Source organism: Falsiroseomonas stagni DSM 19981 (genome assembly GCF_900114315.1).
Taxonomy (GTDB): Bacteria; Pseudomonadota; Alphaproteobacteria; order Acetobacterales; family Acetobacteraceae; genus Falsiroseomonas; species Falsiroseomonas stagni.
In genome coordinates, this window is record NZ_FOSQ01000012.1 from 110547 (window position 1) to 165063 (window position 54517).

Here is a 54517-nt window from a genome sequence, read left to right on the forward strand (position 1 = left end):
CCGTAGAGCCTGATCGCGTTGTCGCGGAGCACCTTGCGCTTCGCGACCTCGCGCAGGCCCAGCGCCTCGAACTCCACGCGCGCGCGCTCCAGGTCGATCACCGGATAGTCGGTGCCGAAGATCACCTTGTCCTGGCCGAAGCTGTTCATGTAGCGCACGAACTTCTCGTCCCAGTGCTTCGGCGCATAGGCGTCCGTGCCGATATAGACGTTGGGATGCTTGTAGGCGACAGCGATCATCTCCTCCGTCCACGGCCAGCCGATGTGGATGCCGACGAGCTTCAACTCCGGGAAGTCGCAGGCGATGGTGTCGAGCGTGATGGGGCGGCCGACGCTCTTCAGCGGACGCTCCTCGGAGTAGCGGAGGCAGTGGCCGATCTGCATCTGGATCGGGATGCCGAGTTCGCAGCACTTCGCATAGATCGGGTAGTAGCGCGCATGGTCGGGCGCCATCTCGAACCAATGGGGATAGAGATGCGCCCCGATGAAGCCGAGTTCCTTCACCGCATATTTCAGCTCGCGCAGTCCACGCATGCCTTCGGTCGGATCGACGCCGGCGAGGGCACTGAAACGCGTGGGATAACGGCGCACCATCTCCGCGACCTTCTCATACGGCACGCGACGATTGATGGTGTTGAGCGCGCTGCCGGCCTTGATGGCGAGGAGGAAGCAATGCTCCACGCCGGCGCGGTCCATCTTCTCGATGAAGGCTTCCGGCGTCAGGCCCTTGATGCGGGATTCCTCGGCGCCGATCTTGCCGCGGATGAAGCTCTCCTGCCATCCCTTCCGCTCCAGCTCCGGATCGGCGAATTCGTAGTTGGTGACGGCATCGATGGCGGCGATGGAATAGGCCATGCGGGCATCCCTTCCTGGCGTGGGTTCTGGGATGGTATTGGGATACAAGTGCGCCCGACAAGGCCAGGCCGTGATTTGCAGGCGATCCTTATCTGGCATACATGTTGGTCGGCTATCTCGGGCACGGATGACGGACGCAGCATGACACGGGGCAAGGGCGCTGGCGGAGAGGCACCGCGCAGCCTGCGCGAACAGGCCTATGACGCCATCAAGCAGGGCATCCTGGACAGCCGCTACGCCCCCGGCGCGCTGCTGAGCGAGAACCAGCTGGCCGATGAACTGGCCATCAGCCGCACCCCGATCCGGGAGGCGCTGCGGGAACTGGCCGGCGGCGGCCTGGTGCGCATCCTGCCCCAGCGCGGCATCATCGTCTCCGAACTCTCGGTGCAGGACATCGTGGAAGTCTATCAGTTGCGGGAGCAGCTGGAGGGCTTCGCCGTGCGCGTGGCGGCGGAACGCATGGGCCCCGCGGATGCGGAAGCGCTGCGGGCGGATCATCGGGAAGCGGTGTCCCACATGCAGGCGGGACGGCTGCGGGCGGCCTATGATTTCTCCGTGCTGATGCACAGCCGGATCATCGGGCTGGCGGGCAATTCGCGGCTGTCCCAATTCATGGGACAGCTCGGCGACCAGGTGCATCGCTTCGGCCTGCTGACCTTGCGGCATGGGCGCGTGGAGCGCGCGCTGCTGGAACACGGGCACATCATCGATGCCCTCGTCGCCGGCAGGGCGGAGGAGGCGGAGCAGCTGATGCGCCTGCACCTGCGGGCGGATCGCGACGTGGCGCTGCGTGTCGTGCTGCCCGCCGGCGTGATGCAGCCCGAAGCCGCTTCCTGATCAGCCGCGCTCGTAGAAGGCCTGGAAGGCGGCAATCGTCTCCGCGAAAGCCGTGGGGTTCCCGGTACCCTTCGTGACCAGCGGCTCCGCCTGCGGCATCAGTGAGCGCACGCGGTCGAAATACTCGAACAGCATGTCGCTGCGCGCGCAGGCCAGCAGCGTCGGCACCCCCACCAGCCTGAGGCGCGGTTCCTTGTCGTAGCCGATCGCGGCGTTGTAGCTGAGGTGATAGGTGCGGGCGGATTTCAGCACCTCCACCACCTTGTCGTGCAACTCCTCCGCCGATGGCAGGCCGAGCGGCCGGCGATGCGCGGCATCGCGCTTGTACCAGGGCCAGAACAGATAGGCGTCGCGCACGAAGTTCCAGATCCAGGACAGCTGCGATCCGTTCTGGTCCAGCGTCACGCCCGGCGCGTAATGCACCAGCATGTCGGCGCGCTCCTCCGGCGCGTAGAGCGAGACGCCATCCAGCACCAGGCGCCGCACGCGATGCGGCGCGGCGATGGCGATCTCCAACGCGATATTGGCGCCGGTATGGCTGCCATAGAGGTCGAAGCGGTCCAGTCCGAGCGCATCCAGCGCGCGCAGATGCGCATCGGCGAAATAGGCGATGGTGGTGTCCTTCGTGCCGGGCACGCAGGAATCGCCATTGCCGAGCGTGTCGCAGGCGATCACGCGCCGGTGCTGGCCGAAGGCGCCGATCAGCGGTTCCAGCAGCTTCGCCGATCCCGGCGAGGCATGCATCATCACCAGTGGAACGCCACCCGTTCCCGCGGTGCGGAAATGCACCTGACCCTCGGCGATCTCGGTGAAGCCGCGGCGGATCATTCGGCGCGCAGCCCCGTGGCGCGCTGCAGCTCCTGCATGCGCTGGAGGTCGCCCGCGATCTTCTGGGCGAATTGCGCGGGGCTCGTGCCCTCGATCTCCAGCCCGGCCTCGATGAGGCGCGCGCTGACATCGGGGGCGCGCACAGCGGCCACGAATTCCGTGTGCAGGCGGTCGATGATGGGCTGAGGCGTGCCGGCCGGCATGTGGACGCCGTACCAGGAATTCATCTCCAGGCCCGGATAGGTTTCCGCCAGGGCCGGCACGTTGGGCAGGCGGCTGCTGCGGCCGAGCGTGGTGACGGCGAGCGGGCGGAGCATCCCCGACTGGATATGGCCCATCACCGCGCCGATGTTCCAGAAGCCCATATCGATGCGGCCCGCGAGCATGTCAGTGATGGGCTGCGTTGAACCCGTGTAGGGCACGTGCAGAAGGTTGATGCCGGCGGCGCGCATGAACATCTCGCCAGCGAGATGCGTGGTGCTGGCCGGGCCGATGGAGCCGAAGTTCAGGCCAGGGTTGGACGCCCGCGCGACATTCACGAGTTCGGCGACCGTGTTCGCCGCGATGCCGGGCCGCACGACGAAGACAAGGCCGGAGGAGACGAGTTGCGTGACCGGGATGAAGTCCCTGATGGGGTCATAGGGCACGGACCGGAAGGCGGGCGTGATGGCGTTGGGACCGGCCTGGGAGAAGAGCACGGTGTAGCCATCCGGCGCCGCGCGCGCGACGGAGGCGACGGCCAGCGTGCCGCCCGCGCCCGGGCGCGTTTCCAGCACCACGGGCTGGCCGAGGGCCGCGGCCACCTTCTCGATGATCGGGCGCCCGATCAGGTCCGCAGGACCGCCGGGCGGCCAGGGGCTGATGAAGCGGATGGGGCGGTTCGGCCAGGCGCCCTGCGCCAAAGCGGGCGCCGCGGTGGTGGCGATGCTGGCGCCGAGCAGCAGGCGGCGCGTGATGGCCTGGGTCATGATCGGGCTCCTGGATTCAGCAGTTTCAACAGTTCCGCCTTCACCACCTTGCCGCCGGCATTGCGCGGCAACTCGGGCAGGCGATGGATGATCGTGGGCACCTTGTAGGGGGCGAGGTTCGCACGGCAGTGGGCGCGCAGCGCATCGTCGGTGACGATGGCTTCGGCGACGATGAAGGCGGCAACCTCCTCCCCCAGCTCGCGCGACGGCGCGCCGGTGACGGCGGCGTCGGCGATGCCTGGCAGCTCGCGCAGCACACGCTCGATATCCTGCGGGTAGATGTTCACGCCGCCGCGGATGATCATGTCCTTGGCGCGGCCGTGCAGATAGAGAAAGCCTTCCTCGTCGAGCCGCGCCAGGTCGCCCGGATAGAACCAGCCATCGCGGAAGGCGTCGCCATCCTCCGCGCGCCAGTAGCCGCGGGCTGAGGCGGGGCTGCGGTAGCGCAGGCGGCCGATCGTGCCGGGAGGTTGCGGCGCGTGGTGCTCATCCACGATCTCGACCTCCACCCGGAAGCCGGGGCGGCCGACGCTGTCGGGATGGCGGTCGCAGTCGTCGGGCGTGAGGATGGAAACGCCGCCGCCCTCGGTCGAGGAATAGAACTCGAAGAGATTGGGCGTGAGTTGCGTGCGGATGGCGATGCGTTCTTCCGGATGCAGCGCGGAGCCGGAGGAGATGAGGATGCGCAGCGTCGGGAAGGCCAGCGTCGCCGGCTTCTCCTCCAGCAGGCGGCGGATCATGGTCGGCACGAGGAACAGCACCGTGCCGCCGATCTCCGCCAGATGCGCGGACAGCGCGCCGACCTTGGTGCGTGGTGACAGCACCGAAATCGTAGCCCCGGCGAAGAGCATCGCCAGGTTGAAGGCGCGGCCGCCGCCGAAATAGAGCGGCGTGACGGAGACATAAACGTCCTGCGCGTTCAGCCCCATGTTCAGCCAATAGACCATGAAGCGCGCCTCGAACTGCCGATGCGTCGCGCGCGGGCCCTTGGGCAGGCCGGTGGTGCCGGAGGACAGCGACAGCACCAGCGGGCTGTCATCGGTGATGACGGCGTCGTGCCAGGGCATGTCGGAGGGCGTGATCCAGCCGGGCGAAAGGCCGTACCAGCCCGTGGCGGGCAGCGCCGGATCATCCGGCTCCAGCAAGACGATGTCGGGCTCGAAGGATGCGGCGAAGCGGCGCTTCTCCTCCGTCTGCCAGCGGCAATCCATGGGCAGGATCACGGCGCCGAGCCGCGCCAGCGCGATCATCGCGATGACGTGTTCCGCATGGTCGGCCAGGCCGAGGCCCACCAGCATCTCCCGCCGCACGCCCAGCGCGTGCAGTGCGTGGCAGGCACCGTCGATCAGCCGGTCCAGCGTCGCGTAGTCGATGCGGCGGTCGCCATCGATGATGGCGGTCTTGTCCGGCCGCGTGCGCCGATGCAGCCGGAAGACGGCGTCGAAGGGCATCAGTCGCGCATTGCCGCGCGGATGGCGGCGACGCGGTCGGCCAGCGTATCGCCGTGCCGGTGGATGGCGGCATCGGGGCGCATCGCGGCGGCGGCCGGCAGGCATTGCGCGAAGAGGTCGGATTCAGCCGAGAGCAGCGCGACGCGATGCGGCAGCGCGGCCAGGCGTTCCAGCAGCGGCCAGGCGATGGCAGCGCGCCAGGCGGGGGCGAAGCTGCGCGGGTTCTTGGCCTGCTCGCGGATCTCCACCTGCAGCCGCTCCGGCTCCAGCCGCGGTTCCGCCTTCCGCGCATTCACCAGGCGCCGGTCCCACCACGGGAACCACAGCCCCATGTCGCGGCGCATGTGCCACATCTTCAGCAGGTGCGATCCATCCCAGCTTGGCGTCACATCCGGCGCCCAGCGATCCGCCCATTCCGCGCGCAGCCGCGCGGGCAGCGCGATGGGCGCGTCGAGCAGCACGGACAGCGCACGATCGGGCCGCGCGGCCGCGGCGGCGACCACGGTGGCGGCGCCGCTGTTGTGGCCGAGCAGATGCGCCTGCTTGACGCCCAGCGCATCGCAGACCTGCCAGAGCGTCGTCGCCCAGGCTTCCGGCGACTGCACCGCGCCCGCATCACTCTCCCCATGGCCCAGCGGATCGAAGCTGATCGCGGGGATGTCGAGGGCGCGGAGCAAATCCTCATACAGGGCCGAGGATCCCGGTACATGCGGCGCGATCACCAGCGGGGGCGCCGCATGGATGTCGCCCATCACGCGCACCAGCACCTGGTCATCGCCGATGGTCAGGTAGTTCGTCGTGCTGCGGCCCGCGATCGGCGTCGCCATGGGCGGCGCGGGCGGTTCGGCGCGGGACGGATGACGCAGCAGGATCTGGCGTTCCACCGCGGCGGCGGCGAGGGGATCGCGCGGCATCTCCTCCTGCCACGCCTCGGCGGGATATTGCGCCATGGTGCGGTGCTGGCTGTCGCCGGGGCGGTTGCCGAAGCAGACGGGCACGCGGAGTTCCGGCAGCACCTCAAGCCCCCGATGCCGGAAGGCGGCGCTGTAGCCGATGCGGTAGCCATCCCCGGCTTCCAGCAATTCCAGCACGCCGCGATGGTTGAATTCCGTGTCGGGCGCGTCGGTGTCGGCGCGGAAGGCGAGGGTCTGGTTGTGCCAGGGCCAGAACACATGCTGGTCGCGGTAGCGGTACCAGAGCCAGACCAGGTGGCTGCCGTCCCAGGACGGCACGATGGGCAGCAGGTATTTCGTCAGCCTTTCCTGCGCCGCCTTCACGGAGAAGACGGGAAATCCGTCCGTCAGCGCCATGGAACAGCGATCGGGATGGCGCCGCGCGTATTCGACAGCGATGGAGGCGCCGGTGTGGCGGCCATAGGTGGCGGCCTGCTCCACGCCCATCACGCTCAAGGCCTCGGCGAGGCCATCGGCGAAATCCTCGATCTCCGGCTGGTCGAGCGGCAGCAGGTCGGAAAGGCCGAAGCCGGGCGTATCGAAGGCGAAGGCGGTGAAGGCGCCGGCGAAGACCTCCTGCGGTTCGCGCAGCACCTTGGCGGAACAGGGGGAGGCGTGCAGCAGGCAGACCGCGGGGCCGGCGCCGGCACGGGTGTAGTGCACGCGCCTGTTGCCGACGCTGACGAAATGCTTCGTGACCTTCATGGCCTGTCGCCCCCCTGCAGCGCACCTGGATTCATGCGGCCCTCCGGATCGAGCATCGCCTTCACCTGGCGCAGCAGTGCCGCGCCTTCCGGCAGCATCCGGTCCGCCAGCGCGTAGTAGCGGCCGATCTGCGCATGCACCGCGCCATGCGCATCCATCACGGCGCCCAACGCCTTGCGCGCATCGCGGATCACGTCGCGCGCGGCTGCATTGGCCGGGAAGGCGCCGAAGCGGGCGCGGTTCTTCTCCGTCAGGTGCTTCATGTGCAGCGGGTCCAGCGCATCGCGCCAGTAGAACATCGGCTCGATCGTCACATAGGCGCCGAGCGAGGAGATGATGTGGCTGACGCTGATGCCGTGCTCGGCCAGCGGCAGCGTCGCCAGGCGGGTTTCCAGGGCGTGCAGGCAGGCCCGGGCGGTGCCGAGGGGCAGCATGCCGTGCACGGGCACCCAGCGCTCCCCCTCCGGCCCCACGAAGCCGCGGATGGAATAGGGGCGGGCGCGCAGCGCGCGGGGGATGGCGGCCTCCGTCTCCCGCCCGCCGGCGGCCTGGGCGATGGCGCGCGCGGCGGTGATGCCGGCCTCGGCGGCGGGGGAAGACACGCCCTCGGCGGTCAGGTGCAGCGTCCAGGCGGGGTCGGCAAGCTTCGCGCGCGCCAGGCCCGCGACATCGCGCATGGCCTGCATGACGGAACCCGCCCGGGCGGCGACGGCGGCGGCGGTGCGCAGCGCCTCCCCGGCCTCGACCTTCGTGGCGGATTTCCCGCGCACGGGGTCCATGGCCAGCGCGCGGGCGACCAAGCCCTTCTGCGCGATCGCCACCAGCGCGCCCATCATCGCGCCGCCATCCTCGAAGGCGAAGGAGGCGAAGGCGGCTTCGCGTTCCGGCGCCAGGCGCAGCGCGATTTCCGTCTTCACGCCGAAGGCGCCGCAATCGCCCAGGAACAGGCCCGTGAGGTCGGGCCCCATGTTGCGCCAGAAGCGCGGCTCGCCCCGCATCGCCAGCGCGCCGGTGCGCGCCACGCTGCCATCGGCCAGCACGACGGACAGGCCGATGATGCCGTCCATGCTGCCCGGTAAATTCTGCGCGGCGACGCCGCCGACCGTGCTGGCCGCGCCGGAGATGGGTGAGGCCTGGGCGGAGCGCAGGCCATGCGGCGCCAGCGCCTCCGCCAGCGCCTGCCAAGTGGTGCCCGCGCCCACGATGGCGGTGAGGTTGGCGGCATCGATGCGGATGGCATCGAGGCGCGTCGTATCCACCACCACGGCGGGCAGCGTGGGCACGACGCCGGCGGTGTAGGAAAGCCCCGCGCCGCGCGGCACCACCGGCGCGCCGTGCTGCGCGACGAGGCGCAGCGCGGCGGCACATTCCGCCGTGCTGCCCGGCCGGATCACCAGCAGCGCGGGCGCGGCGCCGGGCCATTCGAACAGGTCGGCCGCGGCCAGCGCGCGGGCGGCCTCATCGGTCGCGACATGCGCCTCGCCCAGCAGGCCGCGCAGCGATGCCGCGAGGTCGCTCATGCCGGCTTGTCGGTCAGCTTGAAGATGTTGATCGCGTTGTTGCGCAGGATCTTCTTCAGCGGGTCGGGACGGAAGTTGAGGTCGTGCATCTCGTTCATCGCACGCTCCGGGTCGATCACCGCCCAATCCGTGCCGAACAGGAATTTGTCCTGGCCATAGGTGTTGGCGTAGTGCACGGCCTGCTGCGGCCAGTGCTTCGGCGCATAGGCATCGCCGGCCATGTAGACGTTCGGATGCTTGGTGCAGCAGGAGATCATCTCATCCGTCCAGGGATAGCCGAGATGGATGCCGATGATGGTGAGTTCGGGGAAATGGATCGCGACCTTGTCGAGCGTCATCGGCCGGCCGACGGTCGGCAGGCGGCGGTCCTGTTGGTAGACCAGGCAATGGCCGACCTGCATCATGATCGGCACTTCGAGTTCCGCACAGCGGGCGTAGTAGGGGTAGTAGATCGCGCTGTCCGGCGCCTCCCCGAACCAATGCGGATAAAGGTGCCCGCCGACGAAGCCGTATTCCTTGATGGCGACGTCGAGTTCCTTCAGCCCCTTGATGCCGCGCGTGGGATCGATGCCCGCCAGGCCGCTGAACCGGTCCGGATACTTCGCGCAGATGTCGCGCACCCATTCATAGGGAATCTCGATGGAGCCCTTCACGCGCAGATCACCGCAGCGCACGGCGATCAGGAAGGAACGCTCGATCCCCGCGGCATCCATCTTGCGCAGGTAGTCCTCGATCGAGACGCCGCGGCGATCCTCCGCCTTGGTGCGGACCTGTTCGCGGAAGCGGCCATCGGTGGGGATGCGGCCTTCGGCGAAGGCTTCGGGGGTGAAGACATTCACCACGATGTCGATGGCGCCATAGCCCGTGCGGGTGGCGGCGGGGTTGAAGACGGTCATGCGCGTTCCTCGACAGGATCAAGAATATTGGTGCCATCGGCGATGCGGAGGCAGGAAGCCGAGTGCCCCCCATCCAGGATCACCGGGGATGGCGGGGCGCTGGTGCAGGCGGGCAGCACCAGCGGGCAGCGGCCGGCGAAGAAGCAGCCGGGTGGCAGGTTGATGGGCGAGGGTATCTCCCCCACCACCTCATGCCGCCGCAGTTTCACGGCGGGGTCGGGCGGCAGGTGGGCCGACAGCAGCGTCTGCGTGTAGGGATGCGCAGGCGTGTCGAACAACCGCCCCGCCGGCCCCTGTTCCGCGATGCGGCCGAGATAGAGCACGATGACGCGGTGGGAGACGAGGCGCACCGTTTCCAGATCGTGGCTGATGAACAGCATCGCGATCCCCGTCTCCCGCTGCAACTCATCCAGCAATTGCAGGATGCCGGCGCGGACGGAGAGGTCGAGCGAGGAGGTCGGTTCATCCAGCACCACCAGCTTCGGCCGGTTGGCGATGGCGCGGGCGATGGAGACGCGCTGCAACTGCCCGCCCGACAATTCATGCGGGTAGCGCTGCAGGGACGCCACGGGCAGGCGCACGCGGTCGGCCAGGCGGCGTGCCTCCGCGATGCGCGCGGCGCCATCCAGCGTGGTGTGCAGCGCCAGCGGTTCCTCCAACAGGCGGCCGATGGTCATGCGGGGATTCAGCGATCCCCAGGGGTCCTGGAAGACGATCTGCAACCGCGCCCGCAGCGGCCGCAGCGCGGCGGGCGACAGGCGGGTGATGTCCTCGCCCTCGAACATGATCGTGCCGCCGGTGGGCGCGAGCAACCGCGTCACCAGCAATCCGATCGTCGATTTGCCGGAGCCGGATTCGCCCACCAGGCCCAGCGTCTCCCCCGCCGCGATGGAGAAGGACACGCCATTGACCGCATTCACCCCCCCGGGGAAGCGATGCACGAGGTTCTGGACATCGAGGATCATGCGGCCCGCTCCGCGTAGTGGCAGGCGGCGCCATGCGAATCATCCAGCGCCACGCGCGGCGGGGGCGCCAGGCAGGCGGTGGTCGCGCGCGGGCAGCGGTCCCGATAGAGGCAGCCATCGGGCAAGGCGTAGAGGTCGGGCGGCGTGCCGCCGGTGACGGTGTAGCCGATCCGCGCGATGCGGCCCGGCGTGCTGGCGATCAGCGCCTGGGTGTAGGGATGGGCGGGACGCGCGAAGACCTCCGCGACAGGTCCATCCTCCACGATGCGGCCGGCGAACATCACCGCCACGCGCTGGCAGTAATGCGCCACCACGCCGAGGTCATGCGTGATGACGAGGGCGCCGAGATTCCGCGCCAGCACCAGGTCCCGCAGCGTGTCCAGCACCTGCGCCTGCACCGTGACATCGAGGCCCGTGGTCGGTTCATCCGCGATCACCAGCGCGGGTTCGTTGATCAGCGCCATCGCGATCAGCACGCGCTGCGCCATGCCGCCGGACAGCTCATGCGGCCAGGCCTGCATCCGGCGCTTGGGATCGGGGATGCGCACGGCGGCAAGCATCGCCTCCGCCCTCTCCCGCGCCGCCGCACCGCTCGCCGTGCCATGCACGCGCTGCATCCGCACCAGTTGGTCGCCGACACGCTTCAGGGGATCGAGCGAGGTGAGCGGCGACTGCACCACCATCGCCATCCGCCTCCCCCGGATTTTCTCCAATTGGCGGTCGGACATGGCGAGGATATCGCCGCCTTCGAAGCGGATGCCGCCCTGCGGGATGCGGGCGGGGGCGCGCAGCAGACCCATGGCGGCCAGCGCAGTCAGCGACTTGCCGGCGCCGGTCTCACCGACCAGGCCGACAATCTCCCCGGCATCGACGGTGAAGGAGACGCCGTTCAGCGCCCGCGCGACACGCACGCGGTTGTCGAGGCCGCGCGCAGCGAACTCCACATGCAGGTCCTGGACGTCGAGCAGCCTCATTTGCCCGTGGCCCGGCGCTTGGGGTCGAGAAGGTCGGACAATCCATCGCCCGTCAGGTTCAGGCCGAGCACCAGGGCGATCAGCGCCAGCCCCGGGAAGAGCGCGACCCACCATTCGCCGGAGATCACATATTCCGCGCCCTGCCGGATCATCGCGCCCCATTCGGGCGCCGGCGCCTGCACGCCGATGCCGATGAAGGCGAGCGTCGCCGAAATCCGCACCGCCCAGGCCATGCGCAGCGGCAATTGCGCGGTGGCGCCGAGGATGGCGTTGGGCAGGATATGCACCAGCAGCACGCGCCATTCCGGATTGCCCGCGGCGACGGCGGCGCGCACGAAGGTGGCGTTGCGCAGCGCCAGCACCTCCGCCCGCACGATGCGGGCGAAGATCGGACTGTCCAGGAAGCCCACCACCAGGATGACATTGAGGAACCCCTGGCCGGTGGCGGCGACGATGGCCAGCGCCAGGATGATGGTGGGGAAGGCGCGCAGCACGTCCAGCACGCGCAGCAGCACCTCATCCACCCATCCCCCGCGCCAGCCCGCGATGAGGCCGAGCGGGATGCCGACCACCGCCATGATGGCGCCGGCGGGCAGCGCGATGCCGAAGGCGTAGCGCGCGCCGTGGATGACGCGGGACAGCACATCCATGCCGTTGCCATCGGTGCCGAGGATGAAGGCGCCGGTGCCGGGCGGGCGCAGCGTGTCATAGGGATGCGACAGCGTGGGCGGCAGCGGCGCGATCACATCGGCGAAGGCCGCGAGGAAGGCGAAGACCATGATCACGCCGAAGCCGACCGCGAAGGTCGGGCTGCGGCGCGCGGTGCCGATGACGCGGTCGAGCGTGGTGGTGCTCATGACCGCGCCCGCGGCTCCAGCAGCATCACCGTCAGATCCACCAGCGCGAAGATGATGACGGAGGCGATGGCGAGCGTCAGCACATAGCCCTGCACCGCCGCGAAATCGCCAAGCAGGATGGCGTTCAGCCCCCAATGGCCGAGCCCGCCCCAGGAGAAGACGAATTCGATCAGGCTCGCCGCCGCCAGCAGGGAGGTGAATTCGGAACCGACGAAGGTGATGACCGGGACGAGGGCGGCGCGCAGCGCGATGCGACGGATGACGCGGCGCGGGAAGCCGCAGGCACGGGCGTAGCGGATGTAGTCGCTGCCCATCACCTCGATCGCGATGGCGCGGGTGTGCTTGACGATGGGCGCGGTGGCGACGATGGCGAAGCAGCCGACGGGCAGCACCAGTTGCGAGGCCGCCGACCAGGCGGCCTCTACGTTCCCGGCCAGGATGCTGTCGATCAGGACGGAGCCCGTCACCACGGGCGGCGGCGTCACCATCATGGAGACGCGCCCCATCGGCGCCGGCGCCCAGCCCAGCAGGTAGAAGAAGATGAAAATCGCCATCAGGCCGAGCCAGTAGGTCGGCAGGGAGAAGCCGAACAGCGATCCGAAGCGCGACGCCTGGTCGAACCACCCGTTCGGGCGTTCGGCGGCATGAAGGCCGAGCGGCACGCCGACCAGCGCGCCGATGCCGACCGCCAGCGTCACCAGTTCCAGCGTGGCGGGCAGCAGGGTCGCAATCTCATGCGTCACCTTCGCATTGCCCTGCCAGGACATGCCCAGATCGCCCTGCACCAGGCGGCCGAGATAGGCCCAGAACTGCGTCAGCAAGGGCTGGTCCAGCATGAGCTCCGCGCGGATGCGCGCCAGCATCGGCGCATCCGCCATCGGCCCCGCCAGCATCGCCACCGGATCCTGGTCCCCGATGCGGACCAGCATGAAGGTGAGGAACAGGATGCCGAGCAGGACCGGCACCGCGACCAGCAGGCGCCGCAGCAGGAAGCGCCCGATGGTCGGCAACGCCAGGCTCACCGGCGGCAGGCCAGGTCCTTCCAGACCAGGCGGTTATGCGGACGCCACATGAAGCCTTCCATGCAGGTGGCGAAGACCTCATGCGTGCCGGGCAGGAAGGTCTCGACGAAGGTGGCGCTTTCCGCCTGGCTGCGCTGCGCGCGCGCGACGAGGTCGAGCCACTTCGCGTCATCACGCTCGATGACCGAGGCATCGATCAGCCCATCGAGTTCCGCGTTGTTGTTGCCGTTCACGTTGGAGCCACCGCGGGAATGGGCGGTGAGGAACATGTTGTAGGAGGGATCGGGCACGAAGGATGACGTCAGATGCGTCATGAAGGGCAGCGACCAGACATTGACCGCGCGGCGCGCGGTGATCTCGGTCGCGGGGATGCGGCGCGGCGTCACGCGGATGCCGGCGCGGGCCAGGCTCGCCTGCATCTGCAACGCGAGAGGCTCCTCCCACCACCAGTTGGTGCTGTATTCCAGCGTGATGTCGAGGCCGTTGGGATGCCCCGCTTCCGCCAGCAGGGCGCGGGCGCGGTCGTAATCGGTCTCATAAGTATAGGCATCGATGGCGCCGGGGATCGGCGGGTTCAGCATGGAACGGCTGCGCGTGCCGATGCCGAGGAACACGGCCTCCCCGATCGCGCGGTAGTCGGTGGCGTAGGCCACGGCCTGGCGGACGCGCACATCGGTGAAGGGCGCGATGCGCGGGTTCATGCGGACGGTGGCGCTGCCCGGCGCGGCCACGCTTTCGACGCGCACGTTGCGATCGCGGCGGAGATCCGCGATCTGCTGCAGGGGAAGCTGTTCGGCATATTGCACCTGGCCGGTGCGGACCAGCGCCACGCGCGTCGCCGGCGACGGCACTTCCCGCCACACGATGCGGCTGTAGAAGGGGCGCTCGAACTGGTAGCCGCGGTTCAGGACGAAGACCGCCTGCTGGCCGGCCGTCACGCTTTCCACGTGATAGGGGCCGAAGCCCGCGGTGTTGGAACCCAGCCAGCGCGCGGCGAAGGGGTCTTCCGGCGTCGCATGGCGCTTCGCCTCCGTGCTGTCGAACAGCGCCGGGATGTGCAGCGTCAGCACGCTGAGGAAGATGCGGTTCGCTTCCTTCAGGCGGAAGCGGACCTCGAAGCGGGAGATCTCCTCCACACTCTCGATCAGCGCGACGTTGCGGATGAAGAGGCCCGTGCGGCGCTGGGCGTTCGACTTCTCGAAGGTCCAGACGACATCGGCGGCGGTGAGCTCATTCCCGAAATGGCTGCGCATGCCGGGACGGATGCGGAAGACGTATTCCTTCCCATCCTCCGACACCGTCCAGGATTCCGCGAGATGCGACTCCACCCGGCCGGGATCGACCTCCGTCCGGCCATTCGCGCCGGGGCGCGTGGCGAAGCGGGTCAGGCCCTCATAGACATTGACCGAGGCCTCGATCTGGCCGGGCACCCAGATATCCGGGTCGAAGCCGCGGGGGGTGGAGACCATTGCCATGACCATGGTGCGGTCCTGCGCCGTGGCGGGCATGACGCCCAGCAGCGCGGCAAGCGCGGCGGTGGCGACCAGCAGGCGGCGGGGACTTGGCATGGGTGTTCTCGCCCGTCTCGGTTGTTCGGACAACGCTAACGTCCAGCTTGCATCCCAGTCAACGGTTCAGTAGCGCTCCGGCCGGGGCCAGGGCTTCGCCATCAGCGGCGCGAGGTCCGGCGGCAGCACGGGCTTGTGGTCCGGCTGCCAGGTGAAGGGCTGGTCCGGGTCCTCCCAATCCGTGGTCTGCGGGCCGCCAACGCTGCGGAACAGCAGCAGCGTGCCGGTGGGGGACCCGTAGGGTGCGTGCTTGAAGAAGGGCGGCCGCCAGCAATAGGCGCCGGACTGCATGGTGCCGAGGTCCCCCGCCAGTTCGCCCGAGATCAGGAAGAACTCCTGCACCACGGGGTGGCGTTCGCTGCGCTCCCCCTGGCGGAAGGCGATGGTCGCCGTCAGGTAGGTGATCTCCCCCGTGTCGGGGTCCGTGCGCAGGCGGCGCATGCGGGCGGTGCTGGCCATGGATTGCAGGCCCATGGCCGCGAAGTCGCCATCCCAGATGTTGTCCGCGGCGGCCAGGCGGCGCACCAGGCGGCGTTCGTCGAAGGCACGGCCTTGCCCGCCCTGGGTCGCAACAGGCGTGGCGGAGAAGAAGGTGAGCACCGCCGCACCGTTCGCCGAGGAGAAGCCGCTGCGCGGCATGTCCTTCGGCAGGTGCGCGTAGGTGTGTTCGCCGTATTCGACGCCATCGATGGCGATGCCGCCATCCAGCACCCAGAATTCCTCATCCGCCGCCAGCCATTCGGGGTCACGGCTGTACCCCGCGGGGTAGCGGATGATGCAGGAGACGGCGCCGGTGGCGTCATCGCGTGAGAGAATCTTCGCATCCGCGCCATCGCGCGCCGCGATCGCATCGTGCTGCCACGGCAGCGCCTGCGCCTGGATCCATTCGATATGAGGACGTGCCATGCGCCGCATCGCGCACCCGCGCACCGTCCCTGTCAAGGCGCGTGGATTGACAGCGCGCGCGCGCGGCCCCGATCCTTCGCCCCATGCCCGATTTCACGCGACGCGGCGCCGCGCGCCACATGCTCATCTCCGACGGCATCCGTGCCTCCGCGGGCCGGACCCCCGACAGGATGGCGCTGCGGGAGAGCGGGCGCGCGCTGAGCTATGCGCGGCTGGTGGATCGCATCGGCCGCGTGGCGAACCTTGTCCATGCGGGTCTCGGCCTGCGGCATGGCGAACGCGCGGCGGTGTTTTCCGCGAACTGCCTCGAATACATGGAGATCGTCTGCGGCATGGCGGAAGCGGGCATCGCCGCCGCCACCATCGGCCCTGCCGCGGCGCCGCCCGAGATCCGCTTCATCTGCGAGGATAGCGGCGCGCGGGTGATGTTCGTCTCCGCGGCGCTGGAGGAGGTGGCGCGCGCCTCCGCCCCGCCCACGGTGGAGCGCTTCATCGTCATCGGCCCGGCCTATGAGGCGCTGCTGGCCGAGGCGTCGAGCGGCCCCTGCCCGGTCGAGGTGACGGAACACGACATCTTCTCCGTCCCCTACACATCGGGCGCGACGGGCCGGCCGAAGGGCGTGCAGCTGTCCCATCGCGGCCGCGTGCTCTCGGGCTATGCGATGGCTGGCGAGCATCGCTGCTACACGCCGGAGGATCGTGCCGTCGCCACCACGCCGATGTTCCATGGCGCAGGGTTCCTGATGGCGCTGACGCCGATCTGGTTCGGCGGCCAGGTGGAGATCCTGCCGCGCTTCGACATCGAAAGCCTGATGGGCACCATCACGAGCTTCCAGGCCACCAGCGCCTATATCGTGCCGGCACATTTCGCCGCGTTGTTCGCGCTGCCGGAAGCGAAGCGGGCGCAATGGGACATGCGGTCGATGAAGGCGGCCATCAGCGGCACGGCGCCGCTGCCGCAGGCCACCAAGGAACGCATCGTCGGCTATTTCGGCGAGGGCAAGCTGTTCGAGCGCTACGGCACCACGGAAACCTCCATCGCCACCTCGCTCGGCCCGAAGGACCAGCTGCGCAAGCAGGCCTGCGTCGGCCTCCCCTACCCCGCCACGCAGGTGAAGATCTGCGATGGCGGTGGTGTCGCGGTGGCGCAGGGCGAGGTCGGCGAGCTCTGGGTCTCCTCCCCCTACATGTTCTCCGGCTATCTCAACCTGCCGGAGGCGACGGCGGCCGGCACGCGAGGCGACTGGTTCGTCACCGGCGACCTGGCGCGGCAGGATGAGGAAGGCTTCGTCTACCTGGTCGATCGCAAGAACGACATGGTCATCAGCGGCGGCGAGAACATCTATCCGCGGGAGGTGGAGGAGGTGATCCTGGCGCACCCCGCTGCCGCCGAATGCGGCGTGACGGGCGCGCCGCATCCCTATTTCGGCGAGGCCGTCACCGCCTTCGTCGTGCTGCGCCCCGGCATGAATGTTGATGCCGCCACGCTGACCGCGCTGTGCCGGGAGAAGCTGTCCCGCTACAAGGTGCCGAAGGAGATCCGCTTCGTGGAGACCCTGCCCCGCAACAGCATGGGCAAGGTGCTGCGCCGCGAATTGCGGGCGCGGCTGATGGCGGAAGCGAAGTGACCGCTTGAGAATGGCGGCGGCTGAGGGTTCGCGAGGGATTTTTCGTCCTGGGAAGGCGCCGGGCTTGCCGATGCTGGTTGCATCGGCAAGCCCGGTAACGCGCCCAGGGCGTAAAAGCCCAGCGAAACAGACCCGCCGCTGTTCTCAAGCGGTCACTATGGCCTGACCGCTGGAGTTTCCAACAGCATCCCCGCGGCGCGATCGTTGAGGAAGAGTTCCAGCGCGACGTATTCCGCCGCGCCATAGGCAAAGGGTTCGGACCGCACGCCCGTCATGCAGCCGCGCAGCCGCCGTTGCAGCGAACCCACGCCCTGCCATTCCAGCCGATAGAGCGGATAGCCCGTGGGATGCGCCTGCGGGATCGTGCTGCCCGCCAGGCGCCTTCCCGCATTGTCGTCATGGCACTGGACGCAGGAGAGGTCGAGCTGACCACGACGCTCCCCATAAAGCGCCCTGCCCTGCTCCAGCGCCGGCGCCAGGCGGGGATCGCTGGGGCGGCTGATCGGCAGGCCGCGCGACTGGTGCGCGACATAGGCCGTCAGCGCCAGCAGGGGCTGGCTCTCCCGCGCCGGCGGGGCCACGCGCTGGTGGCGCTCCACGCAGGCGCTGATGCGGCCCGCGAGGTCTATGGGCGCGCCCGTCGCCTCGTCCCAGGCGGGGTAGCGCGCGGCGACGCCGCGCATCGAGGCCTCGCTGTGGCAGGCGGTGCAATCGCGGTTGAATCGATCCTCGCCCTCCGCCACCCACAACATGCCGGGGTTCTGCATGTCGTCGCGCTGCATGGCCTGGGTTTCGCGCGCCATGTCCTCGAAGCCCGAACGGCGGTCCTGCGCGGAAGCGGGCAGCGCCAGCAGCAGCAGGGCCAGCAGGCGCTTCATGTCACCTCGATCGCGCGCGTCTCCGTCTGGGCGAAGCCGTTGTCGCCCTCCCAGGTCATCGTCACCGTCCCGCTACTCGTCGCGACGGTGGTGAAGGAAAGAAAGGGGTTGGCGGCGATCGCCGGCGACAGCTCCGCGCTGAAGACCACGGCGCCGTCATATGTGCAGGTGAAGCGGCGGATGATGTCGCGCGGCATGACGTCGCCCTGCGCATTGGGGCGGTAGCCCGTCTCCATCGTGTGCTGGATCAGCGTGCGGATGGTGATGACGTCGCCGCGCCTGGCGCTGCGGGGAACGTTGATGAGGACGCGGGCCATTCGATCAACCCTCGATGCAGGCGGCGAGGGTCACGACGACCTGCGCGCTGTCCGACCAGAAGCTGCCATCGGACAGCGCGGCCACGGCCAGCAGGGTCTGCGATGTCGCGAGCCTGATATGCGTGGACAGGATCGCGCGGCCGGCACGGGGCCCGAGCTGCGCGGTGATGACATGCGGCTGCGGGTTGCGTTCGTTGAAGATGGCAATGGCGCGGACGTGGTCGGCCTCCGTCATCGGGCTGTCCACGATCACCGACAGCGGCACGGTGTTGCCGTTCTCCACCAGGGGCGAGATGTCGAGCGCGACGCGGCCGCGCGTGATGGCGGCGCCACCTGTGAAGCCGCGCACGGCCTCCTCCATCGCGGCCTGGGTGGCCCCGGCCTGGCGGGGCATCAGCAGCAGCGCGGGCGCGGCCAGCAGCAGGCGGCGGGTCGGTACGATCATCGCGGGGGTTCCTCGCGCAGGGTCAGCAGATAGGCGACCACGTCCTCGATCTCCTGCGCCGCCAGGATGGTGCGGCCGCGCTGGGCGGGGGAGACGCGGTGCAGGCCCTCCACCCGGTAGTAGGAGGGCATGATGCTGTCCGGGTTCAACCTCTTGCCATCCACCAGGCGCAGGCGGAGTTCGGCGGCGGACCAGCGCAGCCCCGCGCCATCGAGCGGCGGGGCGAGATTGCCCTGGAAGCGTTCCTCCGGGATCGGGCCGGCATGGCACAGCAGGCAGAGGCCGCGGGTCCGGTCGGCGACGATGGCGCGGCCGCGCGCGGCGTCGCCGGGCACATCGGTCAGCGGCGCCTCATCCGCGCGGGCCGGGGTCGCGAGGAGAAGGGCCAGCGCCAGGGCGACCCGCCTTGGCACGGCGCGCGCGATATCCCCCACCCCTACCCTCCCCCGCAAGCGCGGGGGAGGGAGCAGCGGCGCAACCCGACATGCGTCGTTGCCAACCCTACGCGAAGGCATCGGCGGTGATGGTGGCGAACCAGTCCTCGGCGTAATGCGCCTCGGCCTCCCGCACGCTGGCCGGCGCGTCGAGCGGGCTTGTTCCGCCGGCGCCCGGGATGTCGGCCAGCACGCCATTGGCGGGCCGGTAGACGCCCGCGACGGAGATGCCGTAGCCCGGCGCGACCAGGCTGTAGCAGGTGTTCAGCAGCCGGGCCGCCGGCACCGGCGCCCCGCGCAACATCGCCACCATGGCGGCAACGGCGACGCGCGCCTGGGCATGGGCGGCGAAGGCGGATTTGGGCATGGCGCCGGCGATGATGGCGTCCCCGATCACATGCACGCCCGGCACGAGGCGCGATTCGAAGCTGGACGGGTCCACCGGGCACCAGCCCGACCGATCCGCCAGCCCGGCGGCCTGGGCGATGGCGCCGGCGCGCTGGGGCGGGATGACGTTGACCACCGCGCCCTCATGGCTGCCGAAATCGGTGGTGACGCGGCGGGCTTTCGCATCCACCTCCGTCACCCGCCCGCCCATGGCCAGCGGCACGTATTCCAGCAGTCCCGGATAGAGCGCGGCCCAGGCGGCCTCGAACAGCCGCTGCTTGCTGAAGACGTCCTTGGCATCGAGGACCAGCAGCTTTGACCTCGGTTTTCTCGATTTCAGGAAATGTGCGATCAGCGAAGCGCGTTCATAGGGGCCGGGCGGGCAGCGATAGGGGTTGGGCGGCACGGCCATGATGACGGTGCCACCATCCGGCATGGCCGCCAGTTGCGCCGCCAGCAATTCCGTCTGCGCGCCGGCCTGCCAGGCATGGGGCATGGCCCGCGAAGCGGCCTCGTCATAGCCGGGCAGCGCGTCGAAGCGCAGTTCGATGCCCGGCGAGACCAGCGCGCGGTCAAAGGGCAGCACCGTGCCATCGGCCAGGATCACGCGCTTCGCGGTGGCGTCCACGCCAGTCGCGCGCTGGTGCACCACGGAAACACCCTCGGCGCGCAGGGCGTCGTAGCCAAAGCGCTGTGCCTCCATCGGGCGCAAGCCGGCGATGACGGCGTTGCTGAAGGGGCAGGCGGTGTAGGTGGGGTTGGCTTCCACCAGCGTCGTCGCGATGCCTGCGCGGGCGAGCGAGCGCGCCGCGGTGGCGCCGCCGAAGCCGCCGCCGATCACCACGACGCGCGCCGATGCCTGCGCGAAGGCGGGCGCGGGCAACAGCAGCGCGGCAAGGGCGCGGCGCGCGATCCTCATCGGGTGATCCAGGCGGCGATGGCCTGGGTCTCGGCTTCGGTGAATCCTTTCGCCAGGCGGTCCATCAGCGTCGCGGGGCGCGTGCCCTCGCGGAATTCGCGCATGGCCGCCGCGACCTCGGCCGCGTCCCGCCCGCGGAGCGAGGGGATGGCGGCGTCGGCCCGCACCGGCGAATGGCAGCCGAGGCAGGTGGAGGCGCCCAAGGGCGCCTCCTGCGAAAAGGCCGGCGCCGCCATCAGCAGCAGCGCCAGCGCAAGGGCCCTCACGTCCGGCGCAGATCCGCCTGCTGCAGCGGAAGCTGGCGGATGCGCTTGCCCGTCGCGGCGAAGATCGCGTTCAGCACGGCGGGCGCCGCGACGGCGATGGTGGGTTCGCCGACGCCACCCCAGAAGCCGCCGGTGGGGGCGACGATCGTCTCCACCTTCGGCATGTCGACCATGCGCATCACGGGGTAGGTATCGAAATTCGTCTGCTCGATCCGCCCGTCCTTCACCGTGCATTCGCCATACAGCGCGGCGGAGAGGCCATAGACGAAGCTGCCTTCCACCTGGGCGGCGATCTGCTGCGGGTTCACGGCGTAGCCCGGGTCCGTGGCGGCGACGATGCGATGCACCTTAACCTCACCGGCGTCGGTCACGGAGACCTCCGCGCAGGCCGCGACATAGGCGCCGAAGCCATGCGTGACGCAGAGGCCGCGATGTACCGCGAGGCCATTCACGGCTGCGGCCGGCGTGCCCCAACCCGCCCGCGCCGCGGCGGCGTTCAGCACGGCCAGGTGCTTCGGATGGTTCGCCATCAGGGACCGGCGGAATTCCAGCGGGTCCTTCCCCGCGGTATGCGCGATCTCATCGATGAAGCATTCGAGGTAGACAGCGTTCTGGTTGAGGTTCACGCCGCGCCAGAAGCCCGGCGGCACATGCGGGTTGCGCATGGCGTGGTCGATCAGCAGGTTCGGGAAGGTGTAGCCGATATCGGCCTCTCCCCCGCTGGCGTTCAGCCCCTGGAAGACCACGGGATCGCGTCCGTCGCGGATGTTCTGCGGGAAGATGCCGGCGACGATGGACTGGCCGCTGATGCGCATGTGCAGGCCGGTCAGGTTCCCCTGCGCGTCCAGCGCCGCGGTCATCTTCGCCATGGTCACGGGGTGGAAGCGGCCCTGGAGCATGTCCTCCTCCCGCGTCCAGACCAGCTTGATGGGCGTGCCGGGCATCTGCTTGGCGATGTCCACGACCTGGCGGACCCAGTCATGCACCGCGCCGCGCCGGCCGAAGCCGCCGCCGAGGTGGATCTTGTGGACCTCGCAGCGCGCCGGGGGCAGGCCGGCGGCCTCGGCCGTGGCGGCATGCGCGGCTTCCCCGTTCTGGGTCGGGGTCCAGACCTCGCAGCGCTCCGGCGTCCAGATGGCGGTGGCGTTCATCACCTCCATGCAGGCGTGGTTCTGGTGGGGGTAGCCATAGACGGCCTCCACCTTGCGCGCCGCGCCCGCGATGGCGGCGGGGGCATCGCCGTTGCGGTTGCCGACGGCCGCCTGCGGCGCATCGAAGCCCTGCACCATCACCTCCCGGAACGCGGCGGAGGAAGCGTTGGCGTGCTGGCCGTAGTTCCAGGTGATCTTGAGGGCGTCGAGACCCTTCTTCGCGCGCCACCAGGTATCCGCGACCACGGCCACGGCGTAGTCGCCCACGCGGACCACGCGCTTCACGCCGGGCATGCGCTCGGTCTCCGCGCTGTCCACCGCGGCGACGGTGCCGCCGAAGACGGGGCAGGCATGGATCGCGGCGTTCAGCATCCCCGGCAGCTTGAGGTCCATGCCGTAGACCTGGCTGCCATTCAGCTTGGCCCGGGTGTCGAGCCGCGCGACGGGCTGGCCGATCAGCTTCCAGTCCTTCGGGTCCTTCAGCGGCACATCGGCGGCGGCCGGCGCCGTCAGGCGCATCGCGGCGGCGGCCTGGGCGCCGTAGGTCGTGGTGCGGCCGCTGGGCGTATGGGTGATGATGCTGTTGGCGGCGCGGCATTCAGCCGGGGGCACGCCCCAGGCATTGGCCGCGGCCTGGATGAGCATCATGCGCGCAGCGGCGCCGCCCTTGCGGACGTATTCATGGCTGTCACGGATGCCGCGGCTGCCGCCGGTGGACATGTTCCCCCAGATGCGGCCGCGCGCCAGGTTCTGGCCCGGCGTCGGGTATTCCGTCGTGACCTTGGACCAGTCGCATTCAAGCTCCTCGGCCACCATCTGGGCGAGGCCCGTCAGCGTGCCCTGCCCCATCTCCGACCGTGCGATGCGGATGATGATGGTCTCGTCGGGCTGGACGACGACCCAGGCATTGATCTCGGGCGTCGCGGGCGCGGCGGCCCCTTGGGCCAGGGCCTTGGACGGCGCGGGGAAGCGGAAGCCGAAGGTGAAGGCGCCGGCGGCGGCAACGGCCGTGCCGAGCAGACGGCGGCGAGACGGCTTGGTGATGGCGTTCATGATGCGCGCTCCTCAGCCGGCCGCGCCGGCGGTGCCGGCGGCGCGCTGGATGCCGGCCAGCACGCGGTTGTAGGTGCCGCAGCGGCAGATATTGGTCACTTCGTCGCGGATCTGCTGTTCCGTCGGGCGGGGCGTCGCGGCCAGCAGGGCGGCGGCGGCCATGATCATGCCGGATTGGCAGAAGCCGCATTGCGGCACGTCCAGCGCCAGCCAGGCCTGCTGGATCGGGTGGCTGCTGTCGGGGGACAGGCCCTCGATCGTCACGATCTTCTGGTTCTCGTCGAAGGCGGAAACCGGCATGGCGCAGGACCGGGTGGCGACGCCATCCACATGCACGGTGCAAGCACCACATTGCGCGATGCCGCAGCCATACTTCGTGCCGGTGAGTTCGAGCTGTTCGCGCAGCACCCAGAGTAGGGGGGTGTCATCCTCCACCTGCACGTCGATCACGCGCCCGTTCACGTTGAGCTTGGCCATCCCGTCTTCTCCCATTCCGCCGCCGGAAACTTGTCCCGGACTGTTGGAAGAATCCGTATCAGCGTGGGGCGCGTGGGACAACAACTTCCGGCTGTGGGCGGGTTGGATGGGACGAAAGTTTCGTTTCCGTCAGAAGGGCACCGCCAGCGCCGCCTCCGCATAGCCAACGCGGCGAGCGGGGGAGAGGCTGTAGCGCCCGGCGGCGCGTTCCAGCGCCAGGCGGACATCATCGGTGCTGCCGGCCTTCATCGCGGCGCTGACGAAAAGCTGTTCCAGCACATCCTGCTGCGCATGGCTGCCGCCGAGGCGGTGGAGCGAGCCCAGCGCCGGGCGCAACACCGCCACCGCCTCCGCGAAGCGGCCCCTGGCGTGGTGCAGCACGGCCTGGCAGGCGGGCAGCGCGGCGTCGCGCAGGATGGCGGCGTGGTGGGTGTTCGCACGACCCGCTTCGGCCAGCGCGTCCAGCAGGCGGCCGGCGGCGGCGTCACGGCCGGTGGCGACCAGCGCCATCATCCAATGCGGCTGGGTGAAGGCGGACAGCGTGTCGCCGATCCGCGCCTCCGCCTTCTCCGCCAGTTCCGTCCATCGATCGCCGGGATCGAGGCCGCGCAGCCCCAGCCGGAACAGGATGGAGGCCGCGTTCTGCATGTCGATATAGAGGTCGGGCTGGGCCTGCGTGACCTTGCTGCCGAGGTCGCGGAAGCGCGTGTCGTAGAGGTCCAGCACCGCGCCGAATTCCCGGCGCTCCATGTGGAACATCGCCTGGTGCCACCAGAGATGGTGCATCAGATTGTTGCCGCCATCCCAATGCGGTTCCAGCGTGCGGATCCAGTCCAGGCCCTCCGTCCTGCGGCCCTGCATCTCCAGGACGTGGGCCACGCCATGCGCGGCCCAGAGGTCCGCCTGGTCCAGCGCCACGGCCTGGCGGCCGGCCTGTTCGGCGATGAGGTAGTCGCCGGTTTCCTCATGCGCGAAGCAGCGGCAGGCCAGCACGCTGCCGAAATTGGGGATGGCATCGGACCAGCGGGGCAGGATGCGCTCCACCGCCGCCAGCATCCGCCCGGGCTCCCCCATCCAGAAGGCGGAGAAATGATGCAGGCGGAAGGCGAGCAGGTCATGCGGATGCTCCGCGATGATCTGCTCCCACACGGAAAGCGCGCCGTCGGGCCGGCCTTCCGCCCATTCGCGCAGCGCCGCCATATGGGCGCGTTCGCGGGGGTTGGCGGGCAGGGCCTCGGCGGTGGCGAGGGAGGCCAGCGCGCGCGGGACGGTGCCGCGGTCATAGGCCATCATCGCGAAATAGCCGGCCATCACCTGGCCGAGCGGCGCCGTGGGATCGGCGGTCCGGAACGCCTTCAGCCGCAGCCCCGCATCGAAGCGGTACTTGAGAAATCCGTCGATGACGTGGTCGAAGGCGCGGGCGGCGTCTTCCGAGGCGACGGTGATCGCCTGGCCCTGGGCGTCCTGCATGATGGTGCTCCCTCGCTTCGGGGGTGAGCCTAGCCCTTGTGTCAGAAGGTCTCCACCCAGGGGCGAAGCTCGATCTCCGCGGACCAGGCGCTGCGGTTCTGGCGGATGGCGGCGAAGGCGGCTTCCGCGATCGCATCGGGGTCGATCAGCGTGTTGTCACCCGGGTCGGGGCGGCGTTCGCTGCGGATGCCGCCATCGACGACGATGTGCACGACATGCACGCCCTGCGGGTGCAACTCCCGCGCCAGCGCCTGCCCCAGCCCGCGCAGCGCGAATTTGCCCATCGCGAAGGGGGCGGATTGACGAAAACCCTTCACGCCGGCGGAGGCGCCGGTGAGGAGGATGGTGCCGCTGCCGCGCTTCAGCATGTGGCGCGCGGCCTGCTGCGCGACGAGGAAGGCGCCGAAGGCACAAACCTCGATCGTGCGGCGGACATCCTCCGGGTCAAGGTCGATGGTCGGGCCGCGGACGCGAAAGCTGGCGTTGTAGAGGACGACCTCCGCCTCGGCGGCCTCCGGCTGCTGGAACAGGGCGGCGACCTGCGCGGGGTCGCTGGCATCGCATTGGTGGAGCGTCGCGCCGGTCTCGGCGGCCAGGGCCGCGAGCTTGTCCGTGTTCCGGGCGGCCAGCGCCACGCGGTAGCCCTCCATCGCCAGTCTGCGGGCGAGGCTGGCGGAGAAGCCGGGGCCGGTGCCGACGATCAACGCGCGGGGGGGCGCATGGGGCGAAGCCATGGGGCGTGTTCCTCAGCCGGTGGGGCGCGGCGCCAGCAGGATGAGCGCCGCCCCGGCGAGGCACAAGGCGAGGCCCATCAGGTCCCAGCGATCCGGCCGGGCGCCCTCCATTGCCCACATCCAGCCGAGCGAGGCCGCGATGTAGATGCCGCCATAGGCGGCGAAGGCGCGGCCGGCGAAGGCCGCGTCGATGCGCGTCAGCAGGAAGGCGAACAGCGCCAGGCACAGCAGCCCCGGCAGCAGCCACCAGGCGCTGCGCCCGTCCCGCAGCACCGCCCAGGCGGCGAAGCAGCCCGCGATCTCCGCGACCGCCGCCAGGGCGTAGAGCGCGATCGCGTTCAGTCGATGGTCTCCATGAGACCGCACAAGGTGGAACACCGCGCCGCCAAATCGCGCCAGATGATGTGCTCATGCGGCGCATGGGCGCCCGCGCCGGTGCAGCCCAGCCCGTCCAGTGTCGGGATGCCGAGTGCGGCGGTGAAATTGCCGTCCGATCCGCCGCCGCGATGCTGCGTCGGCAGCGCGTAGCCGTGCTGCTGCGCGAAGGCGGCGGCGCGGTTGTAGAGTTCGACGATGGACGGCGTCTCCGCGAAGGGCGGGCGGTTCATGCCGCCGGTGACGGTCACGGTGATGCCGTCGCTCTCCCCGGCCAGGCCCAGGATCATCGCCTCCATCCGCTCGCCCTCCGCAATGGTGGGGACACGGAGATCGACCTCGCAGCCGGCCTCGGGCGGGATGACGTTGGGGCGGGTGCCGCCGAAGATCGGCGCGACATTGGTGGTGATGCCGGCGTCGAGGTCCGTCATGCCATGGATCTTCAGGATCAGCCGCGCCAGCGCCACCACGGCGCTGCGGCCATCGGCCCAGTTGCCGCCGGCATGGGCGGAGACGCCGCGCACATCGATGACGAAGCGGCCGACACCCTTGCGCGCCGTCACGCAGGCGCCGCCGGCCCCGGCGGGTTCGGGGATCAGCACGGCGCGGGCGCCGCGGGCGGCCTGCTCGATGGGCTCGCGGCTGGTCGGGCTGCCGACCTCCTCATCGGGCGTCAGCAGCAGGGTGATGGGGCGCTTCGTCGCGGTCTTCTGGCGCAGGATCTCCCGCACGGAATGGAAGGCCATGAAGGACCCCGCCTTCATGTCGTAGATGCCGGGGCCATAGGCACGGTCGCCATCGATCCGGAAGGGCATGGGCCCCGCCAGCGTGCCGTGGTCCCAGACGGTGTCGAGGTGCCCGGCCACGACGATCGGCGCGCCGGTGCCGGGGGTGTGGCAGATCAGCGTGTCGCCATAGCCGTCCCGGCCGGGGATGCGGGTGATGCAGCCGCCCACAGCGCGCAGATCGGCCTCGCAGCGATCCATCAGCCCGTTCACGGCGACGGCGTCGGTGGTCGGCGTCTCATGCTCCACCCAGCCGCGCAGTTCCTCGAGCAATTGTTCCGCGGTGCCAAGCTGGGTCTGGGGCATGGGGTGAGTGTCCTTTCCTCGGGCGGGGTTTCTCGCAAGCAGGCGGGGGGTTGTCCATGCTTGCCGCCCCCCGATCCCAGGGGTAACGGGAGTGCGGTGCAGCAGGGAACCGCGCGGATGGAGGCAGGCTGCTTCTTCGAGGATCTGGCCATCGGCCAGAAGGCCAGCTTCGGCAAGACGATCACGGAAGCCGACATCGTGCTGTTCGCCGCGGTGACGGGGGATACCAACCCCATGCACCTCGATGCCGAATATGCGAAGACCACCGTGTTCGGCGAACGCATCGCGCATGGGATGCTGGCGGCGGGGCTCATCACCAAGGTGATGGGGACGCAATTGCCGGGACCGGGCACCATCTACATGTCACAATCATTGCGCTTCCGCGCCCCCGTGCGGATCGGCGACACCGTCACCGCCATCGTGGAGATCACCGCCCTGAACGCCGAGAAGCATCGCGCGACGCTGCGCACCGTCTGCCTGGTGAAGGGCGCCCCGGTCCTGGAGGGCGAGGCGATCGTCCTCGTGCCGACCCGGCAGGGAGCCTCCGCATGAGCGGGTCCTTCAAGCGCGTCTGCGTCTTCTGCGGCTCCATGCCCGGGGCGCGGCCTTCCTACGCGGAATCGGCGCGGGAATTGGGGCGGGTTGTCGCGCAGCGCGGGCTCGGCCTGGTCTATGGCGGCGGCGCGGTGGGCCTCATGGGCATCGCCGCCGATGCCGCCCTGCAGGCGGGGGCGGAGGTGATCGGCGTGATCCCGCATGGCCTGCTGAAGCGGGAGGTCGGCCATGGCGGCGGCGTGGCGATGCATGTCGTGGACACCATGCATGAACGCAAGGCGATGATGGCCGAGTTGTCGGATGGCTTCATCGTCCTGCCCGGCGGCTTCGGCACGCTGGAGGAAGCGGTGGAGGCGCTGACCTGGGCGCAGCTCGGCATCCAGGCCAAGGGCGTGGTGTTCCTCGACATCGACGGCTTCTGGCAGCCCTTCCTCAGGACGCTCGACTTCATGCAGGAGGAAGGCTTCGTCCGCCCCGGGCAGCGACCCCTGGCGATGCAGGCGACAACGGTGGAGGAGGCGCTGGACAAGCTGGCCGCCTTCCGCCCGCCGCCGGAGGTCCAGCCCTGGCTGCGGCCGGACCAGGCGTGACACCAGGCATGACCATCATCATGGATTGGCACGGCGTGCCGCAGGCGGCGCGCGGCGCCACCGTGGCACTCGGCAATTTCGATGGCGTGCATCTCGGCCATGCCGCCGTGCTGCGCGCCGCCCATGGGGCGCGGCCGGAATTGCCCCTGGCGGCGCTGAGCTTCGAGCCGCATCCGCGGGAGCATTTCCGCCCCGACGACCCGCCCTTCCGCCTGACCGGCCTCCCGGCCAAGGCGGAGGCGCTGTCGGCGCTCGGCGCCCGGACCGTCTTCGCCATCCCCTTCGGTGCCACGCTGGCCGCCATGTCCGCGGAAGCCTTCGTGGAGGAGGTGCTGCACCAGGGCATCGGCGCCCGGCACCTGGCCTGCGGCGCCGATTTCGCCTTCGGCCATCGCCGCGGCGGCGATGCCGCCTTCCTGGCGCGAGAGGCCGAGCGCCGTGGCATCGGGCTGACCGTTGTGCCGGCTGTCGCCGATGCGGCCGGCCCCATCTCCTCCACCCGCATCCGCCGCGTGCTTCAGGATGGCTATCCCGAACTGGCCGCCGCCATGCTGGGGCGGGACTGGGAATTGCGGGGCGAGGTCTTCCACGGCGACAAGCTCGGCCGCGAACTCGGCTGGCCCACGGCGAACATCCTGCTGGGCCGGCAGCTGGAACCGGCGCGAGGGGTCTATGCCGTCACGGTGCGGCTGGCCGATGGCAGGGTCGTGCCCGGCGTCGCCAATGTGGGCCGCCGGCCGACGCTTGGCGGCGATCCGGTGACGCGGCTGGAAGTGCACCTGTTCGACTTCGCGGGCGACCTCTACGGGCAGGAGATCGGCGTGCGCATCCGCGCCTTCCTGCGGGCGGATGCGAAGTTCGATGGGCTCCAGGCACTGAAGGACGCGATCGCGGCGGATGCGCTGAACGCCCGCCGGGTGCTGGGCGTCAGCTGAGGCCCAGCGCCTGGTAGAGGCGGGCGGAGGCGGGCCAGGCGTCCATGATCTCCCCCCGGAAGGTGACGCCGGCATAGAGGCCGACGCCCACCACCACCACCGTCATGATCCACCCCGCCAGCGCCATGCGATCCGGCGGGCTGGCCGGCGCATCGCTGAGCCGCTGCAGGGGCGGGTCGATGGGGTTGGATTGCCGGGGGCCGCGGGAAGGTGGCGGCCGGTCGGGCGGCGAATCCTCGGGCGGGGGCTGGTCGGGCGCCGCCGCCGGCGAGGGCCCGGGCACCGCGGGGGCGCCCGGGGGGGACGGCAACGCGGCCTCGAACTGGTGGGAACAGCGGGCGCAGCGCAGCATCCGGGGCCCGGCGGCCAGGGCGGCGTCGGGCACCTCGTATTCGGCGGCGCAGCTGGGGCAGGCGATTCGCATCGGTGCGACAGAGTGACGGTGGATGGGCCGCTTCGTCCAGCGGCCGCGCGGCGCCGCGCGCTACACCGCGGCGTGAAGCGGCCGCGGATCATCATTTGGCGCCGCCGCCCGCGCATGGCAGACATCCCCCATGGTTCGCTTCGAGGCCGTGGGCCTTCGCTATCCCGGCGGCGGCCCGCATACCGGATCCTGGGGACCGGAGGCGCTGGTCGACGTCACCTTCGCCCTGCCCCCGGGGTCCTTCACCTGGCTGCTCGGCCCCTCCGGGGCGGGCAAATCCTCCGTGCTGCGCCTGATGCACCTGGCGCTGCGGCCCACGAGAGGCGAGGTGGAGGTGCTGGGGCTGCGCTCCTCCCGCGCGCCGCGGGCGGCGCTGGCCCCCGTGCGCCGGCGGATCGGCGTGGTGTTCCAGGATTTCCGGCTGCTGCCCTACCTCTCCGCCTTCGACAACGTGGCCCTGCCGCTGCGCCTGGCCGGACGGCCGGAAGCGTCGCTGCGCGCCGATGTGAACGAGATCCTGAAATGGGTCGGGCTGGACGGGAAGGCGGCGAGCCTGCCGCCGGAATTGTCGGGCGGCGAGCAGCAGCGCGTCGCCATCGCCCGCGCCGTGGTCCACCGCCCGGCGCTTCTGGTGGCGGATGAGCCGACGGGCAACCTCGACAACCGCCAGGCGCGGCGCCTGCTGGCCCTGCTGCGGGAGATGAACCGGATGGGCGCCACGGTGGTGGTGGCCACGCATGACGAGGATCTGGTCGCGCGCTTCCCGGCGCCCGCGCTGGTGCTGCGCGACGGGCGGCTGCACGACCCCGATGGCGCGCGCGGCATCGGCGCGGACCTGACGGTGGACCGATTCGCGCCGCATCCCGACGCGGCGGAGGCGGACGACCTGGCCCCGGAACCCCCGCCCCCCACGGCACCACCCCGGCGGGACCCCGACCTTGGCGACCGTCGGAGTCCCGACCTTGGCTAGGCGGCGCCATTCGCGCGATCCGCTCGGCCTGCGCAGGGCGCTGTCGGGGCTGCTGCTGCCGGGGCTCGTGGCCGCCATGGCGCTGCTGGCCGCCCTGGCGCTGGCCGGCGCGCAGGGCGCGGCGGCGCTGGCGGAACGCTGGCAGCGCGGCGCCGCGGCGGCGGTGACGGTGCAGATCCCCGATGCCGATGCGGCGCGCGTGCAGCGCGCGCTCGTCACGCTCCGCGCCATGCCGGAAGTGGCGGATGCGCAGGCGATGGACCCGCAGAGGCTGGCCGCACTGCTGCGCCCCTGGCTCGGGGCCGCGCCCTCCATCCCCGTGCCGGGGGTGATCGAGTTGCGGCTGCGGGATTCGCGGGTGGACCCGGTGCTGATCGGCGACCGGCTGGCGCAGGCGGTGCCGGGCGCGCTGGTGGAGGCGCATGGCCTCTGGGTGCAGCGTCTGGCGGCGCTGGCGCGCAGCCTGCAGGCGCTGGCGCTGGTGGTGCTGGTGCTGGTCGGGCTGGTGGCGGCGGCCGTGGTGGCCGTGGCGACGCGGGCCGGGCTGGCGGCGCGCCGCGATGCGATCGAGGTGCTGCACGGCCTGGGCGCGCGGGATGGCGACATCGCAGGGCGCTTCGCCCGGCGAGTCGGGCTGCTGGCGGCGGGTGGCGCGGTGGTCGGCACCGCCGCCGCCGTGCCGGCGCTGGCACTGCTGATCGACCTGGCCGGCCCCTGGCTTGGCAGCGCGGGCGCCATGGACAGCCTGACGGGGCTGCCCTGGCCCGGGCTGGTGGCGCTGCCGCCGGTGGCCTTCCTGGTGGGCTGGGCCACCGCGCAGGCGACGGTGCGCCGCTGGCTGCACCGGCTGCCCTGACCGATCATGCGACGGTTGCTGATCGCCTTCGGCCTCGCGGGGCTACTGGCCCTGGCGGTGGGGTCGGGCTTCGCCGCCTTCCTCGCCATGGCCCGGGGCGTGGCGGACGCGGAAGCCCCCCCGGCAGAGGCGATCGTGGTGCTGACCGGGGGCGCGGAACGGGTGGAGACGGCGCTGCGGCTGCTGGAGGCGGGGGCCGCGCCGATCCTGCTGGTCTCCGGCGCCCATGCCACGCTGACGGTGCCGGAACTTGCCCGCGTGCATGGCCGCCCGGCCGGTAGCCTGGCGGGGCGGGTGGTGCTGGGCCACGCGGCGGCGACCACCATCGGCAATGCCGCCGAAGCCGCGGCCTTCGCGGAGGCGCGGGGGATCCGGTCCATCCGCCTGGTGACGGCGCATTACCACATGCCCCGCGCCCTGCTGGAATTCCGCCGCGCCCTGCCCGGTGTGGCCCTGCAGCCGCACCCCGTCCGGCCGTCCTCCTTCGCCAACCTGCCCCGCGGGCGGCGATGGGCCCTGCTGTTCGGCGAGTTTGTGAAGTATGGGACGGCAGCCGCCGGCCTCACCCGCTACCTGCCGGCCAGGGAGTCCGCCCGTCGATGAGATCCTACCCCGTGGTTTGGCTGCGGTCGCTGCTGTTCAACATCCTGTTCTTCGGCATCACATTCGTCATGGTGCTGGTGGCGATCCCGACGCTGTTCATGTCGCGCGAAGCCGCCATGCGCACCGCCAATGTCTGGTCCTGGCTGATCATGCAGGCGCTGCGCTTCGTGGTGGGGGTGCGGATCGACATCCGCGGGTGGGAGAACATCCCGCCGGGCGGCGTGGTGATCGCCGCCAAGCACCAATCGGCCTTCGACACCATCGTCTGGCTCGGCCTGCTGAAGCAGCCGGCCTATGTGATGAAGAAGGAACTGCTCAGCATTCCGCTCTACGGCCATTACGCGCGCCGGGCAGGCATGATCCCGGTGGACCGGGAAGGCGGCGGTCCGGCGCTGCGCGCCATGCTGCGCGCCGCGACCCAGTCGGTGGAGGAAGGCCGGCAGGTCGTGATCTTCCCCGAAGGCACGCGGACGGCGGTGGGGGAGCGTGTGCCCTACCAGCCCGGCGTCGTCGCGATCGCCGCCGCGACGGGGGTGGGCGTGGTGCCGGTGGCGACCGATAGCGGCCGCGTCTGGGGTCGCCGGGCCTTCCTGAAGCATCCCGGGACCATCCGGATCTCCGTGCTGCCGCCGCTGCCGCCGGGGTTGAACCGCGCGAAACTGCTGACGGCACTGGAGGAGCAAATCGAGACGGAGACCGATCGATTGATGGCGGAACCGCAGGGATAAAGCTGTGGATAAGTCTGTGGGTTTTCCTTTCGCGCCCAGCCGCAGCCTAGCGGGCCAAGCCTCTGTCAGCACCCGGTATTCCGCACCGCAACATTGCCACGCGCTCCAGAACCTTGCCTTGGCATCGAGTTAAGTCATTGATTTGAAGAATTATTTTTTGCGTAACAAGATCGGTTAGCGGCTGATGAATTCACCACTCGTCCACCAACCCATGGTTGAATTCGCTACACCCGCGCGCGGTGGATGAAAGCGGGGCGCTCAGGCTTCGGGCAGCAGCGCCGCAATCCGCGCCAGACCGGCATCGCGCACCCCCATGGCCCGCAAATGGTTCAGGGTATTGAGCAGGTAGTCGCGGTTGGACCCCATCCGCCCGACGCCGCGCGCGATGGTCGCGGCCGCCTGTTCGGGGGCGAGGCGGGCGACATAGAGGCGGCAGGCGCGGTTCGCGACATAGGTGACGGCGGGCACCGTGATGCCCGGCCCGGTCCCCTCACCCGCCAGCCGCACCGGCAGCACGCGGCGGTGATAGACCACCTCCGCCCCATCCGGCAGTTCCCGGTCATCGAGGTAGCGCAGAACCGCCGCCGCCGTCCCGCCCGGCACCCGGAAGGCGACCCCGCGGCAGGCGCCACCGCGATCGAGGCCCAGCACCAGGCCCGGTGCCTCCGGCGTGCCGCGGTAATGGTGGGACCAGAGGCAGAAGCGCCGATGGAAACCCTGCAGCAGCGCGGGCTGGCTGCCGGCATGGTCGAACCCCGGCCGCCAGATCAGCGATCCATAGGCGAAGACCCACATATGCCCGCAAGGAGCAAGCGGCGGATCGGCGGGGGGAAGGGTGGATGAGGTCTGCACGGGGGGGCGGGGGCGGGCTATACCCCCCCGCGTGATGGAAATGAAGACGCCCGGTCGCCGAAGGCCCCTCGCACCCCGCATCGCGCTCGGCGTGCTGGTGGCGCTGGCGGCGCTGGGCGCCGGCCATGCCCTGCTGTGGCGCGCCATGGCGGCGGAGATCGAGCAGGGCTTCGCCACCTGGGTGCAGGTCCGCCGCGCCCAGGGCTGGCGGGTGGACCATGCGGCGCCGGTGCGGGCGGGCTACCCGCTCTCCGCCGCGCTGATCCTGCCCAACCTGCGGATCGAAGGGGGGGAAGCGACGCTGCCCGGCGGCTTCGTGCTGCAGGCCGAACGCGCCGTGCTGCGCGTGGCGCTGCCGCGGCTGGACCGCCTGCGGGTGGAGATGCCCGGCGCGCAGCGCCTGCGGATCGGCGATGACGAATACCGCTTCGCCGCCGATACGCTGGTGGCGCTGGTGCCGCTGGAAGGCGGCACGCCACCCCGGGGGGGGGAGGTGCTGGCCGAGCGCCTGCGCCTGTCCACCCCCGCCGGCCCGATGGCGGTCGGCAGCGCGCGCGCGACGCTCGACACCTCCTCGACCGCCACGGAGGGAGAGGCGGCGCTGGAGGTGACCGCGACGGCGGAGGAGATCGACCTGCCCGCCGCGCCCGGCGGCCGCGCCGCCGCCTTCGGCCGCCGCATCGCCGCCTTCGGCGCGGAGATGGCGCTGAGCGGCCCCGTGCCCCCCGGCCGCTTCCCCGTCGTGCGGGCGGAAAGCTGGCGCGATGCCGGCGGCACGCTGGAGGTGAAGAGCCTGTCGCTGCGCTGGGGCCCGGTCGGCGCCACCGCCGCCGCGACGCTGGCGCTGGATGAGGGGTTGCAGCCCATGGGGGCGGGATCGATCCGCCTGACCGGCGCGGCGGAGGCGCTGGACGCGCTGGCGGAGGCCGGGCTGGTCGGCCGCCGCGCCGCCGCCACCGCGCGGGCCATCCTGCCGCTGATGAGCCGCCCGAACCCCGCCGGCCAGCCGGAGGTGGAGGTGCCGCTGACGATCGAGGACCGGACCCTCGCCGTGGCCCGCATCCCCGTGCTGCGCTTCACCCCCCTCGCCTGGCCCGCCCCCGACCGGGAACGCTGACTCATACCAACGCCCGAAGGTTTCACCTTCGCGCCCCTCAAACGCCGGGCGGGCCGCATCCGCGGCCCTTGGCTTCGCGGCACTTGCCGCGGCGGCCATTCGGCCGCTCGGCCCTTCGGGCCGCAGGTCGGAACTTCGTGCGTCCGCTATCAGGCCAGGTAGCGCGCCGTCAGGTGCGCGGTGAAGTCGGCGGGGTCGAGCGGCTTGCCCGTGGCGTGGCGCAGCAGGTCCTGGAAGCCCAGCCGCGCGCCCTGCGCATGCACCGCCTGGCCCAGCCAGCGCATCATCGGCCCCATCTCGCCCCGCGCGAGCTGGGCGTCGAGGTCGGGCTCCGCCCGCCGCAGCGCCGCCATCAGCTGCGCCGCCGCCATGGCGCCCAGCGTGTAGCTGGGGAAGTAGCCGAAGGCGCCGTCATGCCAGTGGATGTCCTGCAGGCAGCCCCGCGCATCGTCCGGCGGCGTGATGCCGAGCAGCCGGTGCAGCCCCTCGTTCCAGGCGCCGGGCAGGTCCGCAACCTCCAGCCCGCCCTCGATCATCGCGCGTTCCAGGCGGAAGCGCAGGATGACATGGGCGGGGTAGGTCATCTCATCCGCGTCCACCCGGATGAAGCCCCGCTCCACCCGGCGCCAGAGTTTCGCCAGGTTCACGGCCTGGTAGGGCGCGGCGTCGCCGCCGAAGGCCTCGTGCAGCCGCCCGCCGAGGAAGCGGAGAAAGGCGTCGGACCGGCTGGCCTGCATCTCCACGATCAGCGATTGCGACTCATGGGCGGCCATCCCCGCCGCCTCCCCCACCGGCTGGCGGGCGAAGGCCTCCGGCAGGCCGCGCTCATACATCGCGTGCCCCGTCTCATGCAGCACGCCGAGCAGCGCCTTGGCGACATTCGCCTCGTCATAGAAGGTCGTGATGCGGATATCGGCAGGGTTGCCGCCGCAGAAGGGGTGCAGGCTCTCATCCAGCCGGGCATGGGCGAAGTCGAGCCCGACCGTGGCCCCCATCGCCGCGCAGAGCTCGCGCTGCTTCGCCACCGGGAAGGGGCCGGGCAGCGGCAGTGCGGGGCCACGCGCTGCCTGGATGGCCTCCGCGCGGGGCAGCGCCTCCGCCAGCCAGGTCTCATAGGCGGCGAAGACGGGGTCCACATCGGCGGCGGCGACGCCGGGCTGGAAGCCATCCATCAGCGCGTCATAGGGGGCCAGGCCGAGCACGCCGCCATAAGCCTGCGCTTCCTCCCGCGCCAGGCGCACCACCTCCGTCAGCAGCGGCCGCACGGCGGCGAAATCCGAGTCGCGCTTCGCGATGCGCCAGACCTTCTCGCAGGCTGAATTGGCGCGCGCGATCGCCTCCACCAGGCTCGTCGGCAGGGCCGTGGCGCGGCGATGGGCGTGGCGCATCAGGCGCAGATTGGCGCTCTCCCATGCCCCCTCGGCGGTCGCGGCGGCCAGATCCTCCGCCAGCTCCGGCGCCACAAGCAGGTCGTGCCGGATGCCCGCCAGCGCCGCCAGCTGCTCCCCCCGCGCCGCGCCGCCACCCGGCGGCATCATGGCGGAGGCGTCCCAGGACAGGATGCCGGCGGCTTCCCCGATGGCGCCAATGCGCCCGAAGCGGGCGGCCAGGCGGGCATAGGCGTCGTTCATGCTCAGGCGGGCTCCTTCAGGCGGCGGCGCAGCCAGACGGCGAAGACGCCGATCAGCGACAGCGCCAGCCCGTACCAGGTGACGGCATAGCCGAGATGGCTGTTGGTGGGGCGCGGCAGGGTCCGCGCGGGATCAGGCAGGCCACCCCCCTGGCCGAGCGCCACCAGCCCGAAGGCAGCCGGCGCCGGCAGGCCGATCGCGCGGGCGATCACCGGCGGGTCGAAGGTGTAGAAGCGGCGGCCCGGGACATCGTCGGTGGCGGAGAACATCCCCGCACTCTCCCCGGGCCGGGCATAGGCTTCCAGCGTCACGACGCCCGCCGGCCGCGCGATGGCGCCGGACCGGTCGATCGGCACCCAGCCGCGGTCGACCAGCACCGGCGCCGCGCCGTCCCGCAGAAGGGGCGTGACCAGGCGCGCGCCGAGGATGGGGCCGCGGACCTCCAGGCCCAGCAGCACTTCCCGTTCATGATCGAATCGGCCGGTGATGGCGACCTTGGTCCAGGACGCCGGCGGCGATGTGCCCAGCGGCCGGGCGGGCGCGGCCTCGCCCACTGCGATCTCCGCCAGCAGGGCGTTCTTGGCGCCGAGTCGCTGGACCTGCCAGGTGCCCAGCCCCAGCAGGATGGCCAGCACGGGCAGCATGACGAGAACGGGCAGCAGGATTCGGCGCAGGGTCATGCGCGCCTTCTACACGCCCTCGTCCCGCCTGTGGCGCCATTGCAGCCAGATCAGCGCTGCCTTCGCGCTGCGCATCATCAGGATGGAGGCGGGGATCAGCAGCACCGGCCAGAGCACGGCATGGACCCAGAGCGGGGGGGAGAGGCGGAATTCCACCAGGAAGGCGCCGATCATCGCCAGCGCGCCGAGCACGAAGATGCCGAGCACCGCCGGCCCATCGCCTGAATCCTGGCCGGAGAGGTCGAGCCCGCAGGCGGTGCAGGCGGGCGCCACCTCCAGCAGGCCCCTGAACAGCCGCCCCTCCCCGCATCGCGGGCAGCGGCAGGCCAGCGCGGCCTTCCAGAACGGAGCGACCCCGCCCGTGGGGACGGGCGGGGTCGTTGCCTGGGTCATGGCGTGGCCATCAGTGATGGGCGATTTCGCCCGCGCCCCACCAATAGATCACCACGAAGAGGAACAGCCACACCACGTCCACGAAGTGCCAGTACCAGGCCGCGGCCTCGAAGCCGAAATGCTTCTCCGGCGTGAAATGGCCCTTGATGGCGCGCACCAGGCAGACCGCCAGGAAGATGGTGCCGACCAGCACATGGAAGCCGTGGAAGCCGGTGGCGAGGAAGAAAGTGGAGGGGTAGACGCCGCCGGTGAAGTGGAACGGCGCCACCACGTATTCCCACACCTGGAAGAAGGTGAAGAAGGCGCCCAGGAAGACCGTCAGCGCGAGGCCCGAGACCAGGCCCTTGCGGTCGCCGACCAGCAGGGAGTGGTGCGCCCAGGTGACCGTGCAGCCCGAGAGCAGCAGGATCATCGTGTTGAGCAGCGGCAGATGGAAGGGGTCGAAGGTCAGGGTGCCCTGGGGCGGCCAGATGGCCTTCGCCGCGCCGGAGACGTGCTCGGGATAGATCGCGAAGTGGAAATAGGCCCAGAAGAAGGCCACGAAGAACATCACTTCGGAGGCGATGAACAGCACCATGCCGTAGCGCAGGCCGAGCCGCACGACCGGGGAATGGATGCCGGGCGTCCGGCTTTCCTTCAGCACGTCGCGCCACCAGCCGACCATCGTCGCCAGCACGCCGAGCAGGCCGAGCGTGGCCAGCCAGTAGCTGCCGTAATGGCCGATGAAGACGATGCCGGTCACCAGCACGCCGCCGGCCAGGGCGCCGACCAGGGGCCAGGGCGACGGATCGACCAGGTGGTAGGGGTGCTTGTAGGGGCTGTGGCCCGTCTCGCTGGTGCTTGCCATCGCTCGTCCTGGTGGTCATTGGGGCGCCGGGGCGCCCGATCAAGTCCTCCGGGGCGCCCGCGCCCCCCGGATATCGCGCTGCATCAATCCCCAAAAGCCCCGCCGGATCAAGGGTGGCGGTCGGTTTTCAGGTCCTGGTCCAGCGTCAATTCATGCGCCTGTTCAGGCGGTGCCCGTTCAAGGAGTCGCTGTCGGCGCCGCCGCCGGCGCCAGCCCGTCCCGCCGCCCGACATGCGGGCCGGCATTGGCCAGCGCGCCGGACCGCTCCGCATCCGCCATGGTACGGAAGAAGGTATAACTGACCGTAATGGTGCGGATGTTGCGCGTGTTGGGATCATCCGCGATCCGCGGGTCGATCCAGAAGGCCAGCGGCATGTCCACTTCCTGCCCCGGGGTCAGGGTCTGCTCCTCGAAGCAGAAGCAGGCGGTCTTGTGGAAGTAGCGGCCGACCGTCTCCGGCGTGACGTTGTAGGTGGAGACGCCGGTGGCAGGCCCCGTGCCGGTGTTGCGGGCGCGGTAGAAGGCGATGCCTTCCTCCCCCACATGCAGGGTCTGGCTGGCCTGCACCGCCTCGAACCGCCAGGGCAGGTTGGGCTGGGTATTGGCGTTGAAGCGGATCGTCACCGTCTGCTGCCCGGCGCCCGGCGCCGGCGTGCTGCCGATCATCGGCGTGCCGCCGAAGCCGGTGACGCGGCAGAACAGCGCATAGAGCGGCACGGCCGCGAAGCTGAGGCCCACCATGCCGCCCACCAGCCCGAAGGCGGCAAGGGCCGTGCGGCGGTTGCGGCGGGCGAGGGTCTGTTGCCGGTCTGGTTCCATGGGCATCACCTGGGCAGCCTGGCGCGGCTTCTCAACCGCGCAGCAGGCGAGCTGTCGAGATGAAGTAGAACAGGATCACGAGGGAGATCAGCACACCGAGGATCGCCCAGTTGCGGCCACGGCGCCGACGCTCGAACTCCGCCTTCTCCTCGGGCGTCATCAGCCGAACACCAGCTTGTCCACGGCCAAAGCGCCGAGGAGGAGGAACAGGTAGAGGAGGGAGAAGCTGAAGGTGCGGCGCGCGGCGGCGTCGTTCACCAGGCTGCGCCCGGTCTCGTCCTGCGGCTCTCGCACGGTGCGGACGGCGTGGACGAGGAACATGCCCCCCAGCACCGCGGCCACCACCGCATAGGCCGGGCTGGAGAAGCCGACCATCCAGGGCGACAGGCCGAGGGGGGCGAGGATGATGGTGTAGTAGAGGATCTGGCGGCGCGTCTCCTTCGCCCCCGCCACCACCGGCAGCATGGGAACGCCCGCGCGGGCGTAGTCGCCATGGGCCCAGAGGCTGAGCGCCCAGAAATGCGGCGGTGTCCAGGCGAAGATGATGGCGAAGAGCAGCCAGGGCACCAGCGTGACGTCACCCGTCGCGGCCGCCCAGCCGATGATCGGCGGGAAGGCGCCGGCGGCGCCGCCGATGACGATGTTCTGGCTGGTCCGGCGCTTCAGCCACATCGTGTAGATGAAGACGTAGAACAGGATCGAGACCGCGAGCCAGCCGGCCGCCACCCAATTGGTGGCAAGCCCCATCAGGATGACGGAGGCGACGCCGAGGGTGATGCCGAAGCCGAGCGCGGCATTGGGCTCGATCCGCCCGGCCGGGATGGGCCGGCGCGCCGTGCGGCGCATCAGCGCATCGATGTCCCGGTCGTACCACATGTTGATCGCGCCCGCCGCGCCCGCGGCGATGGCGATGCAGAGGATGGCGGCGACGCCCAGCGCCGGCGGGATGGAGACCGGCGCCACCAGCAGCCCGACCAGGCCGCTGAAGACGACGAGGGACATGACGCGCGGCTTGAGCAGCGCGATCCAGTCCCGGACCTCCGAGAGGTCGGCCTGGGTGCCGGATGTGGTGAAGGGGGCTTGCGCCCCCTTCGGCTCGATCGTTGCTCCGCTCATCACCGTTACCGGATGCGCGGGAGTTCGTCGAAGGTGTGGAACGGCGGCGGGGAGGAGACCTGCCATTCCAGCGTCGTCGCACCCTCACCCCACGGGTTGGCAGCGGCCTTGGCGCCCTTCGTCAGCGTGTGCCAGAGCACATAGAAGAAGAAGAGGAAGGCGGCGACCGAGATGTAGGACCCGATGGAGGCCACCAGGTTCCAGCCCCAGAAGGCGTCCGGATAATCCGGGTAGCGGCGCGGCATGCCCTGGTTGCCCAGGAAGTGCATCGGGAAGAAGGTCAGGTTCACGCCGACGAAGGTGAGCCAGAAGTGGATCTTGCCGAGTTTCTCGTCGTACTGGCGGCCCGACATCTTCCCCATCCAGTAGTAGATGCCGCAGTAGATGCCGTAGACGGCGCCGAGCGACAGCACGTAGTGGAAGTGGCCGACCACGTAGTAGGTGTTGTGCAGGATCTGCGTGATGCCCGCATTCGCCAGCACCACGCCCGTGACGCCACCCACCGTGAACAGGAAGATGAAGCCGATGGCGAAGAGCATCGGCGTGTTCAGCGTCAGGCTGCCGCCCCACATGGTAGCGATCCAGGAGAAGATCTTGATGCCCGTCGGCACGGCGATGACCATCGTCGCGGCCATGAAGTAGGCGCGCGTGTCGACGTCCATGCCGGAGGTGTACATGTGGTGCGCCCACACGATGAAGCCGACGACGCCGATCGCGACCATGGCGTAGGCCATGCCCAGGTAGCCGAAGATCGGCTTCTTGGAGAAGGTCGAGATGACGTGGCTGACGATGCCGAAGGCCGGCAGGATCATGATGTAGACTTCGGGGTGGCCGAAGAACCAGAACAGGTGCTGGAACAGCACGGGGTCGCCGCCGCCGGCCGGGTCGAAGAAGGCCGTGCCGAAGTTGCGGTCCGTGATCAGCATGGTGATGGCGCCGGCCAGGACGGGCACGGCCAGCAGCAGCAGGAATGCGGTGACCAGCATCGACCACACGAACAGCGGCATCTTGTGCAGCGTCATGCCGGGCGCGCGCATGTTGAAGATGGTGGTGATGAAGTTGGCCGCGCCGAGGATGGAGCTGGCACCCGCCAGGTGCAGGCCGAACAGCGCCATGTCCATCGCCGGGCCGGACTGGTAGGTGTCATCCGACAGCGGCGGGTAGATGGTCCAGCCCGCGCCGGCGCCGCCACCGATGAACAGGCTGCTCCCCAGCATCAGGAAGGCCGGCACCAGCAGCCAGAAGCTGATGTTGTTCATGCGCGGGAAGGCCATGTCCGGCGCGCCGATCATGATCGGCACGAACCAGTTGCCGAAGCCGCCGATCAGCGCGGGCATGATCACGAAGAACACCATGATCAGGCCGTGGGCGGAGACATAGGCATTCCACATCTGGCCATCGGCGAAGATCTGCATGCCGGGCTGCTGCAGTTCCATGCGCATCAGCAGCGACAGGCCGATGCCGACGATCGCGGCGATCAGCGAGAAGCCGATGTAGAGCGTGCCGATATCCTTGTGGTTGGTGGAGAACAGCCACCGGTTCACGAAGGAGGGCGTGTGGTCGTGGTGGTCGTGTGAACCGTGGGGGGCGTCGTGTGCCGCGGTCGCCATCTGGGGTGTGTCCGCTTCTCGTGTTGGCTCTGGAGCCCCGCCTTACCGGCGGGCCTCCGCGACATTCAGGGTGGGGGCCGCAGGAGCGGCCGCAAGGGCGGGCACCGGGCCGGGCGGCAGGCCCTCGGCAAAGCGGGTCTTCGCCTGCTCGGCCCAGGCCTGGAATTCAGCCTGCGGCACGGCGCGGACGACGATCGGCATGAACCAGTGGTTGACGCCGCAGATCTGGTTGCACTGGCCGTAGAAGGTGCCGGCGCGGTCGGCGCGCATCCAGGTCTCCATCGTCCGGCCCGGGATCGTGTACTTCTGCACGCCGAGCGAGGGCACGAAGAAGCTGTGGATCACGTCCTGGCCCGTGGTCAGGATGCGGACCGTGGCGCCCACCGGGATGACCAGCGGGTTGTCGACATCGAGGTTGCGGATCTGGCCGGGCTGCAGGTCGGCCGTCTGCACGGGGTAGCTGTCGAAGGTGAAGTTGCCGTGGTCGGGGTAGGCATAGTGCCAGTACCACTGCCGGCCCTGCACATTGATCGTCAGGTCGGCGTCCACCGCGCGGTCCTGGTAGTAGATCAGGCGGAAGGACGGGATGGCGATCACCACCAGGATCAGCACCGGGATCACCGTCCAGGCCACTTCCAGCAGCGTGTTGTGGCTGGTGCGGGACGGGTTCGGGTTCACCTCCGCCCGGAACTTCAGCACGACATAGACGAGGAGCAGGAAGACGAAGATCGTGATCGCGACGATGATCCAGAAGACCAGCGTGTTGAAGGACGAGATCGCGTCCTTGATCGGCCCGCCGGAGGGCTGGAGGCCCATGCCCCAGGGCTGCGGCGCGCCGACCATGCCGCCGCCGGCGGCCTGCGCCAGCGCATCGCCGCCCGCGATCATCATCGCCAGCAACGCCCATGCGAAGGCGGCCATGCGGCCCCCTGCGTACCCTCGAAACGCACTGATCACGTGCCGCATCCTGTCGTCCCGTAGGCGCGCGGGGCGCGCCCGAATTCCGCTCCCCAACCACCGGGCGACCCGCCCGCCGGTGGCCGTGCTGGCACCCCTCCGCCCCCTGAGGGGGAAGGGTCGCCGCGGCGCGACCATAGTTGTCGGTGCCGCACTGCACAAGTGAGCCTGCCGGTCGTCATCGCAAGATGACGGCACCGACTGTCATGCTGGAAAGGTTAAGGAATTGGCCACTTCCGGCTGCATGGCAGCGGCATGCAAGCCTGGCGCCGCGGCGGCGGCGGGATCAGGCGCCGGGGGCCTGCTCGGCCTCCGCCTCGCCCTCCGCCACATGGTCCAGCATGTCCGTCAGCATGGACCGGATGTGGCTGTCCCCCACCACATAGAAGACCTGCCGCCCCCGTCTTTCCGCCTGCAGCAGCCTGGCCGCGCGCAGCAGGCGCAGGTGATGGGAAACGAGGGAGGCCGAGATGCCGAGCCCATCCGCCATGTCGCCGACCGACACCGGCGCATCCAGGCAGGCCAGGATGATGCGCAGCCGGGTCGGGTCGCTCATCATCTGGAACATCTCGGCCAGTTCGACGACCTGGTCTTCGGGAATGCGTGCGCCGCGAACCGCCATGCCTGACCTCATCCCCCCTGACTTCATCCCCCCTGGGACCCCCGCGACGCGGCCTGCCCCGCCCAGCCCTACCGTCGCGCCACCCCGCCCCACCGTAAAGGGCCGGAACGTAAAGGCGTGCTTGACGGCAGCGTCGCGCCATTCCATGTGGATGACAACGCCAAGTTATTGAAAAAACTTGGATATGTGAAGAACTGAAGAGCCCAAGACATCAATAGGAGTACACGTGAACACACGTTCATATGTGGCCGCAAGCCGCCGCTCCCTCCTGGCCGCCGCGCTCGGCGCCGCCATGCCCCTTCCCGCCCTCGCCCAGGCCGCGCCCCGCGCGCCGCGCAACGTGCTAGCCACCGTCGCCATGGTGGGCGACGTGGTGCGGGAGATCTCGGGCGGCCGCATCCGGGCGGAGACCCTGATCGGGGAAGGCGTCGACCCGCATCTGTTCCGGCCGACCCGGGCCGACATCGCCCGCCTGCTCTCCGCCGATGCCGTCTTCGCCAGCGGCCATCGCCTGGAAGGGCGCATGGGGGATGTGCTGGACCGCGTCCGCGGCGCCGGCAAGCCGGTGATCCTGATCGCCGAGAGCCTGCCGCGGGACCGGCTGCGGGCCAATCCGGACTATCCGGATTCCGCCGACCCGCATGTCTGGATGGACCCCTCCCTCTGGTCCCTCGCCTCCGTCTCGGCGGCGGAGGCGCTGGGCCGCCTGGCGCCCGATTTGCGGGAGACCTTCGCCGACAATCTGGAGAAGTTCCGGGCGAGGCTCGCGCGGCTCGACGCCTATGCCCGCGACTCGGTGGCGACCATCCCGGCCAATGCCCGCGTCCTGGTCACCGCGCATGACGCCTTCGCCTATTTCGGCGCCCGCTACGGGCTGGAGGTGGAGAGCATCCAGGGCCTCTCGACGGAAGCCGAGGCCAATCTGGCCGCGATCGAGGCGCTGGTCCGCAAGCTGGTGGACCGCCGCGTGCCCGCCGTCTTCGCCGAAACCTCCGTGCCCGATCGCGCCGTCCGCGCGTTGATCGAGGGCGCGGGCGCGCGCGGGCAGCGTGTCGCGCTGGGGGGCAATCTGTTCTCCGACGCCATGGGCCGGCCCGGCAGCTATGAGGGGACCTATGAAGGCATGATCGACCACAACGTCACGATCATCACCCGCGCGCTGGGCGGCCAGGCGCCGGCGCGCGGCCTGAACGGGCGGCTGGCGGGATGACCATCGCACCCCCGCTGTCGGTCAGCCACCTGACGGTCGCCTATGGCGAAAGGCCGGCTGTCTGGGACGTGACCTGGAACGCGCCCACGGGGCTGACCGCCATCGTCGGGCCGAATGGCGCGGGGAAATCGACCCTCCTCAAGGCGACACTCGGCCTGGTGCCGGCCCTGTCCGGGGAGGTCCGCTTCTTCGGCCGGCCGCTGGAGGAGGTGCGCGACCGGATCGGCTACCTGCCGCAGCGTGCCAGCGTGGATTGGGACTTCCCGGCCACCGCGCTCGATGTCGTGTGCATGGCGCGCTACCCGCGGATGCGCTGGTGGGGGCCGGTGCCGCGCCGGCACCGGGACGCCGCCCGCGCGGCGCTGGCCCAGGTGGGGATGGAGGGCTTCGCGGAACGCCAGATCGGCAAGCTCTCCGGCGGCCAGCAGCAGCGCGTCTTCCTGGCGCGGGCGCTCGCGCAGGATGCCGACCTCGTGCTGATGGACGAACCCTTCGCGGCGGTGGATGCGGCGACGGAGCAGGCCATCGTCACCGTGCTGCGGGATTTGGTGGCGAAGGGCCGGCACGTGGTGGCGGTGCACCACGACCTCGGCACCGTCCCCGACTATTTCTCCAGTGTCCTGCTGATCAACGCGCGGGTCTTCGCCAGCGGCCCGGTCGGGGAAGCCTTCACCAACGCCAATATCGGCGCGACCTATGGCGCGCGCCTGGCGCTGCTGGACCAGGCCAATGTGCGGGCGGCAGAGGCCCGGGCATCATGATCGCCTACAACACCGCCGTCGTCCTGCTGGGCTGCGCGCTGCTGGGGCTCGCCGCCGGGACCGTCGGCACCTTCTCCCTGCTGCGTGGCCGGGCGCTGGTGGCGGATGCGGTGGGCCATGCGGCGCTGCCCGGCGTCGCCATCGCGGCGCTGATCGTCGCCACGCTCGGCGGCGATCCGCGCTCCCTCCCGCCCCTGCTGGCGGGGGCGGCCACGGCCGGGGTGCTCGGCGTGCTGGCGGTGCAGGCGCTGGCGCGCACGGGCCGGATCCGGGAGGACGCGGCGATCGCCATCGTCCTCTCCTCCTTCTACGCGCTCGGCGTCGCGATCCTGTCCTGGCTCCAGACGCAGCCCGGCGCGGCGCAGGCGGGGCTGTCCAAGTTCATCCTGGGCCAGGCGGCGGCGATGCGGGCGGAGGATGCGGTGGTCGCGGCCTCCGTCGCCGGGGTCTGCCTGCTGGTCTGCCTGGTGATGTTCCAGCGGCTGCGCGCCGTGTGCTTCGACCCGGATTTCTGCCGGATGCAGGGGCTGGGCGTGCAGAAGGTGGACCTTCTGCTGCTCGGGCTGCTGGTGCTGGTCTGCGTGGCGGGGTTGCAGGCGGTGGGGCTGATCCTGGTGGTGGCGCTGCTGGTGCTGCCGGCCGCCACCGCCCGGCTGCTGACCTTCCGCCTGCCGCGGATGCTCGCGATTTCCGCCGTGATCGGCGCGGTCTGCGGGGCGGCGGGCGCCTGGGTCTCCGCCCTGCGGCCGGAGGTGCCGACCGGCGCCGCCGTGGTGCTGGCGCTGGCCGCGGTCTTCACCGTGGCGCTACTGCTGGCGCCGGAACGGGGGCTGCTCGCGCAGGTCTATACCCATCTTCGCCGGCGCCTGGCCGCCGATACCGAGCATTTCCTCCGCGCGGCGTGGGAGGCGCAGGAGATCGCGGGCGCCGGCCCCGGCACGGCGGGCGACCGCTGGGCGCCGATCGGCGCGGTGGCCGCGGCGCGGGGCTGGCGGATCGGGCGGGCGCGGCGGCTGGCCTTCTGGCTGGCGCAGCGCGGCCTGGTCGCCCGCGCCGATGGCAATGTGCACCTGACGCCCCGCGGCGCCGCCGCCGCCCGCCGGGCCGTGCGCGCCCATCGCGCGGTGGAGCATCACCTGCTGGCGGCCGGGGCGACGGACATCGCCTCCGCCGACCGGCTGGCGGATCTGGTGGAGCACGGCCTGCCGCCGGAAATGGCGGCCAGGCTGCTGCCCGAACCCTCCGCCCTGCCCGCCAGCCCGCACCAATTGGGAGAGAGGCGGCCATGACCATCCGGGATTTCCTCATGCTCGACCTGCCGCCCCTGCTGGCGGCGCTGATGGCGGGGGCCACCTGCGGGTTGCTTGGCAGCTTTCTCGTGCTGCGGCGCGAGTCGCTGGTGGGGGATGCGCTGTCGCACGCCGTTCTGCCGGGCATCGTGCTGGCCTTCGCCATCACCGGCGCGCGCAGCGGGTTGCCGATGCTGGTCGGCGCCATGGCGGCGGGGCTGCTGGCGGTGGTGCTGATCTCCGTCGTGCAGCGGGCGGCGCGACTCGATCCCGGGGCCGCGATCGGGGCGATCTTCACCACCTTCTTCGCCATCGGCCTGGTGCTGATGGAGACGACGGGCGCGCGGAGCGTCGATCTCGACCTGGATTGCGTGCTGTTCGGCCAGCTGGAGACGCTGGTCTGGGCGCAGGCCGAGGGCCTGCATTCCCTGGTCGATCCGGTGGCGCTGGAGGGTCTGCCCCGGCAGCTCGGCCTGCTGGCCGGCGTGGGGCTGGTGGTAGCTGTGGTGGTGGCGGCGCTGTGGCGGCCGCTGAAGCTGATCTGCTTCGACCCCGGCTATGCCGCGGCGCTCGGCATGCCGTCCCGCGCGCTGGAATTCGGCCTGGCGCTGCTGGTCGCGGCCGCGGCGGTCGCGGCCTTCGAGTCGGTGGGATCGATCCTGGTGGTGGCGATGCTGGTCTGCCCGGCGGCGGCGCTGCGGCTGATGACGGACCGCTATGGCGCGCAGGTGCTGGGCGGCGCGGCGCTGGGGGCGGCGCTGGGCGGCGTGGGCTATGCGCTGGCCGGGCCGGTGCCGGCGGCGCTCGGCCTCGACATTTCACTCAATGCCGCGGGCGTCATCGGCACGCTGGGCGGCGTGATGGTGGCGGTGGCAGCGCTGGTGCGGGCGGGAGTCCGGCGCGCGCGCGTGGTCACCGCTTAAGGCGGGGGAACGCTGTTCCCCCGCACCCCCATGCCAGGGTCCGGCCGGACCCTGGACCGGGATGAATTGACGATGGTCCAGGGGGCTCTGCCCCGTGGTGGATGGGGTCCGGGGAAGGCGGAGCCTTCCCCATCAACTATGCCGCGGCGGCGAGGGCGCCCATCGGCTGGTTCCGCACGCTGACCAGCGTGAACAGCCCCGCCGGCTGGCAGGGTTCCATCATGTCCACCTGCACCGTCGCCGGGTCCAGCAGGTCCCGCAGCGCGAAGTCGGGGTGCCAGCCCAGCAGGCGGGACAGCGGCGCCATGGCGCGCTCCACCCACCAGCGGGGCCCGTCCTCCGCCGCGAAATGATTCACGAAGAGCAGGTGGCCGCCCGGGCGGACCACGCGCGACATCTCCGCGAACAGGTCCTTGGCGTTCGGCACCACGCTGGCCGTGAACATCGCCACCGCGATGTCGAAGGAGCCATCGGCGAAGGCCATGTGCTCCGCGTCCATCTCCGCCAGGCCGACGACGTGGCCGAGCTTCTCCTCCCGGACCCGCTCGGCGGCCTTCTCCAGCATCTCCCGCGACAGGTCGATGCCGACCACGCGCTTGTCGCCGCGGTAGCGCGGCAAGGCGAGGCCGGTGCCCACGCCCACCTCGAGCACGCGGGTGCCGGGCAGGCGGTTGACCTCGGCCACCGCGCGGCGGCGGCCATAGGCGGAGACGCCGCCGAAGACCGCGTCATAGACGCCCGCCCAGCGCCGATAGGCGTCCCGGACGCCAGCGGCGTCCAGCGCGGCTCGGGGATGGTCTCGGTCGGGAGCGTCGGTGCGGATGGTCATGCCTGGCCAGTCTGCGAATTGCACCCCGGGCTAGTCCCAACGGACCGTGTCGCGCAAGCCCGAAGATGACGTGAAGCGCGGAAGCGGGTCTTCAAGACGAAGAGCGCGGCTGTTTTGTGGCAGAGCCGGGGGGCGACGATGGAAGGGCGACCAGGATTCCCCCCGCGGCGATGATCCCCGCCCCCAGCAGGGTCCAGCCATCCGGCCAGTCCCCGAAGACCAGCACGCCCGCCAGCCCCGCCCACACCAGCTGGGTGTAGGACATCGGCGCCAGCACGCTGGCCGGCGCGCGGGCGAAGGCCAGGACCATCAGGCAATGCCCGATTCCCCCCAGCAGGCCGAGGGCGGCGAACAGCGGCCAGTCCCAGGCCGCCGGCTCCACCCAGACGAAGGGTTGCGCCAGGGCGGCAAGGCAGGCCGCCGCGATCCCGGTATGCAGGAAGGTGGTGTGCGGGTCGTCGAGGCCCGCCAGCTTGCGCGTCAGCAGCTGGTAGACGGTATTGGCCGCGGCGGTCACCAGGGGCAGCAGCATGGCCCAGTGCAGCGGCTCCCCGGTCAGGAAGGGCGGCCGCAGCGCGACCAGCACGCCGGCCATGCCGAGTGCGACGCCCAGCCACTTCACCCGCCCCACCTGTTCGCCCAGCAGCAGCGCCGCCAGCGCCACGGTGAAGACCGGCGCGGCGAAGGACACCGCCGTGGCATCGGCCAGCGAGATGTGGATCAGGGAGAGCGAGAAGAAGAAATTCGCCACCGCCAGCGTGATGCTGCGCGCCACCTGCAGCCAGGGCGCCCGGCTGCGGAAGGGCAGCCGCCCGGTCATCAGCCGCACGGCGGCGAAGACCAGGATGGTGTGGAAGACGAAGCGCACGAACATCAGCTGCGGCACGGCGTAGCGCGCCACCAGCAGCTTCAGCAGCGCATCCATGGCGACGAACAGGGCGAGTGCCGCGATCTGGATCAGCACGCCTTGCAGGGGGCGGGACATGCGGCCTCGATCTGTCTGCCGCCATTGTGGCAGGGGGGGGCGGCGCCGACCAACCGGGATGGTTGCGGGGCGGCCATGCGCGCCCCGCGCCGGGCTCACGCCGCCTTCAGATGCTCCAGCAGCCGCGGCATCAGCTCCACCAGGTTGCAGGGGCGGTGGCGGCTGTCGAGCTGCCAGACCAGGATGTCGTCCCAGGCATCCTTGCAGGCCCCCGTGCTGCCCGGCAGGGCGAACAGATAGGTGCCGCCCGCCACGCCGCCGATCGCGCGGGACTGGATCGTGGAGGTGCCGATCTTCTGGTAGCTGAGCATCCGGAACAGCTCCCCGAAGCCGGTGATCTCCTTCTCCAGCACCCGGGCGAAGGCTTCCGGCGTCACGTCCCGTCCCGTGATGCCGGTGCCGCCGGTGGTGATGACGCAATCCACCGTGGGGTCGGCGATCCAGCGGCGCAGCACCGCCTCGATCAGCCCGGCATCGTCCTTCACGATCTCCCGCGCCGCCAGGACATGGCCGGCGGCGGCGATGCGCCCGGCCAGCGTCTCGCCGCTCCGGTCGCTCGCCAGGTCGCGGGTGTCCGACACGGTCAGCACCGCGATGTTCACCGGCAGGAATTTTCTCGAGTCATCGATCGGCATGGCACCACCCGTCGCTGATGGCCCCCCGCCGAAGCGGGGGGCGTCGTTCAGCGCGGTGTTAGCATGGCGGCGACCGCCTGGGTGTCCTGGAACTGGGGGAACCGCCCCGTGGCCAGCGCATCCAGGCTCGGCGATGGCAGGCCGAGCCGCGCCGCGTAGATCCAGGAATAGGCGAGGACGCGCTGCACGAATTGCCGCGTCTCCCCCACCGGGATGCTCTCGATGAACAGGAAGGGGTCGTCCCGGTGCCGGATGGCCGGCAGCCAGCGGCCGAGATTGCCCGGCCCCGCATTGTAGGAGGCCAGCAGCCGGATCAGGTCGCCATTCACATTCTCGCTGCGGGCGAGGTAGTGGACATAGCGCTGCCCCACTTCCAGCGAGAAGCCGGGATCATGCAGGCGGGCGATATTGGCCCCCCGCAGGCTGCTGTCCCCGGTCACGTAGCTGGCCGTGGCCGGCATGATCTGCAGCAGCCCCCGGGCGCCGGCCGGCGACACGGCGCGGGGATCGAAATTCGATTCCTGCCGCGCCAGCGCATAGAGCAGCGCCGGGTCCACGCGGAAGCCCAGCATCGGCTCCAGCCGCGGCAGGGGGAAGCGCGCGAAGTCGCGCGGCCTTCCATCCGCGGTCTGGGACAGGGCGGCCAACTGCGCCGCCAGATCCGTCATGCCCGCCTGCGACGCCAGCAGCAGCATGGCCCGCAGCACGCCCGCATTGCCCTGCACCCGGGGCCAGAGGGCGCGCATCTCCGCCTCCGCCCTGTCCTGCTGCCCGATCTGCAGCAGGGCGAGTGCCCGCCAGCCGGCGGCGCTTTCCGCCACCGCGGCACCCTCGCCCTCCCCGGCCACTTCGCGTTCCCAGGCGAAGCCCATGGGCAGGCCGAGCGCGCGGCGCGCGACCATGCCGTAGAAGGTGCGGGGTTCCTGCGCCGCCTGCATCATCCAGGGCACATAGGCCTGGGGCCGCCGCGCCCGCACCGCGGCCCGCGCCGTCCAGAAGGCCGCGGCGGACCGGATGGCCGGGGAGGCGATTTCCGACCGCGCCGCGTGTTCGAGGTAGGCCAGCGCCACATCCGGCCGGTCCAGCGCCCAGGCCGCGAGGCCCGCGATGTAGCCCGGGAAGGCCGTGCCGGCGGAATTGCGCGCGGCGTCGGAGGCGATGCGGAACGCATCCTGGTCCCGCCCGGCCTGGAGCATCGCCTGCGCGACCTCCGCCCGCAGCAGCGCGGCATAGGGCGGGGCGACGCGGGCGCGGGCGATCAGGGCCAGCGCCCCGGTATCGTCCCCATTGCCCGCGCGGTCCCGCACCTGGCGGTCCAGCGCGGCGTTGCGGGTGATGGTGCGGGATGGCGGCTCCCGCTCCTCCGGCACCACTTCCGCGCCATCGGCCAGGACTTCCTGGCTGGGCGCGGGCGGCAGCGCCATGCCGCGCGGCGCGCGCCGCACCAGCATCGCATGGATGCGCGGCGCATCCGGATGGTCGGCATGGTCCGTCAGCCAGGCCAGCAGGTCCGGCAAGGGCGGCTCATGGCCGCGCAGCCACCGGTCGGCCAGGACATGGCCGACCAGCCGACGGTCATCCAGCCGCTCGACCTCCCGCACCGCCAGCGCAATCTCGCCCCGGGACTGGAGCTCGAAAATGCGTCGAAGGCGCGTCGCGTCGGACGGCGCTAGGGGTTGCGGGAACCCGGCGACCCCGCCCTGCACCGCAGGACGTGGGACGCTCATGGCGGTCTGGTCGGCCCGTTGCCCGAAGGCGGGGACCTGAGCCCCCGCGATCATCGTCGCTCCGACCAGGGCCGCCATCACGAGGGAGCGTGACGCGGAAGCTGGGCGGTTTCGCCGGGCCATGGGGCAGATCGCTTGCATGGCGCGGAACCCCTAGCGGCGGGTTAAAGCCCCTGGCAACCCCCGAATCAGGAACGAATCTCGGAATTTTGGACAACGTGTCATGGAATCAGCGGCTTGCCCGGCTTTCTTGCCGCGTTTTTTCTGCCGTTTTTCGTCACTGCGGCGCGGCATCACCGGTAATTGTCCGCTTCAGCAGCACCAGGTCGGCCCAGGCTTCCCGCTTGGCGGAGGGTGTGCGCAGCAGATAGGCGGGGTGCAGCGTGGCCAGCCCCGGCAGGGGGCCGGCGGGGGTTTCCACCTGGTGCCAGCGCCCGCGCAGCCGGGTGATCCCGTCCTTCGCCCGCAGCAGCGCCTTGGCGGAAACGCCGCCCAGCAGCACCAGGTGCCGCGGCCGGACCAGTTCGATGTGGCGCATCAGGAAGGGAAGGAAGAGGGTGATTTCCGCATCCGTCGGCGTCCGGTTGCCCGGCGGGCGCCAGGGCAGGATGTTGGTCAGGTAGAAATTCTCGCTGCGCTTCAGCCCGATGCTGTCCAGCATCCGGTCCAGCAACTGGCCGGAGACGCCGACAAAGGGTCTCCCCAGCCGGTCCTCATCCGCCCCCGGCGCCTCGCCGATCATCATCAGGCCGGATTCGGCCACGCCGTCGCTGAAGACCAGGTTGGTGGCGGTCTCCCGCAGCGGGCTGTCGGCTTCCGCGATGGCGGATTTCAGCGCGGCCAGGTCCTGCGCCGCGGCGGCCAGGGCGGCGGCGGCGGCGGCAGGGGGCGGGACCAGCGGCAGCACCGGGCGACCGGCCTGCGGCACGGCGGGGGTGGCCAGGACGGGCGGCGGCGGCGGCATGACGGGGGCGCGCAGGGCGAAACGATCGATCGGCGCTGCCTCCAGCGCCTCGTCCACCCCCCATTCCAGCTGCAGCCGCAGCGCGGCCAGCAGCTCCTCGCGATATCCTGCCTCCATGGTGGGTGATATCGGCGCGGGGCGGGGTTCCGCGCAATGGCCCGCGACGCTATCTGCGAAGGACAGGCCGCGAACGCGCGCCAAGAGATACGTGTGCCAGAGAGTCAGGCCTCGATACGCCGGAAGGAACAGCCGAATGAGCGGGGATACCGAGCAGCGCGAGTCGATGGAGTTCGATGTGCTGGTGGTGGGCGGCGGCCCGGCCGGCCTCGCCACCGCCATCCGCCTGAAGCAGCTGAGCCCCGACGCCACCGTCTGCCTGGTGGAAAAGGGCAGCGAGATCGGCGCCCACATCCTCTCCGGCGCCGTGCTGGAACCCCGCGCGCTGGATGAGCTGATCCCGGACTGGCGCGACGACCCGCCCGCGATGGCGACGCCCGTCACCGATGACCGCTTCATGCTGCTGACGGAAGCCAGGGGCTTCAAGCTGCCCACGCCGCCGCAGATGCACAACGAGGGCAACTACGTCGTCAGCCTGGGCAATGTCTGCCGCTGGCTGGGTGCCAAGGCCGAGGCGCTGGGCGTCGAGATCTATCCCGGTTTCGCGGCCTCCGACACGATCATCGAGGACGGCCAGGTGAAGGGCGTCGTCGCCGGCGTCATGGGCATCCAGCGCGACGGCACCAAGGGCCCGAACTACCAGCCGGGCATGGAACTCCGCGCCACCTACACCGTCTTCGCGGAGGGCTGCCGCGGCAGCCTCACGAAGCGCCTGTTCGAGACCTTCAACCTCCGCGCCGGCGTCGCGCCCCAGACCTTCGCGCTGGGGATGAAGGAGCTGTGGGAGATCCCGAAGGAGAAGCACAAGCCGGGCCTGGTGTGGCATTCCACCGGCTGGCCGCTGCCGTCGGACACCTATGGCGGGTCCTGGCTCTACATGCTGGGCGACAATCTGGTCAGCGTGGGCTTCGTGGTGGGGCTGGACTACCCGAACCCCTGGCTCTCGCCGTTTGATGAATTCCAGCGCTTCAAGACCCACCCGGCGGTGCGGGGGTTCCTCGAAGGCGGCAAGCGCATCAGCTACGGCGCCCGCGCGCTGAACGAGGGCGGCATCCAGGCCATCCCGAAGCTGGTCTTCCCCGGCGGCATGCTGGCGGGCGACACGGCCGGCTTCCTCAACGTGCCGAAGATCAAGGGCACCCACACCTCCATGAAGTCCGGCATGGTGGCCGCCGAGGCCATCGCCGCCGCGCTGGAAGGCGACCGCCCGGCGGTGCTGGACAGCTACGAGGCCGGCATCCGCGCGAGTTGGGTGTGGGAGGAACTGCAGGGCGTCCGCAACATCCGCCCCGGCTTCGCGAAATACGGCTTCTGGGGCGGCATGGCGGCCGCCGCGCTGGATACCTACGTCTTCCGCGGCAAGGCGCCCTGGACCTGGGGCCACCATGCGGACCACGAGACGCTGAAGCCCGCCGCCGAGTCGCCGAAGATCGCCTACCCCAAGCCCGACGGCGTGCTGAGCTTCGACCGTCTCTCCTCCGTCTTCCTGTCCAACACCAACCATGAGGAAGACCAGCCCGCCCACCTGGTGCTGCGCGATCCCGGCCGCTGGAAGGGCACGAACTGGGAGAAGTTCCGCAGCCCCGAAAGCCGCTACTGCCCCGCCGCGGTCTATGAGGCCGTGGGCAGCGAGGCCGGCAACGCCGAGGGCGAGATGCACCTGGTGATCAACGCCCAGAACTGCGTCCACTGCAAAACCTGCGACATCAAGGACCCGACGCAGAACATCGACTGGAAGACGCCGGAGGGCGGTGGCGGGCCGAACTACATCGGCGGCATGTAGGACGACCGCAGACCGCCGCCGCCCGACCGCTTGGCAACATCAGGGCGGTGGCGGGCCGAA

57 protein-coding genes (1 of these 57 running past the window's edge) are annotated in these 54517 nt (G+C 70.6%); 15 read left to right on the forward strand and 42 right to left on the reverse strand.

Annotation, left to right across the window (positions count from 1 at the left end; genetic code table 11):
• A protein-coding gene (locus BM041_RS23545; protein WP_175534119.1) for an amidohydrolase family protein crosses the window boundary here: on the reverse strand, nt 1–854 show its 5' portion. Its footprint begins 28 nt before the window's first position; only the first 854 of its 882 coding nucleotides appear in the window; it begins with the start codon at nt 852–854; the stop codon falls past the left edge of the window.
• Between the two features lie 141 nt (nt 855–995).
• Between BM041_RS23545 and BM041_RS30120 the strand changes: the two genes are divergently transcribed.
• Nucleotides 996–1691: a GntR family transcriptional regulator gene (locus BM041_RS30120; RefSeq protein ID WP_175534120.1), complete on the forward strand. Its 696-nt coding sequence runs from the start codon at nt 996–998 to the stop codon at nt 1689–1691.
• Here BM041_RS30120 and BM041_RS23555 read toward each other — a convergent pair whose 3' ends face one another.
• From BM041_RS23555 to BM041_RS23610, 12 genes are all read right to left on the reverse strand, one after another.
• Nucleotides 1692–2519 (reverse strand): alpha/beta fold hydrolase, encoded by an 828-nt coding sequence (locus tag BM041_RS23555; protein ID WP_092962358.1) that lies wholly within the window; start codon nt 2517–2519, stop codon nt 1692–1694.
• Nucleotides 2516–3487, reverse strand: coding sequence for a Bug family tripartite tricarboxylate transporter substrate binding protein (locus BM041_RS23560; protein WP_092962359.1), 972 nt, complete (start codon nt 3485–3487; stop codon nt 2516–2518). The genes BM041_RS23555 and BM041_RS23560 overlap by 4 nt, the downstream gene beginning before the upstream one ends.
• Entirely contained in the window at nt 3484–4938 is a 1455-nt protein-coding gene (locus tag BM041_RS23565) for a class I adenylate-forming enzyme family protein (protein WP_175534121.1), read from the reverse strand. The genes BM041_RS23560 and BM041_RS23565 overlap by 4 nt, the downstream gene beginning before the upstream one ends.
• On the reverse strand, nt 4938–6596 hold the full coding sequence (locus tag BM041_RS23570; protein WP_092962361.1) for an alpha/beta hydrolase: 1659 nt from the start codon (nt 6594–6596) through the stop codon (nt 4938–4940). The genes BM041_RS23565 and BM041_RS23570 overlap by 1 nt, the downstream gene beginning before the upstream one ends.
• Nucleotides 6593–8116, reverse strand: a complete 1524-nt coding sequence (locus tag BM041_RS23575) for an FAD-binding oxidoreductase (protein ID WP_092962362.1) — start codon at nt 8114–8116, stop codon at nt 6593–6595. The genes BM041_RS23570 and BM041_RS23575 overlap by 4 nt, the downstream gene beginning before the upstream one ends.
• The gene (locus BM041_RS23580; RefSeq protein ID WP_092962363.1) at nt 8113–9012 is read right to left on the reverse strand and encodes an amidohydrolase family protein; all 900 of its coding nucleotides are present in this window, start codon (nt 9010–9012) and stop codon (nt 8113–8115) included. The genes BM041_RS23575 and BM041_RS23580 overlap by 4 nt, the downstream gene beginning before the upstream one ends.
• Nucleotides 9009–9977 carry an ABC transporter ATP-binding protein gene (locus BM041_RS23585; protein ID WP_092962364.1) on the reverse strand — a complete coding sequence of 323 codons (969 nt, stop codon included), beginning with the start codon at nt 9975–9977 and terminating at the stop codon, nt 9009–9011. Before BM041_RS23585 ends, BM041_RS23580 begins: the two co-directional genes overlap by 4 nt.
• Entirely contained in the window at nt 9974–10951 is a 978-nt protein-coding gene (locus BM041_RS23590) for an ABC transporter ATP-binding protein (RefSeq protein ID WP_092962365.1), read from the reverse strand. Before BM041_RS23590 ends, BM041_RS23585 begins: the two co-directional genes overlap by 4 nt.
• Nucleotides 10948–11808, reverse strand: a complete 861-nt coding sequence (locus BM041_RS23595) for an ABC transporter permease (RefSeq protein ID WP_092962366.1) — start codon at nt 11806–11808, stop codon at nt 10948–10950. The genes BM041_RS23590 and BM041_RS23595 overlap by 4 nt, the downstream gene beginning before the upstream one ends.
• Entirely contained in the window at nt 11805–12830 is a 1026-nt protein-coding gene (locus BM041_RS23600; RefSeq protein ID WP_092962367.1) for an ABC transporter permease, read from the reverse strand. The genes BM041_RS23595 and BM041_RS23600 overlap by 4 nt, the downstream gene beginning before the upstream one ends.
• Nucleotides 12827–14398, reverse strand: a complete 1572-nt coding sequence (locus tag BM041_RS23605) for an ABC transporter substrate-binding protein (RefSeq protein ID WP_092962368.1) — start codon at nt 14396–14398, stop codon at nt 12827–12829. Before BM041_RS23605 ends, BM041_RS23600 begins: the two co-directional genes overlap by 4 nt.
• Before the next feature lie 66 nt (nt 14399–14464).
• Nucleotides 14465–15304: a cupin domain-containing protein gene (locus tag BM041_RS23610; RefSeq protein ID WP_092962369.1), complete on the reverse strand. Its 840-nt coding sequence runs from the start codon at nt 15302–15304 to the stop codon at nt 14465–14467.
• Nucleotides 15305–15387: 83 nt separating this feature from the next.
• Between BM041_RS23610 and BM041_RS23615 the strand changes: the two genes are divergently transcribed.
• Entirely contained in the window at nt 15388–16932 is a 1545-nt protein-coding gene (locus BM041_RS23615; RefSeq protein WP_092962370.1) for a class I adenylate-forming enzyme family protein, read from the forward strand.
• 155 nt (nt 16933–17087) lie between these two features.
• Here the strand turns inward: BM041_RS23615 and soxA are convergent, their stop codons facing one another.
• The 12 genes from soxA to BM041_RS23675 all read right to left on the reverse strand — a co-directional run bounded on the left by soxA (nt 17088) and on the right by BM041_RS23675 (nt 26929).
• The gene (soxA, locus tag BM041_RS23620) at nt 17088–17810 is read right to left on the reverse strand and encodes a sulfur oxidation c-type cytochrome SoxA (protein WP_092962371.1); all 723 of its coding nucleotides are present in this window, start codon (nt 17808–17810) and stop codon (nt 17088–17090) included.
• Nucleotides 17807–18127: a thiosulfate oxidation carrier complex protein SoxZ gene (soxZ, locus tag BM041_RS23625; protein ID WP_092962372.1), complete on the reverse strand. Its 321-nt coding sequence runs from the start codon at nt 18125–18127 to the stop codon at nt 17807–17809. Before soxZ ends, soxA begins: the two co-directional genes overlap by 4 nt.
• Nucleotides 18128–18131: 4 nt before the next feature.
• The gene (locus BM041_RS23630; RefSeq protein ID WP_092962373.1) at nt 18132–18572 is read right to left on the reverse strand and encodes a SoxY-related AACIE arm protein; all 441 of its coding nucleotides are present in this window, start codon (nt 18570–18572) and stop codon (nt 18132–18134) included.
• A complete protein-coding gene (gene soxX / locus BM041_RS23635) occupies nt 18569–19006 on the reverse strand; it encodes a sulfur oxidation c-type cytochrome SoxX (protein WP_217648826.1) in 438 nt (145 codons plus the stop codon). The genes BM041_RS23630 and soxX overlap by 4 nt, the downstream gene beginning before the upstream one ends.
• A gap of 67 nt (nt 19007–19073) precedes the next feature.
• The gene (locus tag BM041_RS23640; RefSeq protein WP_092962375.1) at nt 19074–20312 is read right to left on the reverse strand and encodes an NAD(P)/FAD-dependent oxidoreductase; all 1239 of its coding nucleotides are present in this window, start codon (nt 20310–20312) and stop codon (nt 19074–19076) included.
• Nucleotides 20309–20578, reverse strand: coding sequence for a c-type cytochrome (locus tag BM041_RS23645; RefSeq protein WP_175534122.1), 270 nt, complete (start codon nt 20576–20578; stop codon nt 20309–20311). Before BM041_RS23645 ends, BM041_RS23640 begins: the two co-directional genes overlap by 4 nt.
• Entirely contained in the window at nt 20575–22782 is a 2208-nt protein-coding gene (locus BM041_RS23650; protein WP_092962376.1) for a xanthine dehydrogenase family protein molybdopterin-binding subunit, read from the reverse strand. The genes BM041_RS23645 and BM041_RS23650 overlap by 4 nt, the downstream gene beginning before the upstream one ends.
• A 12-nt stretch (nt 22783–22794) precedes the next feature.
• Entirely contained in the window at nt 22795–23259 is a 465-nt protein-coding gene (locus BM041_RS23655; RefSeq protein ID WP_092962377.1) for a (2Fe-2S)-binding protein, read from the reverse strand.
• 129 nt (nt 23260–23388) lie between these two features.
• Nucleotides 23389–24729, reverse strand: a complete 1341-nt coding sequence (locus tag BM041_RS23660) for a tetratricopeptide repeat protein (RefSeq protein ID WP_092962378.1) — start codon at nt 24727–24729, stop codon at nt 23389–23391.
• 41 nt (nt 24730–24770) lie between these two features.
• The gene (locus BM041_RS23665) at nt 24771–25463 is read right to left on the reverse strand and encodes an SDR family NAD(P)-dependent oxidoreductase (RefSeq protein ID WP_092962379.1); all 693 of its coding nucleotides are present in this window, start codon (nt 25461–25463) and stop codon (nt 24771–24773) included.
• Nucleotides 25464–25475: 12 nt separating this feature from the next.
• Nucleotides 25476–25829, reverse strand: coding sequence for a YnfA family protein (locus BM041_RS23670; protein ID WP_408735416.1), 354 nt, complete (start codon nt 25827–25829; stop codon nt 25476–25478).
• Nucleotides 25802–26929, reverse strand: a complete 1128-nt coding sequence (locus BM041_RS23675) for a M20 family metallopeptidase (RefSeq protein ID WP_092962380.1) — start codon at nt 26927–26929, stop codon at nt 25802–25804. Before BM041_RS23675 ends, BM041_RS23670 begins: the two co-directional genes overlap by 28 nt.
• A 96-nt stretch (nt 26930–27025) precedes the next feature.
• Between BM041_RS23675 and BM041_RS23680 the strand changes: the two genes are divergently transcribed.
• The 3 genes from BM041_RS23680 to BM041_RS23690 are packed head-to-tail and all read left to right on the forward strand — an operon-like array spanning nt 27026 to nt 29009.
• Nucleotides 27026–27481, forward strand: coding sequence for a MaoC family dehydratase (locus BM041_RS23680; protein ID WP_439552562.1), 456 nt, complete (start codon nt 27026–27028; stop codon nt 27479–27481).
• Complete coding sequence (locus BM041_RS23685) at nt 27478–28074, forward strand: LOG family protein (RefSeq protein ID WP_092962382.1); 597 nt, start codon at nt 27478–27480, stop codon at nt 28072–28074. Before BM041_RS23680 ends, BM041_RS23685 begins: the two co-directional genes overlap by 4 nt.
• Before the next feature lie 8 nt (nt 28075–28082).
• On the forward strand, nt 28083–29009 hold the full coding sequence (locus tag BM041_RS23690; RefSeq protein WP_092962383.1) for a bifunctional riboflavin kinase/FAD synthetase: 927 nt from the start codon (nt 28083–28085) through the stop codon (nt 29007–29009).
• Here BM041_RS23690 and BM041_RS23695 read toward each other — a convergent pair.
• Nucleotides 29002–29433, reverse strand: coding sequence for a zinc-ribbon domain-containing protein (locus BM041_RS23695; protein WP_092962384.1), 432 nt, complete (start codon nt 29431–29433; stop codon nt 29002–29004). The genes BM041_RS23690 and BM041_RS23695 overlap by 8 nt on opposite strands.
• A 130-nt stretch (nt 29434–29563) precedes the next feature.
• On the opposite strand from BM041_RS23695, the gene BM041_RS23700 reads away from it, so the two are divergent.
• Genes BM041_RS23700 through BM041_RS23715 form a run of 4 tightly spaced genes read left to right on the forward strand, consistent with a single transcriptional unit; the run spans nt 29564 to nt 32590 of the window.
• Nucleotides 29564–30403 (forward strand): cell division ATP-binding protein FtsE, encoded by an 840-nt coding sequence (locus BM041_RS23700; RefSeq protein ID WP_092962385.1) that lies wholly within the window; start codon nt 29564–29566, stop codon nt 30401–30403.
• Nucleotides 30396–31259: a cell division protein FtsX gene (locus BM041_RS23705; RefSeq protein ID WP_092962386.1), complete on the forward strand. Its 864-nt coding sequence runs from the start codon at nt 30396–30398 to the stop codon at nt 31257–31259. The genes BM041_RS23700 and BM041_RS23705 overlap by 8 nt, the downstream gene beginning before the upstream one ends.
• Before the next feature lie 6 nt (nt 31260–31265).
• Nucleotides 31266–31862 carry a YdcF family protein gene (locus BM041_RS23710; protein WP_092962387.1) on the forward strand — a complete coding sequence of 199 codons (597 nt, stop codon included), beginning with the start codon at nt 31266–31268 and terminating at the stop codon, nt 31860–31862.
• A complete protein-coding gene (locus BM041_RS23715; RefSeq protein WP_245762239.1) occupies nt 31859–32590 on the forward strand; it encodes a lysophospholipid acyltransferase family protein in 732 nt (243 codons plus the stop codon). Before BM041_RS23710 ends, BM041_RS23715 begins: the two co-directional genes overlap by 4 nt.
• Before the next feature lie 258 nt (nt 32591–32848).
• Here BM041_RS23715 and BM041_RS23720 read toward each other — a convergent pair whose 3' ends face one another.
• The gene (locus BM041_RS23720) at nt 32849–33385 is read right to left on the reverse strand and encodes a gamma-glutamylcyclotransferase (protein WP_175534123.1); all 537 of its coding nucleotides are present in this window, start codon (nt 33383–33385) and stop codon (nt 32849–32851) included.
• A gap of 91 nt (nt 33386–33476) precedes the next feature.
• On the opposite strand from BM041_RS23720, the gene BM041_RS23725 reads away from it, so the two are divergent.
• Complete coding sequence (locus BM041_RS23725) at nt 33477–34559, forward strand: DUF2125 domain-containing protein (protein ID WP_092962389.1); 1083 nt, start codon at nt 33477–33479, stop codon at nt 34557–34559.
• Between the two features lie 149 nt (nt 34560–34708).
• Here the strand turns inward: BM041_RS23725 and BM041_RS23730 are convergent, their stop codons facing one another.
• From BM041_RS23730 to BM041_RS23770, 10 genes are all read right to left on the reverse strand, one after another.
• Nucleotides 34709–36190 carry a carboxypeptidase M32 gene (locus tag BM041_RS23730; RefSeq protein WP_092962390.1) on the reverse strand — a complete coding sequence of 494 codons (1482 nt, stop codon included), beginning with the start codon at nt 36188–36190 and terminating at the stop codon, nt 34709–34711.
• Nucleotides 36191–36192: 2 nt separating this feature from the next.
• Nucleotides 36193–36870: an SURF1 family protein gene (locus tag BM041_RS23735; RefSeq protein WP_092962391.1), complete on the reverse strand. Its 678-nt coding sequence runs from the start codon at nt 36868–36870 to the stop codon at nt 36193–36195.
• A gap of 9 nt (nt 36871–36879) precedes the next feature.
• On the reverse strand, nt 36880–37263 hold the full coding sequence (locus tag BM041_RS23740) for a DUF983 domain-containing protein (RefSeq protein WP_092962392.1): 384 nt from the start codon (nt 37261–37263) through the stop codon (nt 36880–36882).
• A 10-nt stretch (nt 37264–37273) separates the two neighbouring features.
• Complete coding sequence (locus BM041_RS23745; protein ID WP_092962393.1) at nt 37274–38110, reverse strand: cytochrome c oxidase subunit 3; 837 nt, start codon at nt 38108–38110, stop codon at nt 37274–37276.
• 177 nt (nt 38111–38287) lie between these two features.
• The gene (locus tag BM041_RS23750) at nt 38288–38935 is read right to left on the reverse strand and encodes a cytochrome c oxidase assembly protein (protein WP_245762240.1); all 648 of its coding nucleotides are present in this window, start codon (nt 38933–38935) and stop codon (nt 38288–38290) included.
• A 25-nt stretch (nt 38936–38960) separates the two neighbouring features.
• Nucleotides 38961–39089, reverse strand: a complete 129-nt coding sequence (locus tag BM041_RS31945; RefSeq protein ID WP_281244660.1) for a hypothetical protein — start codon at nt 39087–39089, stop codon at nt 38961–38963.
• Nucleotides 39089–40045 (reverse strand): heme o synthase, encoded by a 957-nt coding sequence (locus BM041_RS23755; protein WP_092962395.1) that lies wholly within the window; start codon nt 40043–40045, stop codon nt 39089–39091. Before BM041_RS23755 ends, BM041_RS31945 begins: the two co-directional genes overlap by 1 nt.
• Before the next feature lie 5 nt (nt 40046–40050).
• Nucleotides 40051–41655: a cytochrome c oxidase subunit I gene (ctaD, locus tag BM041_RS23760; protein ID WP_092962396.1), complete on the reverse strand. Its 1605-nt coding sequence runs from the start codon at nt 41653–41655 to the stop codon at nt 40051–40053.
• A gap of 42 nt (nt 41656–41697) precedes the next feature.
• A complete protein-coding gene (coxB, locus tag BM041_RS23765; protein WP_092962397.1) occupies nt 41698–42576 on the reverse strand; it encodes a cytochrome c oxidase subunit II in 879 nt (292 codons plus the stop codon).
• Between the two features lie 322 nt (nt 42577–42898).
• Complete coding sequence (locus tag BM041_RS23770; protein WP_092962398.1) at nt 42899–43234, reverse strand: ArsR/SmtB family transcription factor; 336 nt, start codon at nt 43232–43234, stop codon at nt 42899–42901.
• Between the two features lie 226 nt (nt 43235–43460).
• Here BM041_RS23770 and BM041_RS23775 point away from each other — a divergent pair, with 226 nt between their 5' ends.
• Genes BM041_RS23775 through BM041_RS23790 form a run of 4 tightly spaced genes read left to right on the forward strand, consistent with a single transcriptional unit; the run spans nt 43461 to nt 47417 of the window.
• On the forward strand, nt 43461–44444 hold the full coding sequence (locus BM041_RS23775) for a metal ABC transporter solute-binding protein, Zn/Mn family (RefSeq protein ID WP_245762241.1): 984 nt from the start codon (nt 43461–43463) through the stop codon (nt 44442–44444).
• Complete coding sequence (locus BM041_RS23780) at nt 44441–45205, forward strand: metal ABC transporter ATP-binding protein (protein WP_092962399.1); 765 nt, start codon at nt 44441–44443, stop codon at nt 45203–45205. The genes BM041_RS23775 and BM041_RS23780 overlap by 4 nt, the downstream gene beginning before the upstream one ends.
• The gene (locus BM041_RS23785) at nt 45202–46494 is read left to right on the forward strand and encodes a metal ABC transporter permease (RefSeq protein WP_092962400.1); all 1293 of its coding nucleotides are present in this window, start codon (nt 45202–45204) and stop codon (nt 46492–46494) included. Before BM041_RS23780 ends, BM041_RS23785 begins: the two co-directional genes overlap by 4 nt.
• Nucleotides 46491–47417, forward strand: coding sequence for a metal ABC transporter permease (locus tag BM041_RS23790; RefSeq protein ID WP_092962401.1), 927 nt, complete (start codon nt 46491–46493; stop codon nt 47415–47417). The genes BM041_RS23785 and BM041_RS23790 overlap by 4 nt, the downstream gene beginning before the upstream one ends.
• A 136-nt stretch (nt 47418–47553) precedes the next feature.
• On the opposite strand, the gene BM041_RS23795 is transcribed toward BM041_RS23790, so the two are convergent.
• The 5 genes from BM041_RS23795 to BM041_RS23815 form a co-directional block, all read right to left on the reverse strand.
• Nucleotides 47554–48246, reverse strand: coding sequence for a class I SAM-dependent methyltransferase (locus BM041_RS23795; protein ID WP_092962402.1), 693 nt, complete (start codon nt 48244–48246; stop codon nt 47554–47556).
• Between the two features lie 91 nt (nt 48247–48337).
• A complete protein-coding gene (locus tag BM041_RS23800) occupies nt 48338–49231 on the reverse strand; it encodes a DMT family transporter (protein WP_092962403.1) in 894 nt (297 codons plus the stop codon).
• A gap of 95 nt (nt 49232–49326) precedes the next feature.
• On the reverse strand, nt 49327–49866 hold the full coding sequence (moaB, locus tag BM041_RS23805; RefSeq protein WP_092962404.1) for a molybdenum cofactor biosynthesis protein B: 540 nt from the start codon (nt 49864–49866) through the stop codon (nt 49327–49329).
• 47 nt (nt 49867–49913) lie between these two features.
• Nucleotides 49914–51593 (reverse strand): lytic transglycosylase domain-containing protein, encoded by a 1680-nt coding sequence (locus BM041_RS23810; protein ID WP_245762242.1) that lies wholly within the window; start codon nt 51591–51593, stop codon nt 49914–49916.
• Between the two features lie 277 nt (nt 51594–51870).
• A complete protein-coding gene (locus BM041_RS23815; protein ID WP_092962406.1) occupies nt 51871–52674 on the reverse strand; it encodes a uracil-DNA glycosylase in 804 nt (267 codons plus the stop codon).
• Nucleotides 52675–52810: 136 nt separating this feature from the next.
• Here BM041_RS23815 and BM041_RS23820 point away from each other — a divergent pair, with 136 nt between their 5' ends.
• Nucleotides 52811–54457 (forward strand): electron transfer flavoprotein-ubiquinone oxidoreductase, encoded by a 1647-nt coding sequence (locus BM041_RS23820; RefSeq protein WP_092962407.1) that lies wholly within the window; start codon nt 52811–52813, stop codon nt 54455–54457.
• The last annotated feature ends 60 nt before the right edge of the window (nt 54458–54517 follow it).

Bases quoted from the DNA above. Each gene is read 5' to 3' on its own strand.
- BM041_RS30120 (WP_175534120.1), top strand. From the start codon at position 996: ATGACACGGGGCAAGGGCGCTGGCGGAGAGGCACCGCGCAGCCTGCGC.
- BM041_RS23555 (WP_092962358.1), bottom strand. From the start codon at position 2,519: ATGATCCGCCGCGGCTTCACCGAGATCGCCGAGGGTCAGGTGCATTTC.
- BM041_RS23560 (WP_092962359.1), bottom strand. From the start codon at position 3,487: ATGACCCAGGCCATCACGCGCCGCCTGCTGCTCGGCGCCAGCATCGCC.
- BM041_RS23565 (WP_175534121.1), bottom strand. From the start codon at position 4,938: ATGCCCTTCGACGCCGTCTTCCGGCTGCATCGGCGCACGCGGCCGGAC.
- BM041_RS23570 (WP_092962361.1), bottom strand. From the start codon at position 6,596: ATGAAGGTCACGAAGCATTTCGTCAGCGTCGGCAACAGGCGCGTGCAC.
- BM041_RS23575 (WP_092962362.1), bottom strand. From the start codon at position 8,116: ATGAGCGACCTCGCGGCATCGCTGCGCGGCCTGCTGGGCGAGGCGCAT.
- BM041_RS23580 (WP_092962363.1), bottom strand. From the start codon at position 9,012: ATGACCGTCTTCAACCCCGCCGCCACCCGCACGGGCTATGGCGCCATC.
- BM041_RS23585 (WP_092962364.1), bottom strand. From the start codon at position 9,977: ATGATCCTCGATGTCCAGAACCTCGTGCATCGCTTCCCCGGGGGGGTG.
- BM041_RS23590 (WP_092962365.1), bottom strand. From the start codon at position 10,951: ATGAGGCTGCTCGACGTCCAGGACCTGCATGTGGAGTTCGCTGCGCGC.
- BM041_RS23595 (WP_092962366.1), bottom strand. From the start codon at position 11,808: ATGAGCACCACCACGCTCGACCGCGTCATCGGCACCGCGCGCCGCAGC.
- BM041_RS23605 (WP_092962368.1), bottom strand. From the start codon at position 14,398: ATGCCAAGTCCCCGCCGCCTGCTGGTCGCCACCGCCGCGCTTGCCGCG.
- BM041_RS23610 (WP_092962369.1), bottom strand. From the start codon at position 15,304: ATGGCACGTCCTCATATCGAATGGATCCAGGCGCAGGCGCTGCCGTGG.
- BM041_RS23615 (WP_092962370.1), top strand. From the start codon at position 15,388: ATGCCCGATTTCACGCGACGCGGCGCCGCGCGCCACATGCTCATCTCC.
- soxA (WP_092962371.1), bottom strand. From the start codon at position 17,810: ATGAAGCGCCTGCTGGCCCTGCTGCTGCTGGCGCTGCCCGCTTCCGCG.
- soxZ (WP_092962372.1), bottom strand. From the start codon at position 18,127: ATGGCCCGCGTCCTCATCAACGTTCCCCGCAGCGCCAGGCGCGGCGAC.
- BM041_RS23630 (WP_092962373.1), bottom strand. From the start codon at position 18,572: ATGATCGTACCGACCCGCCGCCTGCTGCTGGCCGCGCCCGCGCTGCTG.
- BM041_RS23640 (WP_092962375.1), bottom strand. From the start codon at position 20,312: ATGAGGATCGCGCGCCGCGCCCTTGCCGCGCTGCTGTTGCCCGCGCCC.
- BM041_RS23650 (WP_092962376.1), bottom strand. From the start codon at position 22,782: ATGAACGCCATCACCAAGCCGTCTCGCCGCCGTCTGCTCGGCACGGCC.
- BM041_RS23655 (WP_092962377.1), bottom strand. From the start codon at position 23,259: ATGGCCAAGCTCAACGTGAACGGGCGCGTGATCGACGTGCAGGTGGAG.
- BM041_RS23660 (WP_092962378.1), bottom strand. From the start codon at position 24,729: ATGCAGGACGCCCAGGGCCAGGCGATCACCGTCGCCTCGGAAGACGCC.
- BM041_RS23665 (WP_092962379.1), bottom strand. From the start codon at position 25,463: ATGGCTTCGCCCCATGCGCCCCCCCGCGCGTTGATCGTCGGCACCGGC.
- BM041_RS23675 (WP_092962380.1), bottom strand. From the start codon at position 26,929: ATGCCCCAGACCCAGCTTGGCACCGCGGAACAATTGCTCGAGGAACTG.
- BM041_RS23685 (WP_092962382.1), top strand. From the start codon at position 27,478: ATGAGCGGGTCCTTCAAGCGCGTCTGCGTCTTCTGCGGCTCCATGCCC.
- BM041_RS23690 (WP_092962383.1), top strand. From the start codon at position 28,083: ATGACCATCATCATGGATTGGCACGGCGTGCCGCAGGCGGCGCGCGGC.
- BM041_RS23695 (WP_092962384.1), bottom strand. From the start codon at position 29,433: ATGCGAATCGCCTGCCCCAGCTGCGCCGCCGAATACGAGGTGCCCGAC.
- BM041_RS23700 (WP_092962385.1), top strand. From the start codon at position 29,564: ATGGTTCGCTTCGAGGCCGTGGGCCTTCGCTATCCCGGCGGCGGCCCG.
- BM041_RS23710 (WP_092962387.1), top strand. From the start codon at position 31,266: ATGCGACGGTTGCTGATCGCCTTCGGCCTCGCGGGGCTACTGGCCCTG.
- BM041_RS23715 (WP_245762239.1), top strand. From the start codon at position 31,859: ATGAGATCCTACCCCGTGGTTTGGCTGCGGTCGCTGCTGTTCAACATC.
- BM041_RS23720 (WP_175534123.1), bottom strand. From the start codon at position 33,385: ATGTGGGTCTTCGCCTATGGATCGCTGATCTGGCGGCCGGGGTTCGAC.
- BM041_RS23725 (WP_092962389.1), top strand. From the start codon at position 33,477: ATGGAAATGAAGACGCCCGGTCGCCGAAGGCCCCTCGCACCCCGCATC.
- BM041_RS23730 (WP_092962390.1), bottom strand. From the start codon at position 36,190: ATGAACGACGCCTATGCCCGCCTGGCCGCCCGCTTCGGGCGCATTGGC.
- BM041_RS23735 (WP_092962391.1), bottom strand. From the start codon at position 36,870: ATGACCCTGCGCCGAATCCTGCTGCCCGTTCTCGTCATGCTGCCCGTG.
- BM041_RS23740 (WP_092962392.1), bottom strand. From the start codon at position 37,263: ATGACCCAGGCAACGACCCCGCCCGTCCCCACGGGCGGGGTCGCTCCG.
- BM041_RS23745 (WP_092962393.1), bottom strand. From the start codon at position 38,110: ATGGCAAGCACCAGCGAGACGGGCCACAGCCCCTACAAGCACCCCTAC.
- BM041_RS23750 (WP_245762240.1), bottom strand. From the start codon at position 38,935: ATGCCCATGGAACCAGACCGGCAACAGACCCTCGCCCGCCGCAACCGC.
- BM041_RS31945 (WP_281244660.1), bottom strand. From the start codon at position 39,089: ATGACGCCCGAGGAGAAGGCGGAGTTCGAGCGTCGGCGCCGTGGCCGC.
- BM041_RS23755 (WP_092962395.1), bottom strand. From the start codon at position 40,045: ATGAGCGGAGCAACGATCGAGCCGAAGGGGGCGCAAGCCCCCTTCACC.
- ctaD (WP_092962396.1), bottom strand. From the start codon at position 41,655: ATGGCGACCGCGGCACACGACGCCCCCCACGGTTCACACGACCACCAC.
- coxB (WP_092962397.1), bottom strand. From the start codon at position 42,576: ATGGCCGCCTTCGCATGGGCGTTGCTGGCGATGATGATCGCGGGCGGC.
- BM041_RS23770 (WP_092962398.1), bottom strand. From the start codon at position 43,234: ATGGCGGTTCGCGGCGCACGCATTCCCGAAGACCAGGTCGTCGAACTG.
- BM041_RS23780 (WP_092962399.1), top strand. From the start codon at position 44,441: ATGACCATCGCACCCCCGCTGTCGGTCAGCCACCTGACGGTCGCCTAT.
- BM041_RS23785 (WP_092962400.1), top strand. From the start codon at position 45,202: ATGATCGCCTACAACACCGCCGTCGTCCTGCTGGGCTGCGCGCTGCTG.
- BM041_RS23790 (WP_092962401.1), top strand. From the start codon at position 46,491: ATGACCATCCGGGATTTCCTCATGCTCGACCTGCCGCCCCTGCTGGCG.
- BM041_RS23795 (WP_092962402.1), bottom strand. From the start codon at position 48,246: ATGACCATCCGCACCGACGCTCCCGACCGAGACCATCCCCGAGCCGCG.
- BM041_RS23800 (WP_092962403.1), bottom strand. From the start codon at position 49,231: ATGTCCCGCCCCCTGCAAGGCGTGCTGATCCAGATCGCGGCACTCGCC.
- moaB (WP_092962404.1), bottom strand. From the start codon at position 49,866: ATGCCGATCGATGACTCGAGAAAATTCCTGCCGGTGAACATCGCGGTG.
- BM041_RS23810 (WP_245762242.1), bottom strand. From the start codon at position 51,593: ATGAGCGTCCCACGTCCTGCGGTGCAGGGCGGGGTCGCCGGGTTCCCG.
- BM041_RS23815 (WP_092962406.1), bottom strand. From the start codon at position 52,674: ATGGAGGCAGGATATCGCGAGGAGCTGCTGGCCGCGCTGCGGCTGCAG.
- BM041_RS23820 (WP_092962407.1), top strand. From the start codon at position 52,811: ATGAGCGGGGATACCGAGCAGCGCGAGTCGATGGAGTTCGATGTGCTG.